A 48,925-nucleotide genomic window follows, 5' to 3' on the forward strand; every position below is an offset into this window, starting at 1 on the left:
GTATTACGCACCGAGCTCCCGCTGGGGGCACCCTGACGACTTCCGCTACCTCGTCGACGAGCTGCACAAGGCCGGCATCGGCGTCATCCTCGACTGGGTCCCCGGCCACTTCGCGACGGACGAGTGGGCGCTGGCCCGGTTCGACGGGCTGCCGCTCTACGAGCACCCGGACCCGAGGCGCGGCTGGCACCCCGAATGGGGCTCCAACATCTTCGACTACGGCCGCCCCGAAGTGCGCAACTTCCTCGTCGCCAACGCGATCTACTGGCTCGAGGAGTTCCACTGCGACGGGCTGCGGGTCGACGGCGTGGCCTCGATGCTCTACCTCGACTACGCACGCGGCCCCGGGCAGTGGCTGCCCAACAAGGACGGCGGACGGGAGAACCTCGAGGCCGTCGCGCTGCTTCAGGAGACGAACGGGACGGCGTACAAGCGGGTCGGTGGCATCGTCACCATCGCCGAGGAGTCGACCACGTGGCCCGGAGTGACCAAGCCGACCAACCACGGCGGGCTCGGCTTCGGCTTCAAGTGGAACATGGGCTGGATGAACGACTCGCTCAAGTACCTCGGGCAGGACCCGATCTACCGGAGCTACCACCACGGCAAGCTGACCTTCTCGCTGATGTATGCCTTCGACGAGAACTTCGTGCTGCCGATCAGCCACGACGAGGTCGTCCACGGCAAGGGCTCGCTGCTGCGCAAGTCGAGCGGGCCACGTGAGCAGCAGGTGGCGACGCTTCGCGCCTTCCTCGCGTACCTGTGGTGCCACCCGGGCAAGCAGCTGCTGTTCATGGGCTGCGAGTTCGGCCAGGAGTCGGAGTGGTCCGAGGGACGCAGCCTGGACTGGTGGCTGCTCGACCAGCCGCTGCACTACCGCGTGCACAACCTCGTCAAGGACCTCAACCTGCTCTATCGGGCCAACCCGGCGCTGTGGGAGCTCGACAACGACCGCTCCGGCTTCGAGTGGCTCGAGGCCGACGACGCCGCCCACAACACCTTCTCGTGGCTGCGCTTCGGTCGCGGCGACCGCGCCACCGATGCTCCCGTGGTCGCCTGCGTCATGAACTTCAGCGGCGAGACCCAGCAGTCCTACCGGATCGGGCTCCCCCGCGGCGGGCGATGGACCGTCGCGCTGGACACGGCTGGTTACCACCCGGACGCGCCGAGCAGCACGGGGATCGTGCTCGATGCTCGCGAGGAGACGTGGCACGGCCAGCCGTATGCCGCTGACCTCACCGTCCCGCGGCTGTCCACCGTCTGGCTCGTTCCCCTCGACGAGCCGTCCTCCGCCGACGGCACGGCCACGACCGCAGACCCGACCAGCCCGACCGTGAACGGAGACCAGCCATGACGCACCCGCGCGCCGGCCAGCCGGCCCAGCCCGAGGACCTTGTCGACATCGACGCGCTCGTCGGGGCCTACTACGACCGGCACCCCGACGTCGACAACCCGGACGAGCAGGTCGCCTTCGGCACGTCGGGCCACCGCGGGTCGAGCCTGCGCACGGCCTTCAACGAGGACCACATCCTGGCCACGACGCAGGCGATCGTGGACTACCGCACCTCCCAGGGCTTCGACGGCCCGCTGTTCATCGGCCGAGACACCCACGGGCTGTCCGAACCGGCCTGGAAGTCGGCGCTCGAGGTCCTCATCGCGAACGGCGTCACCGTGCTGGTCGACGACCGCGACGGCTACACCCCGACTCCGGCCGTGTCGCACGCGATCCTGACCGCCAACCGCGGAAAGGCTTCTGGCTCAAGTGGACTCGCCGACGGCATCGTCGTCACACCATCGCACAACCCACCTGCCGACGGCGGGTTCAAGTACAACCCACCGCACGGAGGTCCCGCCGACACGGATGCCACGTCGGTGATCGCCGCGCGCGCCAACGACCTCATCCGGGCCGGCCTCAAGCAGGTCAAGCGGATCGGGTTCGACCAGGCGCGGGCCGGCGCGGCGGCATACGACTTCCTCGGCACGTACGTCGACGACCTGCCGAACGCCATCGACGTGACCCGCATCCGCGAGGCCGGCGTCCGCATCGGCGCCGACCCCCTGGGTGGCGCGTCCGTCGCCTACTGGGCCGAGATCGGCGAGCGGCACGGGTTGGACCTCACCGTCGTCAACCCCACCGTCGACCCGCAGTGGGCGTTCATGACGCTCGACTGGGACGGCAAGATCCGGATGGACTGCTCCTCGCCGTATGCGATGGCCTCGCTCATCCGCAACAAGGATGCCTACGACATCTCGACGGGCAACGACGCCGACGCCGACCGGCACGGCATCGTCACGCCCGACGCCGGGCTGATGAACCCCAACCACTACCTCGCCGTCGCGATCCAGTACCTCTACGGCGGCGGCCGGCCCGACTGGGCCGCCGGGACCGCGATCGGCAAGACCCTCGTCTCGTCCTCGATGATCGACCGGGTGGCCGAGGACCTCGGACGAACACTGCTCGAGGTGCCCGTCGGGTTCAAGTGGTTCGTCCCCGGGCTGCTGGACGGCTCCGTGGGTTTCGGCGGCGAGGAGTCTGCGGGTGCCAGCTTCCTGAGGTTCGACGGCACCGTGTGGTCGACGGACAAGGACGGCATCCTGCTCGCACTGCTCGCCTCCGAGATCCTCGCCGCGACCGGAAAGACACCGAGCCAGCACTACGCCGGCCTGACGGCCCGGCACGGGGACCCCGCCTATGCCCGCATCGATGCAGCGGCCGACCGGGAGCAGAAGGCGAAGCTGGGGGCCCTGTCGCCCGACGACGTCACCGCGCAGTCCCTTGCCGGCGAGGCGATCACGGGCAAGCTCACGTCGGCGCCCGGCAACGGCGCGAAGATCGGCGGGCTCAAGGTGACGACCCAGAGCGCCTGGTTCGCCGCGCGCCCCTCGGGCACCGAGGACGTCTACAAGATCTACGCGGAGTCGTTCCAGGGACCGGACCATCTCGCCCAGGTGCAGGCCGAGGCCAAGGACGTCGTCTCGGCGGCGCTCGGCGGATGACCGACCACGACGAGGCGGCTGCTGACGGACCCGACCGTGGCCGTCTCGTCGTGGTCACGGGCAGTCCAGAGCCGGTGCGCACTCGCCTCGCTGGGGAGCTGGCGCGGCGGTTCGAGCATGGCGTGCTCGTCGACGGCACGACGTTCGACGCGATGGTCGTCTCGGGACGAACGTCCTCGACCGGGCCACCAGGGCTCGACGAGCTACGCCTGCGGATGTTGCGGTTCTCTGCGGCCATCGCGACCGCCGAGACCTTCCAGCTCGACGGGTTCGACGTCGTCGTCACGGACGACCTGCTCGGCGACCGGCTGGAGGAGTTCCTCGATCTCGCTGCCCCGGAGCCCGTCCACGTCGTCGTGCTCGACGACGGCATGGGCGAGCCGACACCCCGCTGGGGCCTGTGGCTGGGCGGCATGTCGGGGGACACCCCGGTGCCCGAGACCGTCGACCTGCTCCTGTCGGAGCTTGCAGACGCGCTGGTGCGGACCGTGGGCGACGCTGAGTGAGCAACCCGCCTCCGGCTCTCAGTCGCGCAACAGCCCCAGGCGCTCGTACTCGGCCTTGCCGACGGCGGTGACCTCCTCCAGCTCGTCGAAGAGGGCCTCGTCGATGCGGGTGAAGTTGAAGCACGACTTGCCCTGCCGGCGTTTCGTCAGCTCCGGGGAGAGCCTGCCGTCCGGAGCCGGGCCCAGGTACAGGCTCATGAGGTAGTACGACACGTACCGTCGACCGACCTTGACGGCGGCGAAGAGCTGGCCGCCCGGGTACTTCTGGGTCGGTGCCCCCAGGAGCGCGTACGCGAGCCCGTCCGGCTCGTCCGCCTTCCGCGAGCCGGCCGCATTCGCGTCGGTCAGGTTGGCGGTCTCATGGAACCCCGCGGCATACCCGGACAGGCGCCGCCGCAGCTCGTCGTACACGGGGATGAGCTCGGCCATCCACCGAGGCTAGCTCCTCCCACGGACGACGCGAGGCGTCAAGCGCTCAGAAGAGCGCGCTCATCAGCGCCTTGCGAGCCTTGGCGACGCGCTCGTCGGCCCCGCCCACGACGTCGAAGAGCTCGACAAGGTGCTCGCGCGCCTTGTTGCGCTCGGCATCGCTGGTCACCCGGACGGTGTCGATGAGGCGGGTGAAGGCGTCCTCGACATGCCCGCCGAGCAGGTCGAGGTCGGCCACGACGATCTGGGCGTCCACATCGGCCGGAGCCGCGGCGGCCGTCGCCCGGGCGGCCTGCACGTCGACGTCCTTCGTGCGGAGCATGAGGCCGACCTGTGCGAGGCCGAGCTTGGCCTCGGTGTCAGCCGGGTTCTGGGCAAGCGCCTCGCGGTAGGCGTCGGCCGCGCCGTCGAGGTCGTCGGCCTCGATGGCGTCGAACGCCTTCTGGTGCAGCGGCGGCAGGGGCGGCTCGGGCGCCGGCTCCAGGTCGTCGGCGGGCGGCGCGTCGGAGCCCACCGTGCCGGTCACGCCGTGCTGCGCAGCGAGTGCCAGGACCTGGTCGATGACGGCCGCGATCTGGTCCTCCGGCTGGACGCCTTCGAACAGCGGCACCGGCTGGCCCTGCACGAGCGCATAGGTGACGGGGACGGCCTGGACCTGGAACGCCTGGCGCACTGCCAGCTGCGAGTCGACGTCGACGGTCACGAGCTGGAAGCGGCCGGCATACCTCTCGGCGACCGACCGGAACGAGGTGACCAGGTCTGCGGACTGCGGGAGCGCGGAGCTCCAGAGCACCATGACGACGGGGTGCCTGGCACTCGAGGCGACGATGTCGCGGATCGAGGCGTCAGTGCCCTCGACCACGAGCGCACCGCCCGCGGACGTGGCCCCCGCGGCGGAGCCGGGGCCATCCTGCGGGGCCGGACGCTTGAGCGATGAAAGGTCGACGGCACCGCGCAGTGCTGCTGCGGTGAATGGCTGGTGACTCATAGATCAATCCTGCCTCACCGGCCCGATCCAGCGATGAGCTGGTCCGAGGCCGCGATGACGCGGGCCTGTCCCGAGGCCGGGATGACGATGGCGATGATCTCGTTGGAGGTGAGGTTCGCCTCGGTCGTGATCCTCTTGATCCCGGTGAGGAGCGTGAGGTCCTTGGCGGGCGTCAGCTTCACGGGCGTCCGCATGGCGATGGCGTCGTCGCGCACGAGCTGCACGAAGACGACCGCGCCCGAGCCGTCCTTGAGCCGCAGACCGCCGATGACGCCCTTCGGCTCGTGCTCCTGGGTGAACGCGCCTTGGTTGTTCAGGGCCTGCGCCTGGGCCTTGGCCGACTCCCGCAGCTGCTCCGAGAGGGGGTCTGCGGCGAGCAGCTTCGAGCTCGTGGGGTCGGGGTACTTCACCGCCTGGGCGAAGGCGGCCGTGACCTCGTCGGGCTGGGCGACCAAGCCCTTGGCGCCGGCGACCGCGGCCGAGCCGTCGGTCGTCGGGTCGAGCGCGTCGAGCGTGGCGCCCGGGAGCATCGGCGTCTGGGCAGCCACCTTGAAGGGGGCGCCCCGCTCGCTGCTCGTGAGCAGGACGAGGACGGGCGCGCCGGACTTCTTGAGCGTGGCCTGCACGAGGATGAGGCGCGGGGTGTCGCCCTCGCGGGAGACCGCCAGCACCTTGGCTCCCTGGGTCGCGAGCTCGGCTGCGGCCTTCTCCGCTGGGGTCCGCCCCGCGAGCGTCTTGGCGTAGGCGTTCGCGGACTCCAGGGCCGCGCCGCTGTAGGCCTGCTCCCGGGCGGTTGCGCCCGCGGCGGTCGAGTCCAGCGAAGCCGAGGCTGCTGCCGACACGGCTGATGTCGCCGTGGCCGACGCCTCCTCCGGCGCGATGACCGGCGTGGCGGACGCCCCTGAGCCGTTGCTGCCGTCGTCGACGTTCCCGGTGCAGGCGGTGAGCATCGCAGCACAGGCAAGCGCGGCGACGAGGGCACATCGGCTGGTCGCGGGGCGGGGCATGGGGGGCCTTTCGGTGACACGGGAGAGGCCGAGTACGCTCGGCCGCCCACAACCATACGCACGGACCCCCGGGTGGGCCCAATCCCGCGAGCCGCCTACCGGCGGACATTTGCGTGCTTTTCCGGCTCCGCCGAGCACGACCTGTGAATCGGGTCAGTCAGCCGTCTGACGGTCGAGCGCACGCTCGAGACGGTCGAGCTTGCCATCGAGCTCGCCGGTGAAACCGGGACGGATGTCCGCCTTGAGCACGAGCCCGACACGCGGCGAGGTCTGCGCGAGCAGGTCGCAGCACTGCTTCACGACAGCCATGCATTCGTCCCAGTCTCCTTCGATCGTCGTGAACATCGCGTCGGTGCGGTGGGGCAGCCCGGAGTCACGCACGACGCGGATGGCCCGCGCGACAGCGTCGCTCACGGAGCCGGTGTCGTCGGCAGCGACGGTGGGCGCTACGGAGAAGGCGATCAGCATGCCCTCACCGTAGGCCCATGGGTCCGGACCCCCGGGGATGGGTCGGCTAGAGGTTCTTGCGCATCGAGAGGGCCTCTTCGATGATCTCGAAGCCGAGGTCCTTGTTGATCTGCACCATCCACGGGTTCTGCTCGTCGTTCATCGTCTGGACGTGCTTGCGCTCCGGCGCGACCCGCGCCAGCTCCTCGAGGTTGGCGACCTTGACCGCCATACCGAGGCGGTGTCCCCGGTGTTCCGGCAGCACCAGCGTCCCCCACTGGAAGACGACGTCCTGGTCGGTCTGCGGCCAGGCGAGGTCGGTGTAAGCCGCGACGACGCCCGACTCGCGGTGGACCGCCACCGCGGTGACCAGCGTGCGACCCGTCTCGAGGAGGTGGTCCAGCATCGTCTGCAGGTCATCGACGGTCAGTGACTCCGCCTCGAACTCCACGTCGCCCGTGGGCGCGTCGAGGATGAGACGGTTCGAGGCGTCACAGACGCCCTGGCGCAGCTCCTCGGGCACTCCGTTGACGTAGGTGCTGAGCACGTAGTCGTCGCCCATCGCCGCCGCGGAGCGCGCCTTCTCGCCGGCCAGGACCGCCGGGTCCACGGGGAGCTTCAGCGAGCGCACGATCTCGATGCTGGACAGGGAGTAGCCGCGCTTGAGGGCGAACGCACGGTCGGGGTGCGAGTCGCGGTCGCCCACCGGCACGAAGACCTCGGTGAGCAGCATCGCCCGGCCGGCCGCCCGCGCCCGCTCCTCGCTCCACTCGAGCAGGGCGGAGCCGACGCCTTCGCCGCGGTGCTGCGGGTCCACCTCGAGATGGAACCACGACTTGTCGAGGTTCTCACGCTCGGGGAACGAGACCCGCGACCAACCGACGGGAGTGCCGTCGACCACCGCGACCGCGCCCTCTTCGCGCTCCCCGGGGAAGTCGAAGCGGACCTGCTTGACGAACTCCTCGTGGCTGCGCCGGATCGGCTGCACGCGCGAGACCGCGTCGCTGCGTACATCGACGCCGTGGAGCTCCTTGAGCATGACGTCGTCGTCACGGTCGAGCGGGATGATGTCCATCCAAAGACGGTGACACCGGACGGCCCGCTGCGACAACAGATTTACCCGCGCCCCGCGCGCACCGGCGCCGTCTCCTCGGTCGAGTGAGCGCTCAGTCCCACCTGTCTCCCAGGTCGCCCGTGGTCGCCCGTGGTCAGATGTCGAGCTGGTCAGCCTCGTCGACAAGCTGGTCAGCAGCGGCATATGGATCGAGCGTGCCGGCGACCACCTGGCGCGCGAGCGCAGGAAGGCCCGCGTGGGCCGACACGTGGCCGAAGCGCGCCCGTAGCGAGGCCAGCGCGAGGCTCTCGATCTCGTCGGCCGCGCGTCGCTCCCGCCGGCGCACCAGCTCGCCGCTCTCATCGACGAACGCCCGGTGCTTGTCGAGCGCCGCCATGAGCTCGTCGACGCCGATCTTCTGTGCCGCAACGGTTTTCACCACAGGAGGCCGCCATAGGCCGGGCTCCGCGCGGTCCCCTAGCGAGATCATGTGGCGCAGGTCGCGGACGGTCGCGTCGGCGCCGTCGCGGTCAGCCTTGTTGACGACGAAGACGTCGCCGATCTCGAGGATGCCCGCCTTGGCGGCCTGGATGCCGTCACCCATCCCGGGCGCCAGCAGTACGACGGACGTGTCGGCGAGGCCCGCGATCTCGACCTCGGACTGGCCCACCCCGACCGTCTCGACGAGCACGACGTCGCAGCCGGCCGCATCGAGCACCCGGATCGCCTGCGGCGTGGTCCACGACAGCCCGCCGAGGTGGCCCCGCGAGGCCATCGACCGGATGTAGACCTCGGGGTCGAGGGCGTGGTCCTGCATGCGCACCCGGTCGCCGAGCAGGGCACCGCCCGAGAAGGGCGACGACGGGTCGACGGCGAGCACCCCCACCCGCAGGCCGCGCTCGCGGAACGCTCCGACGAGCGCGGTGGTCGTCGTGGACTTCCCCACGCCGGGTGAGCCCGTGAGGCCGATGACGTATGCCGTGCCGGAGTGAGGCGCGAGCGCGGCCATCACCTCGCGCAGCGCCCCGTGCCCGTCCTCCACGAGGGAGATGAGGCGGGCGACCGCGCGCGGCGAACCCGCCCTGGCCGACTCGACCAAGGCGGGGACGTCGACGGTCCGGCGCGTCACCGGTGCGGCGCGTCGGCGGTGCGTCAGGCCGAGGCCGGGACGCGGACGATGAGGGCGTCGCCCTGGCCGCCGCCGCCGCACAGGGCGGCCGCGCCGACGCCGCCCCCACGACGCTTCAGCTCCAGTGCCAGGTGCAGCGCGAGGCGAGCGCCGGACATCCCGATCGGGTGGCCGAGCGCGATCGCGCCGCCGTTGACGTTGACCTTCTCGAGGTCGAGTCCGAGCTCCTTGGCCGAGGCGAGCCCGACTGCGGCGAAGGCCTCGTTGATCTCGACGAGGTCGAGGTCGGCGGGCGTGATGCCCTCCTTCTCGCACGCCCGTGCAATGGCCCGGGCCGGCTGCTGCTGGAGGGTCGAGTCGGGGCCGGCGACGACGCCGTGCGCGCCGATCTCGGCGAGCCACGTGAGGCCCAGCTCCTGCGCCTTGGTCTTGCTCATGACCACGACGGCTGCGGCGCCGTCGGAGATCTGCGAGGCCGATCCGGCGGTGATGGTGCCGTCCTTGCTGAAGGCCGGACGCAGGCCAGCGAGGGACGCGGTGGTCGTGTCCGCGCGGATGCCCTCGTCGCTCTTGAACTCGATCGGCTCGCCCTTGCGCTGCGGGATCTTGACCGAGACGACCTCGTCGTCGAAGAGGCCGTCCTTCCACGCCTTGGCAGCAAGCTGGTGCGAGCGGGCCGAGAACTCGTCCTGCTGCTCGCGGGTGAACGCCTGGTCGCCGACGTTGGCGGCCTCGGTGAGGGCGCCCATCGCCTGGTCGGTGAAGGCGTCCCAGAGGCCGTCGTAGGCCATGTGGTCGCGCATCGTGACGTCGCCGTACTTGTAGCCCTCGCGAGACTTCGTCATCAGGTGGGGCGCGTTGGTCATCGACTCCTGGCCGCCGGCCACGACGATGTCGAACTCGCCGGCGCGGATCAGCTGGTCGGCCATCGCGATCGCGTTGATCCCCGACAGGCAGACCTTGTTGATGGTGATGGATGGGACGGTCATCGGGATGCCGGCCGCGGCGGCCGCCTGGCGAGCCGGGATCTGGCCGGCCCCGGCCTGCAGCACCTGGCCCATGATGACGTACTCGACCTGCTCGGGAGCGACCCCGGCCTTCTCGAGGGCTCCCTTGATGGCGAGGCCACCGAGTTCGGAGCCGGAGAAGTCCTTGAGCGAGCCGAGCAGGCGACCCATGGGGGTGCGCGCTCCGGCGACGATCACGGAGGTGGGACGGTCAGTCATGGAGATGCCTCTTCCGACGTCATTTCGGGTGTCCTGTCCACTCTAGTCTCGGCATGCGGGCACCCCTGTCACGGCATGACCAAGCGCACACGGCATACCCGCTCGGTATGCCGCCCTGCCGCCCTAGCGTGGAGACATGAGCGCACTCGCGGGCCCCCTGTTCACCCACATCGACCACGTCGGCATCGCCGTGCCCGACCTGGACGCGGCCATCGCGTTCTACGAGGAGAAGTACGGCATGACCATGCTCCACGAGGAGACGAACGAGGAGCAGGGGGTGCGCGAGGCGATGATGGGCGTCGGCGACTCCGGGTCGTGCATCCAGCTGCTCGCGCCACTGTCCCCCGAGTCGACGATCGCCAAGTTCCTGGACCGGAACGGGCCGGGCATGCAGCAGATCGCGTACCGGGTCGCCGACATCGACGCCGTGTCCGAGACCCTGCGGGACCGTGGCCTGCGGCTGCTCTACGACGCGCCGAGGCGGGGCACGAGCGACAGCCGGGTCAACTTCATCCACCCCAAGGACGCCGGCGGTGTGCTCGTCGAGCTCGTGGAGCCCGCCCCACCCGGCCACTGAGGCGCGGGCACCAACGCCGCACCGCTACGCCAGTCGATGTGTGACCGCGCGCCATACGGCGCGGTGAGCACCGACCCGGGGAGGGGTCAGGCGCGCAGCAGGTCCTGCACCGGCACCGCGAGCAGCCCGCGCCGGCGCAGCACGTCCAGCAGCGCAGGCAGCGCCTCGACGGAGGGCGTCCGGTCGAGGTCCTGGGCGTTGGGCCCACTGATCCGCCCGCCGTCATGGGCCAGGACGACATCCCCCGGCTGCAGGCTCTCGCCCACGGAGCGACCGCCGGAGCGAGCTCCGTCGTGCAGCGCGGACTCGAGGCAGGCGCTCCAGAAGACCGAGCGCTGCCCGAGCTCACGCGTCCGCTGCGCGACCGTCGCCGAGGTCCAGCCGCGTGGCGGCCGGACGAGGCGAGCCCCGACCGGGTCGTAGCGCGCCACCGCGTCGTGCCCGGCCTCGAGCTGGTGGGTGAGGGCGGCGTCGCCGAGCCGGTCGAGCCAGAGGTGGTCCTGCGTGTGGTTCGAGAGGCGGTGGCCGTCGCTGACGATGCGACGCGCGATGTCCGGGTGCGCCTCGAGGTTGCGCCCGACGGCGAAGAACGTCGCTCGGGCCCCGTACGCCGCGAGAACGTCGAGGACCTCGGGAGTGAAGGCAGGGTCGGGGCCGTCGTCGAACGTGAGCCCGACCCAGGGACGCTGTGTGATGATGCGGACCACGCCTTCCGGGTCGATCTCGTGGCGGACCAGACTGCTGTCGGTCTCGTGCCCCGGGCCTCCCGGGTGAAGCGTGGCGTCGACCCTCGGCCAGAGCGCCAGGGCGCACACGCCGAGGCTCCCGAGCAGCGTCGCCCGTCTCGACACGGCCGAACCGGCCTCCCCTGGTGCCACGCGCACAGTGTGCGCCCGGAAGCCTAGGAGCGCCTGCGTTTTCGCCCGAGTCCGCCAGGCCGTCCGGACTTCCGACCCTCGTGACCCAGGTCACCTGTGGTGGCCGTCTCAGATGGGTGCCCGCATCCAGCGAGCCTCGCTACGTTCGGATGAGGCCGCGCTGCCGGCCGACCACTCCGTGACGCTGCGAACAAAGGACCTCCACGATGCAGGCCATCCGCGACGCCATCCTCTCCGGCGACCGCTCCCAGGAGACCTACGCCAACCTCGAGATCCCCGGGCACTACCGGGGGGCGACGGTGCACAAGGACGAGGTAGGGATGTTCGAGGGGCTCGCCACGCGCGACAAGGACCCTCGCAAGTCGCTGCACATCGACGATGTGCCCGTGCCCGAGCTCGCCCCGGGAGAGGCACTCGTCGCCGTCATGGCCAGCGCGATCAACTACAACACGGTCTGGACCTCGATCTTCGAGCCGCTGCCCACCTTCGGCTTCCTCGAACGCTACGGGCGCACGTCGGAGTACGCCAAGCGGCACGACCTTCCGTACCACGTCGTCGGGTCCGACCTCGCAGGCGTCATCCTGCGCACCGCCCCCGGGGTGACGAAGTGGAAGCCGGGCCAGGAGGTCGTCGCGCACTGCCTGTCGGTCGAGCTCGAGGACGCCGACGGCCACAACGACACGATGCTCGACCCGCAGCAGCGGATCTGGGGCTTCGAGACCAACTTCGGCGGCCTCGCCGAGCTTGCAGTGGTCAAGTCCAACCAGCTCATGCCCAAGCCCGCCCATCTGACGTGGGAGGAGGCGGCGTCCCCCGGCCTGGTCAACTCGACGGCATACCGCCAGCTGATCTCGAAGAACGGCGCGGCGATGAAGCTCGGCGACCGCGTGCTCATCTGGGGCGCCTCCGGTGGCCTGGGCTCGTATGCCACCCAGATGGCGCTCGCCGGCGGGGCGACGCCGATCTGTGTGGTGTCCTCCCCCGAGAAGGCCGAGATCTGCCGCTCGATGGGCGCCGAGCTGATCATCGACCGCAACGCCGAGGGCTACCGGTTCTGGAACGACGAGGGCACCGAGCAGAACCCCCGCGAGTGGCAGCGGCTGGGCAAGCGGATCCGTGAGCTGACCGGAGGCTATGACGTCGACATCGTCTTCGAGCACCCCGGCCGAGAGACGTTCGGTGCGAGCGTCTACGTCGCGCGCAAGGGCGGCACCATCGTCACGTGCGCCTCGACGTCGGGGTACCTCCACGAGTACGACAACCGCTATCTCTGGATGAACCTCAAGCGGATCGTGTCCAGCCACTTCGCCAACTACCGCGAGGCCTGGGAGGCCAACGAGCTCATCAACCGAGGGCTGATCCAGCCGACGCTGAGCAAGACGTATGCGCTCGAGGAGGTCGGACAGGCGGCGCTCGACGTCCACCGGAACGCGCACCAGGGCAAGGTGGGTGTGCTCACCCTGTCACCTGAGCCGGGCCTCGGCGTCACCGACGTGGACAAGCGCGCCCGGCTCGAGCCTGCGATCAACCGGTTCCGCAACCAGTAGCCCCCGCCCTCCCCCGCAACACACCGAGCACCCGCGAGGTTCGACGGAAATTTCCGGCGAACTTGCCGACTGCTCGGTGTGTTGCCGCCAGGAGGGGACACCCGGCGCGGCCCGCGCCTGTGCCGGCGCGTTTCAGCGGTAGGCGTTGCCGGGCGGGCGCGCGTCGCGACGCTGCCAGCAGCCGGTGTGCCAGTGCCTGCGGTCGTCGATGCCGCCGACCCCGTCGGCCGGCCACACGACCACGTGCGGCAGGCCCGGCAGGATGTCCTGCTGGCACCCGGGGCACAGGTACGGCCGGCTGGCGGACGCGCCTGTCACGGAGCGCACCGTCCAGCTCCGGCCGGCATACGTCTCCTCCCGCGTGCTTCCACCCTGGATGCGGGTGACGTCGAGGGGCACGTGCGGCCGCGCGTGCTTGCTGGGACGGCGGCGGGACGGCATACGGCCATTCTCCGCAAGTCACCCGGCAACCGGAAACACGACCCGGGTGAAACTCGCGGTAGCCGGCCGTTTCCGGGTGTGTTGCGCTGCCGAGGTATGCCGTGTCAGGCGTAGGTGCGGAAGCCGCGACCCGTCTTGCGGCCGAGATACCCGGCGGTCACCAGGTGCTCCAGCAGCGGGGCCGGAGCGTACCCGCGCTCGCGGAACTCGAGGTAGAGCTCACGTTCGATGGCGAGCGACACGTCGAGACCGACGACGTCCAGCAGCTCGAACGGTCCCATCGGCAGGCCGCATCCGGTCTTCATCGCGGTGTCGATGTCGTCGGCCGTCGAGTAGTTGGCCTCGAGCATCTTCACGGCGTCGTTGAGGTAGGGGAACAGCAGGGCGTTGACGATGAAGCCGGCCCGGTCGCCGCACGTCACCGCGTGCTTGCCCACGGCCGCGCACAGCTGCTGCACCGTCGCCACGACATCGTCGGCCGTGGACACGGTGTGTACGACCTCCACGAGCCGCATGACCTGCGCCGGGTTGAAGAAGTGCATGCCGATGACGTCCTGAGGCCGCTTCGTCGCTGCGGCGCACTCGACGACGGGCAGCGAGCTCGTCGTCGTCGCGAGGATGGCTCCCGGCCTGCAGATCTCGTCGAGGTTCTCGAAGAGCGCGCGCTTGACGCCGAGGTCCTCGACGACGGCCTCGATGACGAGGTCGACCAGGGCGAGGTCGTCCAGGCGGGTCGTCCCGCGGACGTGCCCGAGGGCCTCGGCGCGCTCCGCCTCGGTCGCCTTGCCACGCTGGACGGCCTTCTCGAGGCTGTTCTCGACGGCCGCCCGGACGGCTGCGACCTTCGCCTCGGACCGCGCGACGTAGGTGACGTCGAGGCCGGCCTTGGCCAGCACCTCGACGATGCCGGTGGCCATCGTGCCCGAGCCGACCACGCCGACCGTGCGCACCGAGCGAGTCGCCACCGCGCCGTGCGCGTCCGGCGCGTCACCGGCCGGCGTCAGCGCGTCCGCCACGACCTGCGAGGATCCGGGCTCGGCATACGTGTAGAAACCGCGCCCGCTCTTGCGGCCCTTGAGGCCCGCGGTGACCATCTGCTTGATGATCGGGCTCGGTGCATGAAGTCGATCCCGCCCCTGCTTGTACATCGTGTCGAGGATCTCGTATGCCGTGTCGAGGCCGATGAGGTCCATCAGCGCGAGCGGGCCCATCGGGTAACCGCAGCCCAGCTTCATCGCCGCGTCGATGTCCTCGCGCGAGGCGTACTTGCTCTCATACATCGACACCGCGTGGTTGAGGTAGCCGAACAGCAGGGCGTTGGCGATGAAGCCCGCCTTGTCACCGACCACGACCGGCTTCTTGCCGAGCCGCTCGGCCAGCGCCTTGACGTCCTCGAAGGTCTCGTCGCTCGTGATCACGGTCTTGATCACCTCGACGAACTGCAGGACGGGCGCCGGGTTGAAGAAGTGCATGCCGACGACGCGCTTGGGGTTGACCGTCGCAACGGCGATCTCGGTGACCGGCAGGCTCGAGGTGTTGGTGGCGAGGATGGCGTCGTCGGCGACGATCGTGTCGAGCGTCGCGAAGATCTTCTTCTTGAGGTCGAGGTGCTCGGGCACCGCCTCGACGACGAGCTGGCACTCCTTGAGGTCCGCCATGTCGCTGGTGAACCGGACGCGGTCGAACAGCGCCGCCTGGTCCTGCTCGCTCAGCTTGCCGCGTGCGACGGCACGACCGGTGGAGTGCTCGAGCACCCCTCGTCCCTTCTCGACGGCCTCGTCGGTGATCTCGACGGCAACGACGTCGATGCCGTTGCGCGCGAACACCTCGACGATGCCGGCACCCATGGTGCCGAGTCCGATGACGCCGACCTTGCTGAACTCACGAGCCATGCGTGGAGTCTCCCAGAGCCGGCCGGCCACTCACACCCGGCGCCGGGGTGACACTCCCCACGCGCGGGGTGCGACTAGGGTGGCCCGGTGCGACTCGTCATTGCCCGCTGCAGCGTCGACTACGACGGCCGCCTCACCGCCCATCTGCCGCTGGCGACCCGGCTGCTGCTCGTCAAGGCCGACGGGTCCGTGCTCGTGCACAGCGACGGCGGGTCGTACAAACCGCTCAACTGGATGTCCCCGCCCTGCTCGATGGCCGAGACCGAGCCCGACGAGGAGCAGGCGCAGGACGGTGCCGTCGCGGTGTGGCGCGTTCAGCACGCCAAGTCCGACGACCGGCTGACGGTGCTCATCCACGAGGTCCTGCACGACAGCGCCCACGAGCTCGGCATCGACCCCGGCCTGGTCAAGGACGGCGTGGAGGCTCACCTGCAGAAGCTCCTCGCCGAGCACATCCACACTCTCGGCGAGGGCTACTCGCTCGTCCGCCGCGAGTACATGACGGCGATCGGTCCGGTCGACATCCTGGCCCGCGACGCCTCGGGCGCGAGCATCGCGGTCGAGATCAAGCGCCGTGGCGAGATCGACGGGGTGGAGCAGCTCACCCGCTACCTCGAGCTGATGAACCGCGACCCGCACCTGACGCCGGTGACAGGTGTCTTCGCCGCCCAGGAGATCAAGCCGCAGGCGCGGACCCTCGCCGAGGACCGCGGCATCCGATGCGTGGTGCTCGACTACGACGCCCTGCGCGGGCTCGACGACATCAGCTCGCGGCTCTTCTGACCTGCTGCTTGCCCACTGCGAGCTACTCGAGGTCCAACGCCTCGGTGCGCACCCCGTCGGCGTCGACCAGCATGAGCACCGGGTCCGGCTCGTCACCTCCGCGGACGATGACCACGGTCTCGCCCCGGTGACGGTCGACGACCTCCTGCAGGCCCTGCGATGCGTCCGACAGGTCGCCGTGGCCCAGGTGCGCCGGCACACCGAGGTCCTCGGCCAAGGTCTCTACAGGCCCGGTGTCGGGGACGTCGTCGGCGGCATACACCGCCTGCACGCGCTCGAGGTGGATCGAGGACGCGAGCCAGGCCACGTCGCCGAGCCCCGCGGGCGTCAGGACGATGAGCCGGGCCGCACACTGCAGATCGCTCACGCGTCGACTGTATGCCGTCCCGGACCCAGGGTGGTCAGCTGCGGACGACCTCGAGTGGCGCAAGCCCGCGAGCGGTCCGGATCACACCGACCATCTCCCCCATGATGTCGTTGAGGCCGAAGTCCTTGGGGGTGAAGACCATCGCGACCCCCGCCGCCCGCAGCGCCGCGGCGTCGGACTCGGGGATGATGCCACCGACGATGACCGGCACGTCGCCGGCCCCGGCCGCCTCGAGTCCGCGCAGGACCTCCGGCACAAGCTCCATGTGCGAGCCACTGAGGATCGAGAGCCCGACGAGGTGGACGTCCTCGGCGACGGCCGCGGCGACGATCTGCTCGGGCGTGAGGCGGATGCCCTGGTAGACGACCTCGAACCCGGCATCGCGGGCGCGGACCGCCACCTGCTCTGCACCGTTGCTGTGGCCGTCGAGCCCAGGCTTGCCGACGAGGATGCGCAGCTTCTCCCCGAGCTCTTCGCCCGTGCGGGCGACCGCCGCGCGGACGTTGGCCAGCGCCCCGCCTGCCTCGGCCGGAGACAGGCCGACGGAGCCGGAGACGCCGGTCGGTGCGCGGTACTCGCCGAACTCGGCACGCAGTGCCTGCGCCCACTCCCCCGTCGTCACGTCGGCTCGGGCGCACTCGAGCGAGGCGGCCATGAGGTTCGCACCGGACGCCGCGTCGGCCCGGAGCCGCTCCAGCGCATGGGCCGCCTGCGCCTTGCGGCCGGGATCGGCGTCCCGGCCCTCACGCCACGCGCGGACAGCCCCGGCAGCCGCCTGCTCGACCGAGGGGTCGACGGTCTGGATCGCGGTGCCGAGGTCAGCCGTGAGCGGGTTGGGCTCGGTCGTCTCGAACCGGTTGAGGCCGACGATGACGTCCGCGCCCGCCTCGATGCGGCGCCTGCGCTCGGCATGGGAGGCCACGAGCGCGGACTTCATGTAGCCCGACTCGACCGCGGCGACCGCACCGCCCATCGCGTCGATCCGTGCGATCTCGGCCTTGGCACCGGCGACCAGCTCGGCGACCTTGCCCTCGACGACCACCGATCCGGTGAACAGGTCGTCGTACTCGAGCAGGTCGGACTCGAAGGCGAGCACCTGCTGCATCCGGAGCGACCACTGCTGGTCCCAGGGCCGGGGCAGGCCCAGCGCCTCGTTCCAGGCGGGCAGCTGGATCGCGCGGGCCCGCGCGTCCTTGCTCAGGGTCACCGCGAGCATCTCGAGCACGATGCGCTGGACGTTGTTCTCGGGCTGTGCCTCGGTGAGGCCGAGGCTGTTGACCTGGACGCCGTACCTGAACCGGCGTGCCTTCGCGTCGGTCACGCCGTAGCGCTCGCGCGTCAGCTCGTCCCAGATCTCGACGAAGGCGCGCATCTTGCACATCTCCTCGACGAACCGCACGCCCGCGTTGACGAAGAACGAGATGCGGGCCACGACATCGGCGAACTCGGCCATGGGCACCTGGCCCGAGTCCCGAACGGCGTCGAGGACGGCGATCGCGGTCGACATGGAGAACGCGACCTCCTGGACGGGCGTCGCGCCGGCCTCCTGCAAGTGGTAGCTGCAGATGTTGATCGGGTTCCACCTCGGGATCTCGCGCACCGTGTAGGCGACCATGTCGGTGATCAGCCGCAGGGACGGCCCGGGCGGGAAGACGTACGTCCCTCGGGAGAGATACTCCTTGATGATGTCGTTCTGCGTCGTGCCGGAGAGCTCGTGCACCCACGCGGCCGGGTCCTGGCCTGCCGCACGCGCCTGACGTTCGGCCGTGACCTGGTACAGCGCGAGCAGCCACATCGCCGTGGCGTTGATCGTCATCGACGTGTTCATCTCCCGCAGCGGGATCGCCGCGAAGAGCGCCTCCATGTCGCCGACGTGGCTGATCGGGACGCCGACCTTGCCGACCTCACCCCGAGCGAGCGGGTGGTCGGGGTCGTACCCGGTCTGGGTCGGCAGGTCGAACGCCACCGAGAGTCCGGTCTGTCCCTTGGCGAGGTTGCGGCGGTAGAGCGCGTTGCTCGCCGCGGCGCTCGAGTGACCCGCGTAGGTCCGCATGACCCAGGGCCGGTCCGGCGTGCGCACCCGCGGCGCGCCGCTGTCGGACGCGGGCGGCGCACTCTCCGTCGAAGGCATGGCTCGACGGTAGCGCCGACCCCTGGCGCTGGGGAGCGGCTCAGGCGGTGAGAGGCGCCACAGTGGCAACCGGGTGGCGCGGGGCCAGGATCCGGTCGAGCCGGCACCCACGCAGCAGACGCGTCGTCCGCGGGCTCGCGTCGACGAGCGTCAGGCGCCGGTCCGCACGGGTGGCCCGGCGGTGCAGGTGCACGATGACCCCGAGCCCCGTGGCGTCGCCGATCTCGGCGTCGCTCAGGTGCAGCCGGATCTCTCCCGGACCGCGCAGAATCACGGCATGGATGGCATCGCGTATGTCAGGAACAGTGTGGAAATCGAGGCGACCCTCGATGATGACGTCGTGCCCATCGGGCGCATCAACAACCTTCACCGGACCCCTTCGGTGGGTGTTCAGCGTCATGGTGACCCCTTCCAACGCTGTGCCGTCACTCATGATGACGCCTGTTTGTCCAAAAACGTTGCCCCTCGGAGTCAAGAAAAGGTCAAGAAAATACGACCCAACGCTGAAAAGTTGTGTCGGTCACGCTGAGGGAACCCCGAGGGGGTATGCCGTCCGCTTCGCGTGGCGGTCGACTGACCCTCGGAGCGGGTCCGGAGTGCTACTCATAGGGCGCGTCGTCGGGCTCGCGCGTGACCTGCGCGCCCAGGTCGCGCAGCGCCTGCTCGAAGCGCGGGTAGCCGCGGTCGATGTGGTGGACGCCACTGACCAGGGTGTCGCCCTCCGCCACGAGACCAGCGATGACGAGCGCCGCTCCAGAGCGGATGTCACTGCTCTCGACGGGCGCACCCGAGAGCAGCGGGACGCCGTGCGTCATGACGTGATGGCCATCGATCGTGGCCTCTGCCCCGAGCCGGGCCAGCTCCTGCACCGTACGGAAGCGCGCCTCGAAGAGGTTCTCGGTGACCATGGCCGACCCGTCGGCGACGGCGTTGTAGGTCAGCGCGAACGGCTGAAGGTCGGTCGGGAAGCCCGGATAGGGAAGCGTCGCCACGTCGAAGGCCCGGGGTCGGACAACACCGGTCGCGACCCGGAACCCTCGCTCGGTGATCTCGACAGTGCAGCCGGCCTTCTGCAGAGCACCGAGCGGGGCACGCAGGTGCTCGGCGACCCCGCCGACGACCTCGACGTCCCCTCGCGTGGTCGCCGCCGCGAACGCCCAGGTCCCGGCCGCGATCCGGTCGGACACGACAGCATGTGTCGTCGGCTCCAGGGCGTCCACGCCGTGGACCGTGATGCGTGACGTGCCCGCGCCCTCGACCCGCGCCCCCATCGAGACGAGCATCGTCGCGATATCGACGATCTCGGGCTCCTTCGCGGCGTTGTCGATCGTTGTCGTGCCTCGCGCGAGCACCGAGGCCGTGAGGATGTTCTCGGTCGCGCCGACGCTGGGGAAGTCGAGCCGGATGTCGGCGCCGTGCAGACCGTTGCGGGCCGTGGCGACGAGGTAGCCGTGGGTCACGTGGACCTCGGCTCCGAGCGCCTCGAGTCCCGCGGCATGAAGATCGAGACCCCGCGAGCCGATCGCGTCGCCACCGGGCACCGCGACGTCCGCCTCGCCCACCCGGGCGACCAGCGGGCCGAGCACGGAGATCGACGCGCGCAGGGCCCGGACGAGCTCGTAGTCGGCGCGGTGGCCAAGAGCCTGTGGCACGTCGAGGACGACGGAGCCTGTCGCCGGGTCGTGCTCGACGTCGACGCCGAGCCGGCGCAGCAGCTCAGCCATGATCGTCACGTCGGCGATCGCCGGGACGTTGGTCAGTGTGGTGCGACCACGGGCGAGCAGCGCGACCGCCATCAGCTTGAGGGCGCTGTTCTTGGCGCCGACGACGGCGACCTCGCCCACCAGTCGCGCGCCACCGACGACACGGAATCGCTCTCTCACCCACCGCACCCTAGCGAGGGTTCGGCGCGCGTCACGCCTGGACCGACGAGCGGAGCGAGCCCACGATGATGAGAGAGTGGGCGCATGGTCAACCTCACGCGCATCTACACGCGCACCGGCGACGACGGCACGACGAGCCTGGGCGACTTCTCCCGCACGACCAAGAACGACCCGCGCCTGCACGCGTACGCCGACACCAACGAGGCGAACGCCGCGATCGGGATCGCCATCGCCGGTGGAGGCCTCTCGGACGAGGTGAAGGCGACGCTCCAGCGCGTGCAGAACGAGCTCTTCGACGTCGGGGCCGACCTGTCCACGCCGCTGCGTGAGGAGTACGACTACCCGCCGCTGCGCGTGGAGCAGCCGTGGGTGGACGACCTCGAGAGCGACTGCGACCACTACCTCGCGCAGGTCGAGAAGCTGCGGTCGTTCATCCTCCCGGGAGGCACACCCGGAGCGGCATACCTCCACCTGGCCACGACGGTCACGCGGCGCGCGGAGCGATCCGCGTGGGCTGCGATCGAGACGCACGGCGACGAACCGGGCGGTGCCGCTGCAGCCAAGGGCGTCGGCGGGGTCAACGTCCTCACGGCCAAGTACCTCAACCGCCTGTCCGACCTGCTCTTCATCCTCGCGAGGATCGCGAACAAGCCGATCGGGGGCGACGTCCTCTGGCAGCCCGGCGGCGGTCGCGTCGAGAAGCCCTCGCGCGAGGCGAGAGGCTAGTCACGCGACGTTGACGTTGTACCCAGGCGGGGCCGCCTCCTGCCAGGAGCGCAGGGCGGTGTAGTCCGGCCCCTGGAGCGCGAGCTCGAACTCACGGGTGCCGTCGCTGCATGTGACCAGGCTCGCGTCGGGAAGCAGCGGGAGGGTCTCGTGCGCGGCGAGAGGCTTGGGCGCGTCGAGCAGGAGCCGCTGGCGCTGCCAGCGGTGCTTCGGACGCAGGGAGACGCCCCCGAGTGTGTACCACTCGAGGGCGTTGTCACCGAAGCGGATCAGGCCGAGCCGCCAGCGGGCACCGGCGCGGCGCCGGAAGCCACACAGCGTCAGGGGCAGTCCGCCGGCGATGTAGCGACGGCGCAGGTAGGTCGTCGCGAGCACGACGACCGCAATGACAAGGAGCGTGCCGATCACGATCTCGGTCGAGACGAGAACGGACGGCACGCTTTCGACCTCAGTTGCTCGTCGTCTGCAGCGATGAGGCGTCGACGTGCTCGGCGACGATGGTCACGACGTCGGAGTCGACCGACAGGAACCCACCGTCGACCATCACGGTGCTGCGCCCGCCTTCGAGGGACTCGATGGCCACCTCGCCTTCGACGAGAATCCCGAGCAGTGGTGCGTGTCCGGGCAGGATGCCGAGCTCACCCGAGATGGAGCGGGCCCGAACGAACTTGGCCTCGCCCTCCCACACCTTTCGGTCGGCGGCGACCATCTCAACCTTGAGCGAACTCACGTTTCCTCCAGTTCGTGGGCGTGTGCCGGTCAGTTTAGTGCCTCTGCAAGGATGCTCCGTACGCGAGGTGGCCCCGGCCACCTTCGTGCTGTCCGAACACCATTCGTCAGTCCTCCCCTCCTGACCCTTCCCCGAGGAGCCATGCACATGAGCACTGCTGTGTCCGACGCCCTGCTCGAGCCGACCCGTCGCCCCGCCGCCGTCAACGCCCTGACCGGCGTCATCGACGCCGAGGTCTCCGACAAGTCCGGCCTCGGCGGCGCGGCCGTCAAGGCCGGCTACGCAGCCGCGAAGAAGCTCGGCGGCGACTTCGTGTCGAGCGCGACCGACCGCCTCCTGCCCCAGTTCGCCACGGCTCTCGACCCGTTCTGGGCCACCAAGGGCGACCAGGGCTTCGGCGCCTACCTGGCGTCGCAGCCCGACGCCGTCGCTGACGCGCTGCTCGCCGTGACCGACTCGAAGGCCGCCAACACCTCGCACGGGGCCGCAGCCAAGGTCTACGGCACGCTGCGCGGCAAGGCCAAGGACCACGTCGTGGCCGCACTCCCCCGCCTTGGCGACGCCGTCGAGGGCCTCGTCGTCTGACAGCCTGACGCATCACCGTGCCGGCTGGGGCCGGGGCCGTGCGGCCCCGGCCCCAGCCGCGGTACCGGTCACCAGCGCTCAGTCGTCGTCCTGCTCGGGCAGCCGGTCCTTGGCCAGTCGCGGCAGCTCAGGTGAGAACTCGCTGCCCAGATCGGCGATTGCCTGGCGCGCAAACACCTGCTGCTCGGTCACCACCCGCTCGGACCGCCCGCGACCGACGAACGTCACGACCCAGTGGAGCAACGTCGTCACGCGGTGCTTGAAGCCGATGATGTAGACGAGGTGCACGGCCAGCCAGAGGATCCAGGCGAAGAACCCGCTGAACTGAGCCTTGCCCACGGACGCGACGGCCGAGAATCGCGAGATCGTGGCCATCGAGCCCTTGTCGACGTACTCGAAGGGGCCCTTGGCAGGCTTGCCCTCCAGGCGGCGAGTGATCTGTTCTGCGGCATACCGGCCACCCTGGATCGCGACCTGGGCGACGCCGGGGAGGTGGTCCAGGGCCATCATGTCGCCGACGACGAAGACCTCGGGATGACCGGGCAGCGTGAGGTCGTTGTTGACCTGGACGCGACCCGCCCGGTCGAGGGTGGCGCCTGACTGCTCGGCGAGCTGCTGCCCGAGGGGAGAGGCGCTGACGCCGGCGGCCCAGACCTTGCAGACCGACTCGATGCGCTCGCGGCTGCCGTCGGAGTGCTCGACCTCGATGCCTGTCGAGTCGACGTCCACGACCTTGGCGCCGAGCCGGACCTCCACGCCCATCGTGGTGAGTCGCTTGACCGCGCGGTCACCGAGCTTCTCGCCGAACGAGCCGAGCACCGCCGGGGCCGCGTCGAGCAGGATGACGCGGGCCTTGGACGGGTCGATCCGCCGGAAGTCGCGACGCAGGGTGCGGTTGGCGAGCTCGGCGATCTGGCCGGCCATCTCGACGCCGGTCGCGCCGGCGCCGACGACGACGAAGGTCATCAGGCGCTCGATCTCCGCGGGCGTCGAGGCCAGCTCGGCCAGCTCGAACGAGCCGAAGATCCGGCCGCGGAGCTCCAGCGCGTCGTCGATCGACTTCATGCCCGGCGCGTGCCGGGAGAACTCGTCATGTCCGAAGTAGGACTGGCCCGCCCCGGCTGCGACGATGAGCGAGTCGTAGGGCGTCACGGTCTCGCGGCCGACGACGTGGTGGGTCACGGTGCGTGCGGCCAGGTCGATCTGGGTCACGTCGCCGAGGAGGACCTTGGCGTTCGACTGGCGCCGCAGCACCTCCCGGGTGGCAGGCGCGATCTCGCCCTCGGACAGGATGCCGGTCGCGACCTGGTAGAGCAGCGGCTGGAACAGGTGGTGCGTCGTCCGGGCGATGAGCGTCACGTCGACGTCCGCTCGCTTCAGCTTCTGCGTGCTGAACAGGCCGCCGAAGCCGGATCCGATGACGACCACGCGGTGGCGCTGCCGGTGCTCCTCGGCGGGCGGCGCGGGCGCTGCTGCCGCAGCGGGCGCTCCTGCCGCAGCGGGCGCGGCAGCGGGGTGTTGGGGGGCCTGCGGGGTGGACGGGCTCACGATTCTCCTTGTCCTCGTGTGATGGTCCGGTGAGTTGCGGTCGGGCTGGTCGGCGATGACGCGGCTCCCACTTGCGTGAACAACGAGCAGCTCGTGGCCATGCCCCCCGGGCCGTCACAGTCGTCTCAGTCGCGTCCTTCAGTTGTCCTTCAGCTGTCCTTCGGTTGTCCTTCGGTTCTCGGCGTGGTCAGCGATCAGGCGCCACGCTGCAGCACGACGATGTCGTTCGTCTGGGACACGGGCCGGTAGTTGGCGGTGATCCAGTCACGCAACGGGTCGCGCTGGTGCTTGCCTCGGTTGCGGCCGTACTTCTCCCAGGACTGGCGGTCGGCCACGACGCACTCGGGCACGCGGCCCCTCCGCTCGAACCACCCCATCACCGGCTTGCTCGACGAGCCGGCCACGGTCCAGATGATCGGGGTGTCGAAGCGGACGTCCCGCAGCAGGAAGGCGCTGGGGAACAGATAGGCCAGCATGCCGTCACCGGGCGCCGCGCAGCGCCCGACGGCCGCCGCGTCCTGCAGGGCCGAGTCCAGCCGCGACCCGGTCGTCACCAGGCCGGCGTACGACCCGCTCGGGACGGTCGCCGCGAGGTCGCCGAGCGGCGCGTCGCGGTAGCTGTTGAGCGCGTGTGCAGTCCCCAGGGCTGCGACGAGCGTGGCGGCGACCACCGCCTTCGCCGCCCTCCCGCCGGCTTCGACCCAGATCAGGGCGGCGAGGACCGAGACGAAGAGGCTGGGCGCGAGGACCGCGGCACTCGCACCCCACGCCGGCGCCCCGGACGTGAACGCGGCGATGAAGGGGACCCCGACGTACGACGCAAGACCGATGAGCACAAGCCGCATCAGGGGCGAGCCGCGGCGCACCGCGCAGACCACCGTCACCGGCAGCAGCACGACGACGAGGACCAGCCCGAGCACCGAGGAGTACCAGCCGTACACGGTGTAGCTCGGCGTCGTCGCCCCCTGCCGCAGCGCGAGTATGCCGGTCGCGACGACCGCGCCGGCGAGCAGCACCGCCCTGAGGCGGCGCAGCGGCGGCACCGCGGCGAGCACGGCCAGGGCCAGGGCGGCATAGAACCAGCCCGAGGGCAGGGCGGCGCGATAGAAGAGGACGAAGTTGGCCAGCCTGCCGCGGAGCGAGGTGCGCGACGACTGGTAGAGCTCGGTGTAGCTCAGCGTGTTCGTGATCGACGACCAGCCCCAGACGAAGAGGGCGAGAGCCGCCACGACCGCGGCCACCGCGGCGGCCCCCACCAGCACGCCGACGAGCCCCCGGCCTCGCGCCTGGACGAGCACGACGAGCAGCAGCGCGACTGCCGCGGGCGCACTGACGGGATGGCTCAACGCACCGAGGGCGACCGCAGCACCGGCCACCGCGCCCCAGGCGAGCGACCGTCGGGTGACCGCGGCCGTGCTGGCGCACGCGGCGACGAGGTACATCAGTGCCGGTGTCGTGTTGTAGGACACGACCTGCTGGTTGTATGCCGCCGGGATGAGAGCGACCCCCAGCGCCGCGGCCGTCGTGCCCCGGCCGAACAGCGGCGACACAGCGCGCCAGGCGACGAGGCCGCACAGGCCGGAGAAGACGATGTACCAGATCCGCGAGGCCAGGACGATGCCGTCGAGCCCGACGACATGGACCCAGGCCCAGACGAAGGGCACCGCCGGCCACGAGCCGAGGACCTGCAGGTTCATCTCGTCGCGGAAGGGCAGATCTCCCTGGGCCATGCGCAGGGCGAGCTCGACGGCGTGTGCGCTGTCACCGAAGTCGACGCCGTAACGCGCACGCAGGACCGCGGCGATGCCGAGCACCAACGCGAAGGCAGGTGCCCATACACGAGAAGCGGGGAGGCGCCATCGGGCGCCTCCCCGCCATCGGGTGGCTGTTGACATCACGAAGCCGTGAGTCCCATCGTCAGAGGTTCTTCTGGATCTCCGCCCACTGGCGCTCGACGTCGTCAAGGCCACCGCACATGAAGAAGGCCTGCTCACCGACGTGGTCGTAGTCGCCGTCGGCGATCTTCGTGAACGCCTCGACCGTGTCGGACAGCGGCACGGTCGAGCCCTCGATGCCGGTGAACTGCTTGGCCACGTAGGTGTTCTGCGACAGGAACCGCTGGATCCGGCGGGCTCGGTTGACGAGGATCTTGTCCTCTTCCGACAGCTCGTCGATACCGAGGATCGCGATGATGTCCTGCAGCTCCTTGTTGCGCTGCAGGATCGACTTGATGCGGACCGCGGTGTTGTAGTGGTCCTGCGCGATGTACCGCGGGTCGAGGATGCGCGACGTCGAGGTCAGCGGGTCCACGGCCGGGTAGATGCCCATCGAGGCGATGTCACGCGAGAGCTCAGTCGTCGCGTCGAGGTGCGCGAACGTCGTCGCCGGCGCCGGGTCGGTGTAGTCGTCGGCCGGCACGTAGATCGCCTGCATCGAGGTGATCGAGTGACCACGCGTGGAGGTGATGCGCTCCTGGAGAACGCCCATCTCGTCGGCGAGGTTGGGCTGGTAGCCCACGGCGGAGGGCATGCGTCCGAGCAGCGTCGAGACCTCAGAGCCGGCCTGGGTGAAGCGGAAGATGTTGTCGATGAACAGCAGCACGTCCTGCTTCTGCACGTCGCGGAAGTACTCGGCCATCGTCAGCGCCGACAGGGCGACCCTCAGACGCGTGCCCGGCGGCTCGTCCATCTGGCCGAAGACGAGGGCGGTCTGGCCGAGAACGCCGGCCTCCTCCATCTCGACCATGAGGTCATTGCCCTCACGGGTGCGCTCGCCGACGCCTGCGAACACCGACACACCACCGTGGTCGCGGGCCACGCGGGCGATCATCTCCTGGATGAGCACCGTCTTGCCCACGCCGGCGCCACCGAAGAGGCCGATCTTCCCCCCCTGGACGTACGGGGTCAGCAGGTCGATGACCTTGATGCCCGTCTCGAACATCGTGGTCTTGCTCTCGAGCTGGTCGAAGTCGGGAGCCTTGCGGTGGATGCCCCAACGCTCGGTGATCTCGAGCTTCTCGCCCTCCTCGAGGTTGAGGCACTCGCCGGTGGCGTTGAACACCTTGCCGAGGGTCACGTCGCCCACGGGCACCGAGATCGGGCCGCCGGTGTCCGTCACCGCCGAGCCGCGCACGAGGCCGTCGGTGGGCTGCAGCGAGATCGCGCGGACCATGTTGTCGCCGATGTGCTGAGCGACCTCGAGGTTGAGGTTCTTGGTCTCGCCGCCGAGGGTCACCTCGGTGGTGAGCAGGTTGTACTGCTCGGGCATCGCGTCGGGCGGAAACTCCACGTCGACGACGGGGCCGATGATTCGAGAGATGCGTCCGACGCCGCCCGCGGCCGGGGCCGTCGCAGTGTCGCTGACAGTTGCGGTCATGGTGGTTGGTTCCTTACCTGGGGCGGGTTACTTCTGTGCGTCGGCGAGGGCGTTCGCGCCGCCCACGATTTCGCTGATCTCTTGGGTGATGCCCGCCTGGCGGGCCTGGTTCGCGAGCCGCTCGTACTTCTTGATCAGCTCGCCCGCGTTGTCGGTGGCCGACTTCATCGCCCGCTGGCGCGCGGCGAGCTCGGACGCGGCCGAGCTGAGCAGTGCGGTGAAGACCCGGTTGCGGACGTACTTCGGCAGGAGCAGGTCCAGGACCTCGGACACGCTCGGCTCGAAGGAGTACTCCGGCGGGATCTGCCCGTCCTCGTAGGTGTTGACCGTGAGGTCGATCCCCTCCTCGCCGGCGTCGTCTGCGTCGACGACCTCGAGCGGCAGCAGGCGCAGGACGTGTGGCTCCTGCCGGACCATCGAGCGGAACTGGGTGTACACGAGGTGGATCTCGTCATTGCCACCCTCGTCGAAGTCCTTGAGGAAGTCGGCGACGATCCGGTCGGAGATCTGCTTGGCGTTCTCGAACGTCGGCGCGTCCGAGAAGCCCTCCCACTCCGCGGCATACGGCCGCTTGCGGAACTTGTAGTAGCTGATCGCCTTGCGACCGACGAGGTACGGGACGACTTCCTTGCCCTCGGCGGTGAGGCGCGCAACGAGCTCCGCGCTCTCCCGGATCGCCGACACGGAGTAGGCACCGGCAAGGCCCCGGTCCGCTGTGATGATGACCACGCCGGCCCGCTTCGAGGTCTCCTTGGCCGTCGTCAGCGGGTGGTCCTCGTTGGTGTTCGAGGCCACGGCCGAGACGGCACGCGTCAGCGCGGTGGTGTACGGCATCGCCTCGGCCGCCTTCTGGCGGGCCTTGACGACGCGAGCCGCCGCGATCAGCTCCATGGCGTTGGTGATCTTCTGGATGGACCGGACGGACTTGATGCGCTGGCGGTAGATCCGCATCTGCGCTCCCATGTGCTCCGCCTCTCTGTGTCTCGAAAGTCTGGTCGTGCGTTCGTGGTGGTCGGCCGGTATGCCGCTGGGCCGGGGGGCCCAGCGGCATACCGTCGTCAGCGCTGCTTGACGATCTTGGCCTGGGTGACGTGGTCCTCGTCGATCTCGTCGAACTGCTCCACGCCGGCCTCGAGGCCGTCGCGACCGGTGCCACGGAAGGTGAACTTGACGTCGTCGACGACCTTCTCGAGCGCGGCCTCGGTGTCCTCGTCGAGCTTGGCGGTCTCGCGGATCGTCTGGAGGATCTTGCCCTCACGACGAAGCGTGTCGAGCAGGTCGGACTCGAAGGGGCGGACGTCCTCGACCGCGATGTCGTCGAGACGGCCCGTCGTGCCACACCAGATCGACACCACCTGCTCCTCGACGGGGTACGGCGAGCTCTGCGGCTGCTTGAGCAGCTCGACGAGCCGCGCACCACGAGCCAGCTGCGCCCGCGACGCAGGGTCGAGGTCCGAGGCGAACATCGCGAACGCCTCCATCGCACGGAACTGGGCCAGGTCCAGCTTGAGACGGCCGGCGACCGACTTCATCGCCTTGATCTGGGCCGCGCCGCCGACTCGGGAGACCGAGACGCCCACGTCGATGGCCGGACGCACGTTGGCGTTGAACAGGTCGGCCTGCAGGTAGATCTGGCCGTCGGTGATCGAGATGACGTTGGTCGGGATGTAGGCCGAGACGTCGCCCGCCTTCGTCTCGATGATCGGCAGACCGGTCATCGAGCCGTGGCCGAGGTCGTCGGACAGCTTCGCGCAGCGCTCGAGGAGCCGCGAGTGCAGGTAGAAGACGTCGCCGGGGTAGGCCTCGCGGCCCGGCGGCCGGCGCAGCAGCAGCGAGACGGCGCGGTAGGCCTCAGCCTGCTTGGACAGGTCGTCGAACACGATGAGGACGTGCTTGCCCTGGTACATCCAGTGCTGGCCGATGGCCGAGCCGGTGTAGGGAGCGAGGTACTTGAAGCCGGCGGAGTCGGACGCGGGCGCGGCCACGATCGTGGTGTACTCCAGCGCGCCGGCCTCCTCGAGGGTGCCGCGCACGGACGCGATCGTCGAGCCCTTCTGGCCGATGCCGACGTAGATGCAGCGGACCTGCTGGTCGGGGTCGCCCGAGTCCCAGTTGCGCTTCTGGTTGATGATCGTGTCGATCGCCACCGTGGTCTTGCCGGTCTGGCGGTCGCCGATGATGAGCTGACGCTGGCCACGGCCGATCGGCGTCATCGCGTCGATCGACTTGATGCCGGTCTGGAGCGGCTCGTGCACCGACTTTCGCTGCACGACCGTCGGGGCCTGCAGCTCCAGGGCGCGGCGCTGCTCGGACTTGATCTCGCCGAGGCCGTCGATCGGCTTGCCGAGCGGGTCGATGACCCGACCGAGGAAGTCGTCGCCGACCGGGACCGACAGGACCTCGCCGGTGCGCTTGACCGTCTGGCCCTCCTCGATGCCGGCGAAGTCACCGAGGACGACGACACCGATCTCGTGGACGTCGAGGTTCAGCGCGAGGCCGAGCGTGCCGTCCTCGAACTGGAGCAGCTCGTTTGTCATGGCCGAGGGCAGACCCTCGACGTGGGCGATGCCGTCACCGGCGTCGCTGACGCGGCCGACCTCTTCGCGGGCAGCGGCGCCGGGCTCGTAGGACTGGACGAACGAGTCCAGGGCGTCCCGGATCTCCTCCGGACGGATCGAAAGCTCCGTCATGTCAGATCTTCTCCTCGTTTCGACCCGTGTCGGGCCGGTGGTTTCTCTGGGGCTTGGGGCGAGGTGGTGCGGGCGCCTCAGGCACCCATGGCGCGGCGGGCCGCGTCGAGCTTGCGAATGACGGTCCCGTCGATGATCTCGTCACCGATCTCGACCTTGACGCCGCCCATGACCCGGGGGTCGACGACGGTGTTGACGTGGACCTTGCCGCCGTAGATGGCGGACAGGCCGGCCGCGAGGCGGTTCCGGTCCTCGTCGGTGAGGGGGACGGCCGAGGTCACCGTGGCCGTCTGCTGGTCGCGGCGGCTCGCAGCGATGTCGAGGTACTTCTCGACCGTCCGGTCGAAGCGGCGACCCCGCGGCGCGACGACGGCCTGGCGGGCCAGGGTCAGCGTCTCGGGAGCGACCTTGCCCGCAAGCAGGGTCGAGACGAGCTCACCGCGCTTGTCGGCCGGAGCCGAGAGGTCGGTCAGCGCGCTGCGCAGCGCCGAGTCGGCGGCGACGATCCGCTCGAAGCGGAACAGCTCGTCCTCCACCCGGTCGGCCCGGTCGGACGTCTCGGCCTCGGCGACCACGGTCTCGACGGCATACGCCTCGATGGCGTCGGAGAGGTCACGCTCGCTGCTCCAGCGCTGGTTGACCACGCCTTTGACGACGACCAGGGTCTCGGCGCTGACCTTGCCGCCGAAGAGCCGCTCGGCGAGCGCGGCCTTGTCGGCCCCCTCGCGGGAGGGGTCCCCGAGTGCGCGGCGCAGGGTGGCACTGCCGTCGAGAACGCCGACGACCGCGAAGAGCTCCTCGGCCAACCGCGAACGGTCGGCACCGGCGGCGAGTGCGCCGGTGAACGCGTCGCGGCTCGCGGCCGCAGCTGCGCGTGAGGATCCCTGCATCAGCGCTCTCCGACCTTCTCGCGGACGACGTCGCCCGACTCGAGCTCGGCAAGGAAGCGCTCGACGATGCCCTTCTGGCGGGTCTCGTCGGCGAGCGACTCGCCGACGATGCGGCCGGCCAGGTCGGTCGAGATGCGGCCCACGTCGGTCCGGAGCGAGACCATCGCCTGCTGGCGCTCGGCCTCGATCTGCTTGTGTGCCGTCTCGGTGATCCGGGACGCCTCGGCGACGGCGTGCTCGCGCATCTCGGCGATGATCTGCGCGCCCTGGGCCTTGGCGTCCTCGCGGATGCGCGCGGCTTCGGAGCGAGCCTCGACGAGCTGCGCCTGGTACTGCTCGAGCGCGGCCTGGGCCTGGGCCTGGGCCTCCTCGGCCTTGTTCATCCCGCCCTCGATCGCAGCCGTGCGCTCGGCATAGATCTGCTCGAGCCGCGGCACGACCCGCTGCTTCACGACGACGTAGAGGATCGCGAAGACCGCCAGGCCGAAGAAGAACTCGAGCGGGTGCGGGATGATCGGTGCCGCGGTGGCCCAGAAGCCCTCTTCGCCGCCATCAGCGGCTCTGAACACTGCTTGCATGCGGGTCTCCTAGAGAGAAACGAACGGGAGCGTCGGAAGCTGGATGCCTGGACGGGCTCAGCCGCGGAAGACGAACGCGAGGGCGATACCGAAGATCGCGAGGGCCTCGGTGATGGCCATGCCGAGGAAGGCGATCGGCTGGAGCATGCCGCGGGCCTCGGGCTGACGGGCAACGCCGTTGATGTACGCGGCGAAGATCAGACCGACACCGATACCGGGGCCGATGGCGGAGAGGCCGTAACCGAGGATGGCGATGTTGCCAGTCATGTTGTTTCCATTTCCTTCTGGTCGGTCCTGCTGGCGGTTACCAGCAGGGCTTTCGGTGAAGCGGTCGGGTGGTGCGGGTCCAGCGGTTGGGGCGACGACTGTCGGCTCAGTGCTCGTCGGCGATCGCGCCGCCGATGTAGAGAGCCGCCAGGAGGGTGAAGACATAGGCCTGCAGGAACTCGACGAGGAGCTCGAAGAGCGTCATGACGAAGGCGAAGACCCAGGTCACGGCCCCGGTGACGATCAGGAATCCGCCGGAGGTGAGCATGTACCAGCCGCCGGTGATGAACAGGACGATGAGGATGTGGCCGGCGAACATGTTGCCGAAGAGTCGCAGCGCCAGGGTGACCGGCCGCGTGAACAGGTCGGTGATCAGCTCGAGGAAGAAGATGGCCGGGATCATCGCCTTGGGCAGCCCCGACGGGACGAGCGACTTCCAGTAGCCGATGAAGCCGTGCTTCTTCATGCCGACCACGTGGAAGACGATCCAGACGATGAGCGACAGCGCGATGGGGAAACCGATCCGGCTGAACGTCGGGTAGCTGAACGGCGGGATGACGCCGAAGAAGTTGTTGACGAGGATGATCGTGAACAGCGAGAAGAGGAGCGGGACGAACCGCAGGAACTCCTTGCTGCCGATGAGGTCCTTGGCGATGCCGTTGCGCACCAAGCCGTAGACCGCCTCGGTGACCATCTGCGAGCGGCCCGGGACCAGCGCCTTCTTGCGCGTCGAGGACAGCAGGTACCAGATGATGAGGCCGGCCGCCACGATCATGAGCAGGATCGGACGGGTCACCGCCCAGGGACCGTCCGTCCCGAACAGCGGCTGCCAGAAGTCCTCGGTACCGGGCGCTGTGTAGTCCGTCGGCGCGGCGGCCACGATGCTCACGGGTTACTCCTTTGTAGGTTCTGGGCAGTTCGGGTGACGTCAGACGTCATCGGCGCGGGCCAGGTGCGCGCAGAGGTGGTCCGCACACGTTCCCTCGTCCGCGGGCGGTCCGGTGCCGAGCCGGCGAGCGGCTCGGAGGCCGGGCTCAATGGGTACCGTATCGGAACCAGATCAGGTAGAGCGACAAGGCCATCCCACCCACGATCCCCACTCCGACCAGCCACGTCGTGCCGAGCCAGTGGTCGAGCAGCGCACCGAGGCCGCCGTAGATGAGCGGGCCGGTGAGCAGGTAGGCGACAGCCTTCCAGGCGGAGTTCTGCTCGGCCATGTTGAACCGGCGCAGCTGCTCCTGCGGGTCGTCCTCCGGGGGCCCGGCCGGGTCTGACGGCTCGGTGGGCTCGGTGGGCTCGGTGGGCTCGGTGGGCTCGGGCGTGGACATGCGGCGTACCTGCCTTCTCACGACTTCTCACGCGGCTCACCCGTCTGCTCGGGGTCACCTGCCCCAGCGGCGGGCGCAGCGGGCGCCTCGGTGCCGGGGTCGAGTGAAGCCGCACCGTCGGGGTCGTACGCGAAGATCCGCAGCCGCTTGTACGACCGCATCTCGAAGAAGATCCACACCACGGCGCAGACGATGATCGACACGCCCACGGCGTACCCGGACACCCAGCTGACGTCGCGGAGCAGGAACATCACGACGCCGAGCACGACCACCTTGAAGGTGTAGGTGATCATCACGACGATCATCACGGTCGTCGGCGCCAGGTCGGCCGTGCGCTTCATGACCAGCAGCGTCAGGCTGAAGAAGAAGATGACGAGCAGCGCGCCGACGGCAGCGGACCAGGCGGCCTTCGGGCTCGAGAACAGCCCCACGACGACGCAGACGAGCCCCGCCAGGGCCGTCGGCGGCAGGGAGCCCCGGAGAAGCTGCGCGAAGGCATCGGACTGTGATGCGGTGCGGGCCGGGGTGGAGCTCAAGGAAACCTGCCTGGGTGCGTCGTGAGGCGTAGAGCCGGCGGGGCGGGGATCAGACATACGCTGCTGGATTATGTTGTGCGGAAAGGGCTTCCGCGCCCTGTGGAGTGGCCTTCACAGACTCTCCTCAGGTGCTTGTGAATGCTATCACAAGCGTTCGGACGGCCTCCACTGCGGTAGCCAGACGGTCAGGACGACCCCGAGAGCGGCCGCCGCCGACACGACCACGAGGGGTCGCCAGCCGTCCCAGATGACGAAGGACACCGAGCCGAGGGCGACGATCGCCGCCCACAGGTAGAGGATGAGGACCGCCCGGCGGTGGCCGTGGCCGATGCGCAGCATCCGGTGGTGCAGGTGCATGGCGTCCGGGTGCCAGGGCCGCTGCCCCGCCCGGGTGCGGCGGATCACGGCCAGGACCATGTCGAGCAGGGGTAGCAGGAGCACCGCGAGCGGCACCACGATCGGCAGGAACGCGGCAGACACCTCGTTCGCGCTCACCTGCCCCGGGTCGACGTTGCCGGTCAGGGTGATCGTTGCTGCCGACAGCAGCAGCCCGAGCGTCAGGGCGCCCGAGTCACCCATGAAGAGCCGAGCCGGGTGGAAGTTGTGCGGGAGGAAGCCCGCACAGACCCCGACCAGGGCGGCCGAGATGAACGTCGCGGTCGAGAAGACGTTCGCCGGGACGAACGACCGCGACACGATGTAGCTGTACATGAAGAACGCGAGCGCGGCGATGCCGACGACGCCCGCCGCGAGGCCGTCGAGCCCGTCGATGAAGTTGACCGCGTTGGTCCACACCATGACCACGATGACCGTGAAGAGCACGAGCACGGGCGTCGGGAGGATGGTCGTGCCGAAGATCGGCAGCGACAGCAGCTGGACGCCGGTGTACGCCATGAGCCCGGCCGCGAGCATCTGCCCGGCCAGCTTGGTGAGCCAGTCGAGCTCACGGATGTCGTCGAAGGCACCGATCAGGCACACGACCCCACCCGCGGCCACGACGCCGAGGATCTGGCGGGTCGAGAACAGCGAGCCGAGGTAGGGCAGTGCCCGGGCCACGAGCGCCGCAGCGACGAACCCGATGTAGATGCCCACTCCTCCAAGGCGCGGGATGGGCGTCTTGTGGACGTCGCGCTCGCGCACCGCGGTGAACGCGCCGGTCGCCACGGCGAGGCTCCGGACGAAGGGTGTGGCGATGTACGTGACCGCGGCGGCCACGATGAGGACGAGAACGTACTCGTGCACCTACCGACCTTCGTTTCGGAGCGCTGCGGCAGGCCGCGTCAGCGGGGGTATGCCGGGAAGCGCGTCACGAGGTCGGTGACCTCGGCACGGACCTCCTTGCTCACAGGGTGGTCGGGGTCGGCGTCGCCCTTGGTCACTGCCGTGTGGATCAGCGTGGCGATCTGCTTCATCTGCTCGGTCCCCATGCCCTGGGTCGTGACCGACGGGGTGCCCACCCGGATGCCCGAGGCGATGTTGGGCTTCTGCGGGTCGAACGGGATCGCGTTCTTGTTGAGCACGATGCCGGCAGCGTCGGCACGCTCCTCGGCCTCCTTGCCGGTCACCCCGACGCCCTGCAGGTCGAGCAGTGAGAGGTGCGTGTCGGTGCCGCCCGTCGTGGGGCGGATGCCGACCTCCAGGAGGCTGGCCGCGAGCTGCTTGCTGTTGGCGATGACGTCGCGGGCGTACTGGGCGTACTCCGGCGTCCCGGCCTCCTTGAAGTTCACCGCCTTGGCCGCGATGGTGTGCATCTGCGGGCCGCCCTGCATCATCGGGAACACCGCGCGGTCGAGCGCGGTGGCGTGCTCGGCCTTGCACACGAGCGCGCCGGAGCGCGGGCCGCGCAGCACCTTGTGCGTCGTGAAGGTCACGACATCGGCATACGGCACCGGCGACGGGATCGCCTTGCCCGCGACGAGGCCGATGAAGTGGGCGGCGTCGATCCACAGGATCGCCCCGACCTCGTCGGCGATGGCGCGGAAGCGCTCGAAGTCGATGAGCCGCGGGATGGCCGAGCCGCCCGCGCAGATGACCTTGGGGCGGTGCTCCTTGGCGAGCTCCTCGACCTGGCCGTAGTCGATGTCCTCGGTCTCCTTGTCGACGCCGTAGTGCACGGCGTTGAACCACTTGCCGGAGAAGGAGACCTTGGTGCCGTGCGTCAGGTGGCCGCCCATCGGCAGGCTCATGGCCAGGATCGTGTCGCCCGGCGCCATGAACGCGCCGTAGACGGCCTGGTTGGCGCTGGCGCCCGAGTGTGGCTGGACGTTCGCGTGGTCGGCGTCGAAGAGCGCCTTGGCCCGCTCGATGGCGATGGTCTCGGCCTTGTCGACCTCCGAGCAGCCGCCGTAGTAGCGGCGACCGGGATAGCCCTCGGCGTACTTGTTCGACAGCGTCGAGCCGAGGGCGGTCAGCACAGCGGGCGAGCTGATGTTCTCGCTCGCGATGAGCTGCAGGCCGCTACGGATGCGGTCGAGCTCGGAGACGAGGACTCCGGCGATGTCGGGGTCGAAGGTCTGCAGGGCGCCGAAGTCGGAGCCGTAGAACGTCGTGTCGTCAGCCATGGGACATCTCCGGGTTGCGGGCGGGGTACGTGCGAGCGCGAGCCAACTCTATGCCGTCGGCTCGGGGCCGTCCGAGTGAACCTCGTTCGCCGGCGGAGCCGGCGGGGCGGCCGCGCCGGCGGGCGGAGTGGGCGGGGCGGGCGCCTCGAGCTCCGGCTCGGCCCCCTCCGCGCCGATGGGCTCGTCGGCCACCGGGTCCGACTCCGCGACGGGCTCCGGCTCGGGCTCTGGCTCGGGTTCCGACACCAGCTCGGGCTCGTGCTCGATGGCGGCGACGATGTCGTCCTGGGAGATCGCGCCGAACCGGAGGGTCACGGGCGCCTCTCCGGTGCAGTCGACGATGGTCGAGGCCTCGCCCTCGACGGCAGTGCCGCCGTCGAGGTAGACCGCGACCGACTCACCGAGCATGCCGAGGGCCTCGTCCACCGTGTGCGCGGCCGGATCGCCCGTGGTGTTGGCGCTCGTGACGGCCATCGGGCCGATGTCGGCGAGCAGCTCGAGCGCGATGGCGTTGTCGGGTACCCGCAGGGCCACCGTGCCGTTGGTCTCGCCGAGGTCCCAGTGCAGCGAGGTCTGCGCCTTGAGCACGAGGGTCAGCGGACCGGGCCAGAACTTCTCCATGAGCCGCTGGGCGTAGTCGGGCACCTGGGTGGCCAGGCCCTGAGCGGTCCGCGCGGTCGGGATCAGCACTGGCGGGGGCATGTCGCGACCGCGGCCCTTCGCGGCCAGCACGGACGCGACCGCGTTGGCGTCGAACGCGTCGCAGCCGATGCCGTAGACGGTGTCGGTCGGCAGCACGACGACCTCACCCCGCCTGACCGCTGCCGCTGCGGAGGGAATACCCTCCGCACGTCCGTCGGGATCGGTGCAGTCGAAGCGCTCACTCACGCGGGGAAGCCTACTTCCGCCGTCCGCGGCCCGGCACCGAGGTCCACCCCGCGTCGCGCCGTCGTGACGCGAGGACGCCCGGACAGGTCGGGGTGGTCGGCGAGGTCGTGCCACTCCCCCGTGGCCGCGAGGCGGCGCGGGAGGCTCTCGCCCTGAGAGTCGGCATGCTCGACGAGCACGAGCCCGCCGGGCCGCAGCAGGGCGGCCGCGGTTCGCACGACGGCCATCGGAATGGCCAGCCCGTCCTCGCTGCCTCCGTAGAGCGCAACCTCCGGGTCGTGGTCGCGAACCTCCGGGTCGAGCGGCACGGCGCCGACCGGGATGTAGGGCGGGTTCACGGTGACGATGTCGACGGTGCCCACCCAGTCCGGAATACACGGGCGCGTCGCGTCACCCTGCGTGAGGTCGACATCGAGGCCCAGCCGGTCACGGTTGGCGGTCGCCCAGGCCAGGGCCTCCACCGACAGCTCGACCCCGCGGATCTCGACGCCGGGCCGCTCGTCCGCGATCGCGAACGGGATCGCCCCCGATCCGCTGCACAGGTCGACGACCCGCGCGGGCCGGTCGCCCTGGTCGCGAAGGCCGCCGTGTTCGCCAGTGCCTTTGCGCTCGTCGCCTCCGTGCGCCGTGAGGCGGTCGACCTCCTCGATCGCGAGCTCGACGAGCACCTCGGTCTCCGGGCGCGGCACGAAGACGCCCGGGCCCACGGCGAGCGTGAGCCGCCGGAAGTGCGCCCGGCCGGTCAGGTGCTGCAGCGGCACCCGACGGGCACGCTCGTCCAGGAGTGCGGCATACCTCGTGGCGAAGGTGTCCGGGAGCGCACTGCCGAGGACCATGAGTCGGCGCACCTCCTGCGTCGGCACCCCGAGGACGTATGCCGCGAGCTCTACCGAGTCGGCGTCGGGCGAGCCGACGCCCGCGTCGGCGAGCCGGGCGGCGCCGCCGCGCACCAGGGCGCGCAGGTCGCTCACGACCCGGCGAGGGCCGCGAGCTTGGCGGCCTCGTCGGCATCGAGAGCGGACTGCACGACGGGGTCGAGGTCGCCGTCGAGCACACCGTCGAGGTTGTACGCCTTGTAGCCGGTGCGGTGGTCCGAGATGCGGTTCTCGGGGAAGTTGTAGGTGCGGATCCGCTCGGAGCGGTCGACGGTGCGCACCTGGGACCGGCGGGCCGCGGACGCCTCTGCGTCGGCCTCGTCCTGGGCCTGCTGGTGCAGGCGGGCGCGCAGCACGCGCATCGCCGCCTCCTTGTTCTGCAGCTGCGACTTCTCGTTCTGGCAGGACACGACCAGTCCAGTGGGCAGATGCGTGATCCGCACGGCGGAGTCGGTCGTGTTGACGCTCTGGCCGCCGGGGCCCGAGGAGCGGTACACGTCGATCCGAAGGTCGTTGGGGTCGATCGTCACCTCGACCTCCTCGGCCTCGGGCATGACCAGGACACCCGCGGCCGACGTGTGGATCCGGCCCTGCGACTCGGTGACCGGGACGCGCTGCACCCGGTGGACGCCTCCCTCGTACTTCAGCCGCGCCCATGGGGCCTCGCCAAGCCCGGGAGTGCCCTTGGCCTTGATCGACACGCGGACGTCCTTGTAGCCGCCGAGGTCACTCTCGGTCGCGTCCTCGATGGCTGTCCTCCAGCCGCGGCGCTCGGCGTAGCGCAGGTACATCCGCAGCAGGTCACCGGCGAACAGGGCGGACTCGTCGCCGCCCTCGCCGGCCTTGACCTCGAGGATGACGTCACGGTCGTCCTCGGGGTCGCGAGGAACGAGCATGCGGCGCAGGTGCTCCTCGGCCTCGGCGGTGGCCGCCTCCAGCTCCGGGAGCTCGGCCGCGAACGACTCGTCCTCCGCGGCCAGCTCACGCGCTGCGTCGAGGTCGTCCGCCGCGGTCTGCCACGCGCGGGCCGCGGCCACGGTGGGGGCCAGAGCGGCATACCGCTTGTTGAGGGTGCGCACGAGGTCCTGGTCGCCGTGCACGGCAGGGTCAGCCAGCCGGCTCTCGAGGTCGGCGTACTCCTGCAGGATCGACGTCACTGAATCGTGCACTGGGCACCTCTTCGCTGGGAACGTTGCCGCAAAACGAACGCCGGCCCCCGGCGACCGTAGTCGCGGGAGCCGGCGTGCGGGAGACCTACTTGGCGGCCTTCTTGCCGTAGCGAGCCTCGAACCGGGCCACGCGGCCACCGGTGTCGAGAATCTTCTGCTTGCCGGTGTAGAACGGGTGGCACTGCGAGCACACGTCAGCCGAGATGTGGCCGGAGGTCGCGGTGCTGCGGGTGGTGAACGTGTTGCCACAGGTGCAGGTGACCGTGGTCTCCACGTATGCGGGGTGAAGGTCCTTCTTCAACGTGATCTCCTTGGTATGAGTGGCCGGGTCGGCTGCAGGCGTGCATCAGTGCCGTGAACCGGTCCAAAGGAAGAGTGTGCCAGAACAGGCGCACGACACCCAAAACGCAGCCGAGGCCCCCCGCATTCCCGCACAGCGGCCCCATCCGTGGTGCCAGTCGCACGGTCGATCGTGCGCTCGGCACCACACGGATCACGCGGCTCGCGCCGAGGCCAGGCGGTGGGCCCGCATGACCTGCTCCATGAACTTGAAGGGTTGCAGACGGAGCCCCAAGACCGGGATGCGCAGGACCGGCTCGCCCGCGATGACAACCTCGTTCTGGCGTAGCGCGTCGTCGACGGTGTTGAGCGCCAGCGCATGATGACCACCATCCACCTCCACGGCGAGCCCCACGTCCTCCCACGCAGCGTCCAGATAGACGCGACCGCCCGGAAGGACGCGCACCGCCTGTCGTGTCGGGTCGGGAATGCCGTGCCGCCGGCACAGCCCCGCAAAGTCGAGCTCACCGAGCGACTGGGCCCCGTCACAGACATCGAGCACGACCTGTCGAAGGAAGGCCTGACGGCCTCCCGGTCCGGAACTGGTCCACGCGTCGAGCAGGCGACTGGGTGTCGTCAACCGCTGCTGGAGGGGAAGGCAGACCAGCAACGCTGCCTGGCGATCGGACCTGGCCCATCGCGCCGCCCTGATGGTTGCCTGCTCCGGTGTCGCACGGGGAACCCCGGCAGTCGTGATCGGTCCGAGCGCACGCCGTCGGTGCAGGGAGACCCCATCCACGGCGTGGCGCCGGTTGTTCGCGGGGATGCTGACATCGATCGTGCTCGGCTCGTAGCCGCTCAATCCCGCCGCGACCAGGGCAGATGCACCATCGAGCACCGCACCACCGCCGCTCTCCCACACCGCTCGCCACAACAGCGCCCTTCCCATCGGCGCATGGTTGCCAATGACAACGGTGTGCCTCCCGGCGCGCATCCAACGTCCCGCGTCGATCTCGGTCTGCACGTCGTAGCGGCTTACCCCTGCGGCGCGAAGGTCGCGACGGTGGGCGACGCCATCGGTTGCACTAGCGAGCTCGGCAGCGACAGTGGCTCGCCTGGCACGGGCGACGCGAGTCGGGGGTCCGGGTGAGCTGGTCACCTGGCCCAGGGTGCCCGAAACGGCGCTTCGGCCGTCTGGGCGTTGTGGACAAGGTCACCGTGTGGTGCCGGCCGCACGGCGGAGCCCGCAGTTGGCACCACACGGTGACACAGTGCGTCAGTTCTCGTCGTCGAGGCGAATGCTGCTGGTCTGCTGGACCTGGAGGAGGAACTCGTAGTTCGTCTTCGTCTTCTTCAGCCGGTCGATGAGCAGCTCGATCGCCTGCTGCGGGTCGAGTGCAGCGAGCACCCGGCGCAGCTTCCACATGATCTTCAGCTCCTCGGCCGCGAGCAGGATCTCCTCGCGGCGCGTGCCCGAGGCGTTGATGTCGACGGCGGGGAAGATCCGTCGGTTGGCAAGGTCGCGGTTCAGCCGCAGCTCCATGTTGCCGGTGCCCTTGAACTCCTCGAAGATCACCTCGTCCATCTTCGAGCCGGTCTCGACGAGCGCCGTGGCCAGGATGGTCAGCGAGCCGCCGTTCTCGATGTTGCGGGCCGCCCCGAAGAACTTCTTCGGCGGGTAGAGGGCCGCGGAGTCCACGCCACCGGAGAGGATGCGGCCGCTCGCCGGCGCGGCGAGGTTGTAGGCGCGACCGAGCTTGGTGATCGAGTCGAGCAGGACGACGACGTCGTGACCGAGCTCCACGAGGCGCTTGGCCCGCTCGATGGCGAGCTCGGCCACGGTGGTGTGGTCCTCGGCCGGGCGGTCGAACGTCGAGGAGATGACCTCGCCCTTGACCGCGCGCTGCATGTCGGTGACCTCTTCGGGCCGCTCGTCGACCAGCACGACCATCAGGTGGCACTCGGGGTTGTTCGTCGTGATCGCATTGGCCAGCGCCTGCATGACCATCGTCTTGCCGGCCTTGGCCGGGGCGACGATGAGGCCGCGCTGCCCCTTGCCGATAGGAGCGACCAGGTCGATGATCCGCGTCGTCAGCTGGCCCGGCTCGGTCTCGAGGCGCAGCCGCTGCTGCGGGTAGAGCGGCGTCAGCTTGCCGAACTCGACCCGCTTGGCGGCCTCGTCCGGGGTGGTGCCGTTGACGCTGTCGAGCCGGACGAGCGCGTTGTACTTCTGGCGGCCCACGTTGCCCGCCGGCTGCTCGCCGTCGCGCAGCGCCTTGACCGCGCCGGTCACGGCGTCGCCCTTGCGCAGGCTGTACTTCTTGACCATGCCGAGCGGCACGTAGACGTCGTTCGGTCCGGCGAGATAGCCCGATGTGCGGACGAACGCATAGTTGTCGAGGACGTCGAGGATGCCCGCGACGGGGACGAGGACGTCGTCGTCGCCGACCTGCAGCTCCGTCTCGTTCCAGTCCTGGCCGCCCTGCGGACGCCCGCGCTTGCGGTCCCGGCTGCGCTGCCGGTTGCGGCTGCGCCGGCTGCCGCCGCGCTCGTCGTCGTCGATCCGGGCCTGCTGGCCGCGGTTCTGAGCCTGGCCGGCCTGCTGGCCCTGCCGGTCGGTGTGCTCGCCCTGCTGACGGTCACCCTGCTGGCGGTCGTTCTGACGGTCGCCCTGCTGGCGGTCGTTCTGACGGTCGCCCTGCTGGCGGTCGTTCTGACGGTCGCCCTGCTGGCGGTCGTTCTGACGGTCACCCTGCTGGCGGTCGTTCTGCCGGTCGCCCTGCTGGCGGTCGTTCTGACGGTCACCCTGCTGGCGGTCGTTCTGCCGGTCGCCCTGCTGGCGGTCGTTCTGCCGGTCGCCCTGCTGACGCTCGACCCGGTCGTAGCGGCGCTCGGTGCGCTCGGTGCGCTCGCTCGCGGCCGCAGGCTGGTGGTCGTCCTGACCGCGCTCGTCCGTGCGTGTGTCCGTGGGCGCCTCGGTGCGCTCTTCGCGGACCTCGGCCGGTGCGGTGGCATCGCTCGCAGCGGACGCCTCGGCACCGGTCGTGGCACCCGCGGGACGGCTCGCGCGGCGCGATGCCCGGGCGGGAGCGGCGTCGGTGCTGGCAGCCGAGCCTGCGGAGGCGGCGCCGGCGGCGACAGAGCCGCCGGCCTGGCGGGCCTTGATCGCCTCGACCAGGTCGCTCTTGCGCATCTTCGTCGTCCCGGTGATGCCCATCGAGGACGCGACGCCCTTGAGCTCGTCCAGCTTCATGGCGGACAGGCCGGAGACCGGACGGATGGATGTTTCTGACACGAAGGATCCTTCCCCCTCGTTTGCGACCCGGGCAGATGGCCACGGGCCGGACCACGGCCAGATCCACTGGCCAACTGTGATGAACCACTTCGGCGCCGAACGCGCCCAGAGGCATGCAATGTCGCCTCAGCGTGGGGGTGATGCACCGCCTGCGAAGTCGCGGCGCTTGGTGCCCGGTCAGAATACCATCCAGGGGCACCTGCCCGGCCGTAACGGCTCGACTGGTCGTCTCGATGCACCTGATCCCCCGTCGGCGAGCACTCGACTCGCCTTCGGGGCTGGATGCCGGCGATCGGGCCCTCAGGCAAGACTCACGCGGGCGCCACGCGCCGGGATCCCTGGTGTCAGCCGCGCCCAGTGCGCCATCTCGTCGGGGGGCTGGACGCTGTCCGCCACCTGCCGCGTCGTGAGGACGAGCACGCTCGGCCCGGCGCCTGAGACGACGGCCGCGTGCCCCTGCGCCCGAAGCGTGTCGACCAGCTGCATGGTCGCGGGATAGGAAGGTCGCCTCGCCTCCTGGTGCAGCCAGTCCCTCGTCGCGGCGTGCAGATGGCCCGGGTCCGCGGTGAGCGCGTGCACGAGCAGCGCGGCACGACCGGCTCCGGCCGCGGCAGCCCTAAGCGGCACCGAGTCGGGCAGCACCGCTCGCGCCGTGCGCGTGGCCAGCTGCGTCTCAGGCACGAAGACGACGACCTCGACGTCGGGATGCGGGTCGATCCTCGCACTCACGGTGCGCTCGCCATGGTCGAGCCCGGAGCCGTCCGGCATCCAGCTGACGGTCAGCCCTCCGAGAACGCTCGCCGACGCGTTGTCGGGGTGGCCCTCCAGCTCGCTGGCGATATGGGTCGCGACCGCGAGGTCGATGGGCACCTCGCTCCCCCGGTCGCGCAGCGGTGTCGATCTCGAGGCCGAAAGTGCTTGTGCCGCAACCACACCCGCGACGATGGCCGTGGCCGACGAGCCCAGTCCGCGGCCATGTGGTACGCCGTTGCGCGCCTCGATGCGCAGCCCGGGAGGAGCCTCGACCCCGAGGACCGACCAGGTATGCCGCATGGTCGCGAGCACCAGGTGACGCTCGTCGGTCGGGACGTCGGCAGCGCCCTCCCCGGTCACCTCGACGAGGACCCCAGGGGTGTCGAAGGTGCTTACGACGTAGTGGTCCCAGAGGCCGAGAGCCAGGCCGATCGAGTCGAAACCGGGGCCGAGGTTGGCGCTGCTCGCGGGCACCCGCACCTCGATCGCGAGGCCGGCGTCGACGCGGCCCGGCACGCCCTCAGCCCTCCAGACCGAGCGCCTGGGCAGCCGAGAACGCGTCGACCGGCACGCGGGTCGGCACGACGTCTGACCCGTCGGGCGTCCGCAGCGCCCACTGTGGGTCCTTGAGCCCGTGGCCGGTCACCGTGCACACGATCCGTGCCCCGGCAGGGACGAGCCCAGCGGCATGGCTGGCGAGCAGGCCGGCGACCGAGGCCGCCGAGCCGGGCTCGACGAAAACGCCCTCCCGAGCGGACAGGAACCGGTGGGCCTGCAGGATCTGCTCGTCGGTCACCGCGTCGATGCGCCCGCCCGACTCGTCACGAGCCGCGATGGCCTCGTCCCAGGACGCCGGGTTGCCGATCCGGATCGCGGTGGCGATCGTCTCGGGGTCGTCGATCGGGTGGCCCTTCACCAGCGGTGCCGCCCCGGCGGCCTGGAATCCCCACATGACGGGAAGCCTGGTGGCCGGACCGGGCTGGTCGCTCACCGTCGGGTCGGCGGAGTACTCGCGGTACCCCTTCCAGTACGCCGTGATGTTGCCGGCGTTGCCCACGGGAAGACAGTGGATCTGCGGGGCGTCCCCGAGCGCGTCGACGATCTCGAAGGCCGCCGTCTTCTGGCCCTCGATGCGGGCCGGGTTGACCGAGTTGACCAGCTCGACGGGGTACGCCTCGGCGAGCTTGCGCGCGAGGGTCAGGCAGTCGTCGAAGTTGCCCTCGACCTGCAGGAGCGTGGCACCGTGCGCGATCGCCTGGCTGAGCTTGCCCATCGCGATCTTGCCGTCGGGCACGAGGACGCCGCAGGCCATGCCGGCCTTCGTCGCATATGCCGCTGCCGACGCGCTCGTGTTGCCCGTGCTCGCGCAGATGACCGCCTTCGCGCCCTTCTTGGCGGCCACGCTGATCGCGGTGGTCATCCCGCGGTCCTTGAACGAGCCGGTCGGGTTCAGCCCCTCGTACTTCAGGTACACCTCGGCGCGAACCAGCTCGGACAGCCGCTCGGCATGGATGAGCGGCGTGCCGCCCTCGCGCAGGGTCACCACCGGCGCGCCTTCGAGCATCGGCAACCGGTCGGCATACTCGGGGATCACGCCCCGCCACTGGTGAGCCATCACGAACCTTCCACACGCATCACAGAGTTCACGCCACGCACCACATCGAGGGTGCGCAGCGCCTCGACGGTGCCCGACAGGGCGGCGTCGGTGGCCGTGTGGGTAACGATGATGAGGTTGGCCCGCGACACCGCGCCCCACTCGTCCGGCACGAGGTGCTGGCGCACCGTCTCGATCGAGACGTCATGGTCGGCGAACGCCGCCGCGACCTGAGCCAGCACGCCCGAGCGGTCGTCGACGTCGAGGCTGATGTGGTACCTCGTCTGGGCGTCGCCCATCGACAGCACGGGCAGGTCGGCGTAGCTCGACTCACCCGGGCCCAGGCCGCCGATCACCCGGTGCCGGGCCACGGCGACGAGGTCGCCGAGCACGGCCGAGGCCGTCGGGTCACCACCTGCACCCCGGCCGTAGAACATCAGCTGGCCGGCGGCGTCGGCCTCGACGAAGACCGCGTTGAACGCCTCGCGCACCCCGGCGAGCGGATGCGACCTCGGGATCATCGCCGGGTGGACGCGGACGCTGACGCCCTTGTCACTGCGCTCGCAGATGGCCAGGAGCTTGACCACGCAGTCCATCTCGCGCGCCGCCACCACGTCCGCGGCGGAGACCTCGGTGATGCCCTCGCGGTAGACGTCGGTGCCAGAGACCCGCGTGTGGAAGGCGAGGGAGGCGAGGATCGCCGCCTTGGCCGCGGCGTCGAAGCCCTCGACGTCGGCAGTCGGGTCGGCCTCGGCATAGCCCAGCGCCTGCGCCTGCTCCACCGCGTCCGAGAAGCCGGCGCCGGTCGTGTCCATCTTGTCGAGGACGTAGTTGGTCGTGCCGTTGACGATGCCGAGCACCTTGGTCACCGAGTCGCCGGCGAGCGACTCGCGCAGCGGGCGCAGCAGCGGGATCGCACCGGCGACCGCCGCCTCGTAGTAAAGGTCCACCCCGTGCTCAGCGGCAGCGGCATACAGCGCCGGGCCGTCCTCGGCGAGGAGCGCCTTGTTGGCCGTGACGACGGAGGCGCCGTGCTCCATGGCGCGCAGGATGAGCGTCCGAGCAGGCTCGATGCCGCCGATCACCTCGACAACGACATCCGCGCGGGTCACGAGGTCGGCGGCGTCGGTCGTGAAGAGGTCCGGGTCGACACCGAGGTCGGACCGGTCGCGACCGGCACGCCGCACGGCGATGCCCGCGATCTCGAGCGGGGCTCCGACCCGCGCTGCCATGTCGTCGGCGTGCTCGGTGAGCAGGCGCGCGACGGCGCCGCCGACCACGCCGGCCCCGAGAAGGGCGACGCGCAGCGGCCTGCCTGGGCTGGGGGCGCTAACCACGTGTGAATCCTGCCGCCTGTCCGCGTGCTGGACGGTCATTGTTTCGGGATCCGGACAGCGGGAGCGCAGGATCTGCGCCCGCCGAACCGGCCCGTCGAAGCATCAGACGTCGAGCGCCAGAAGGTCGTCGATGGTCTCGCGCCTGACGATGACCCGGGCCACGCCGTCGCGGACCGCGATGACCGGCGGGCGCGGGGTGTGGTTGTACTGGCTCGACAGCGACCGGCAGTACGCGCCGGTGCCGGGGACCGCGATGAGGTCGCCGGGTGCGACGTCGGACGGGAGGAACTCGTCCTTGACCACGATGTCACCGCTCTCGCAGTGCTTGCCGACGACGCGGGCGAGGACCGGGTCCGCCGTGGAGTAGCGGCCGGCCACCGTGCAGGAGAAGTTGGCGTCGTAGAGGGCGGTGCGGATGTTGTCGCTCATGCCGCCGTCGACCGAGACGTAGACGCGCTGGCTGCCGCCGTCGAGGTCGACCGGCTTGACCGTGCCGACCTCGTAGAGCGTGAACGTGCTCGGCCCCGCGATCGCACGGCCGGGCTCGACCGAGATCCGGGGCACGGCGACGCCCTCGGCGCGGCACTCGCGCTCGACGATCTCGGCCATCCCCGCCGCCAGGTTCTTCGGCGGGAGCGGGTCGTGCTCAGTCGTGTACGCGATGCCGAACCCGCCGCCGAGGTCGAGCTCGGGCAGCTCCACGCCGAGCTCCTTGGCGACCTGGGTGTGCAGGCCGAGGATCCGCCGCGCGGACACCTCGAAACCGGAGGTGTCGAAGATCTGCGAGCCGATGTGGCTGTGCAGCCCGAGCAGCCGGAGCGATTCGGGACGAGCAAGGATGCGTCGCGCAGCCTCGAGTGCCTGCCCGCCGGACAGGGACAGCCCGAACTTCTGGTCCTCGTGGGCGGTGGCGATGAACTCGTGGGTGTGCGCCTCGACGCCCACCGTGACGCGGATGAGGACGGGCGCCACGACGCCCAGCTCGCTCGCCACCGCGGCGACCCGCTCGATCTCGTCGAAGGAGTCGATGACGATGCGACTCACGCCGTACTCCAGCGCCGCGCGGATCTCGCCGACGCTCTTGTTGTTGCCGTGCATGCCGATGCGCTCGCCCGGCACGCCGGCGCGCACCGCCACCGCGAGCTCGCCGCCAGTGCACACGTCGAGGTGCAGCCCCTCGTCGGCGACCCACCGTGCCACCTCGGTGCACAGGAACGCCTTCCCGGCGTAGAACACGTCGGCGCCACCGGACAGCGTGTCGAACACCTCGGCATACGTCTGCTTGAAATCCCTTGCGCGAGAACGGAAGTCGTCTTCGTCGATGACGTATGCCGGCGTGCCGAACTCGCGCGCGAGCTCGGTGACGCTCACCCCGCCGACGGTCAGGACACCGTCACTCCCCCGGCCCACGGACGTCGCCCACAGCGACGGGACGAGGGCGTTGACGTCAACAGGGGTCTGCAGCCACGCAGGACCGCGATAGCCCTCCGCGTGGAGCGCTCCGGCTTCGTGTGCGCGCATTGCTACATCCTTTCCGGGGCCGCCGCGCCGACGCGGGCGAGTCCATTGCGCAAGACGATGCGGGCGGCATCCGCGAGCGCCATCCGGGCCCCGTGCACCGCCTCCACCGGAGACCCGAGGACCATCGGGCGCACCGGGTGCTGCCACTCGTCGGCGAGCGCGCCCACATCGACCAGGGCACGCTGGGTCTGTACCGCATCGCCGGCGTGGGTCCGGAACCGCTGCGGAAGGTCCGCCATGCCCACGAGCAGGTGCCGCTCGGAGACGTGGTTGAGCACCTCGAGGCGCGCCCCGGGACGGCGCTCCACACCGCAGGCTTCAGCGTTGCGGACCAGCCGGCACAGGCGGGCGTGGGAGAGCTGCACCCGGTGGACCGGGTCTGTTGACGGCCGCCAACCGGGCCGCTCGAGCACGACCCGGTAGCGGTCGCCGTCGGCCAGTGCGTATTCATCCTCGGCCTCACGGACGGTGCCGATGATCTGGGACCGCGCGCCGTCGGTGAGCGTGATCGCGATGAGTCCGGACGGTGCGACCTCGATGGCGGCGATCGGCTTCTGCCCGGTGAGCCCTTGCGCCAGCACGCGGGCCAGATCTCGCGGGACGAGGTCCAGCGGCTGGGCCCAGCGCTGAGCCACGGGGGTCACCCAGTCGGCCACGACCCCGGCGACGCGCGGGTCGGTCGGGCGGAACAGCGGGCCCGGAGGCGGCCCGGCCAGCGCCTCGTCGGGCAGGGTGCCGAACCGGACGGCCCGGGCGGCGACGTCCTCGAGGAGGGCGCGCAGCTGCTCCGGCGTCATGGCGCCGAGTCTAGGGGTGGCCTCCTCGACGGCCCCCGGGAGTTCGGTCCGGACCGGCTGGACGTCCTCTGTGAGGTTCTCGGCCCCTCCTCGGCAGGGGCCATTCAACGTTCTGGCCCGTGGGCTGCTAATCTCACCGGGCGCACGAAAGTGCGCACGCCCCCGTAGCTCAGGGGATAGAGCACCGCCCTCCGGAGGCGGGAGCGCAGGTTCGAATCCTGCCGGGGGCACTTCATCGACTGAGGCCGTGCTGACACCGCGAAGCGTGTCAGCACCGCCGCAGTGGGGTTTGTGGCCCCCCCGGTTTAGGGGGGGGCGAGGGTA

Annotated in this window: 48 protein-coding genes and 1 tRNA gene (1 of these 49 running past the window's edge); 9 read left to right on the forward strand and 40 right to left on the reverse strand. The window is 70.2% G+C overall.

The genetic code is table 11. From position 1 onward, the window contains the following. The 3 genes in view from glgB to ACWEOW_RS08120 are tightly spaced (each overlapping or abutting the next) and all read left to right on the forward strand, a layout consistent with a single transcriptional unit that may run on beyond the window. A protein-coding gene (gene glgB, locus ACWEOW_RS08110; RefSeq protein ID WP_452268667.1) for a 1,4-alpha-glucan branching protein GlgB crosses the window boundary here: on the forward strand, positions 1 to 1,351 show its 3' portion. The gene continues 938 nt to the left of window position 1, outside the view; 1,351 of the gene's 2,289 nt are visible here — the last part of the coding sequence; its start codon lies off the left edge, out of view; its stop codon occupies positions 1,349 to 1,351. Beyond that, positions 1,348 to 2,994: a phosphoglucomutase (alpha-D-glucose-1,6-bisphosphate-dependent) gene (gene pgm / locus ACWEOW_RS08115; protein WP_452268668.1), complete on the forward strand. Its 1,647-nt coding sequence runs from the start codon at positions 1,348 to 1,350 to the stop codon at positions 2,992 to 2,994. Before glgB ends, pgm begins: the two co-directional genes overlap by 4 nt. Next, entirely contained in the window at positions 2,991 to 3,500 is a 510-nt protein-coding gene (locus ACWEOW_RS08120) for a hypothetical protein (protein ID WP_452268669.1), read from the forward strand. Before pgm ends, ACWEOW_RS08120 begins: the two co-directional genes overlap by 4 nt. Before the next feature lie 18 nt (positions 3,501 to 3,518). On the opposite strand, the gene ACWEOW_RS08125 is transcribed toward ACWEOW_RS08120, so the two are convergent. From ACWEOW_RS08125 to ACWEOW_RS08155, 7 genes are all read right to left on the reverse strand, one after another. Next, complete coding sequence (locus ACWEOW_RS08125) at positions 3,519 to 3,929, reverse strand: hypothetical protein (protein WP_452268670.1); 411 nt, start codon at positions 3,927 to 3,929, stop codon at positions 3,519 to 3,521. Between the two features lie 46 nt (positions 3,930 to 3,975). Beyond that, positions 3,976 to 4,917 carry a co-chaperone YbbN gene (locus ACWEOW_RS08130; RefSeq protein ID WP_452268671.1) on the reverse strand — a complete coding sequence of 314 codons (942 nt, stop codon included), beginning with the start codon at positions 4,915 to 4,917 and terminating at the stop codon, positions 3,976 to 3,978. 14 nt (positions 4,918 to 4,931) lie between these two features. After that, positions 4,932 to 5,924 (reverse strand): hypothetical protein, encoded by a 993-nt coding sequence (locus ACWEOW_RS08135; RefSeq protein WP_452268672.1) that lies wholly within the window; start codon positions 5,922 to 5,924, stop codon positions 4,932 to 4,934. 153 nt (positions 5,925 to 6,077) lie between these two features. After that, positions 6,078 to 6,392 carry a thiamine-binding protein gene (locus tag ACWEOW_RS08140; RefSeq protein ID WP_452268673.1) on the reverse strand — a complete coding sequence of 105 codons (315 nt, stop codon included), beginning with the start codon at positions 6,390 to 6,392 and terminating at the stop codon, positions 6,078 to 6,080. A gap of 46 nt (positions 6,393 to 6,438) precedes the next feature. Then, the gene (locus tag ACWEOW_RS08145; protein WP_452268674.1) at positions 6,439 to 7,446 is read right to left on the reverse strand and encodes an N-acetyltransferase family protein; all 1,008 of its coding nucleotides are present in this window, start codon (positions 7,444 to 7,446) and stop codon (positions 6,439 to 6,441) included. 133 nt (positions 7,447 to 7,579) lie between these two features. Then, a complete protein-coding gene (gene meaB / locus ACWEOW_RS08150; protein WP_452268675.1) occupies positions 7,580 to 8,554 on the reverse strand; it encodes a methylmalonyl Co-A mutase-associated GTPase MeaB in 975 nt (324 codons plus the stop codon). 23 nt (positions 8,555 to 8,577) lie between these two features. Next, positions 8,578 to 9,780, reverse strand: a complete 1,203-nt coding sequence (locus ACWEOW_RS08155) for an acetyl-CoA C-acetyltransferase (RefSeq protein ID WP_452268676.1) — start codon at positions 9,778 to 9,780, stop codon at positions 8,578 to 8,580. Between the two features lie 136 nt (positions 9,781 to 9,916). Here ACWEOW_RS08155 and mce point away from each other — a divergent pair, with 136 nt between their 5' ends. Then, complete coding sequence (gene mce, locus ACWEOW_RS08160) at positions 9,917 to 10,357, forward strand: methylmalonyl-CoA epimerase (RefSeq protein WP_452268677.1); 441 nt, start codon at positions 9,917 to 9,919, stop codon at positions 10,355 to 10,357. Positions 10,358 to 10,443: 86 nt separating this feature from the next. Here the strand turns inward: mce and ACWEOW_RS08165 are convergent, their stop codons facing one another. Further along, positions 10,444 to 11,235 (reverse strand): polysaccharide deacetylase family protein, encoded by a 792-nt coding sequence (locus ACWEOW_RS08165; RefSeq protein ID WP_452268678.1) that lies wholly within the window; start codon positions 11,233 to 11,235, stop codon positions 10,444 to 10,446. Between the two features lie 206 nt (positions 11,236 to 11,441). On the opposite strand from ACWEOW_RS08165, the gene ccrA reads away from it, so the two are divergent. Beyond that, complete coding sequence (gene ccrA, locus ACWEOW_RS08170) at positions 11,442 to 12,782, forward strand: crotonyl-CoA carboxylase/reductase (protein ID WP_452268679.1); 1,341 nt, start codon at positions 11,442 to 11,444, stop codon at positions 12,780 to 12,782. A gap of 132 nt (positions 12,783 to 12,914) precedes the next feature. Here the strand turns inward: ccrA and ACWEOW_RS08175 are convergent, their stop codons facing one another. Beyond that, positions 12,915 to 13,223: a hypothetical protein gene (locus ACWEOW_RS08175; RefSeq protein ID WP_452268680.1), complete on the reverse strand. Its 309-nt coding sequence runs from the start codon at positions 13,221 to 13,223 to the stop codon at positions 12,915 to 12,917. 104 nt (positions 13,224 to 13,327) lie between these two features. Then, the gene (locus ACWEOW_RS08180; RefSeq protein ID WP_452268681.1) at positions 13,328 to 15,115 is read right to left on the reverse strand and encodes a 3-hydroxyacyl-CoA dehydrogenase family protein; all 1,788 of its coding nucleotides are present in this window, start codon (positions 15,113 to 15,115) and stop codon (positions 13,328 to 13,330) included. An 87-nt stretch (positions 15,116 to 15,202) separates the two neighbouring features. Between ACWEOW_RS08180 and nucS the strand changes: the two genes are divergently transcribed. After that, positions 15,203 to 15,898, forward strand: a complete 696-nt coding sequence (gene nucS / locus ACWEOW_RS08185; protein ID WP_452268682.1) for an endonuclease NucS — start codon at positions 15,203 to 15,205, stop codon at positions 15,896 to 15,898. Between the two features lie 22 nt (positions 15,899 to 15,920). Here the strand turns inward: nucS and ACWEOW_RS08190 are convergent, their stop codons facing one another. From ACWEOW_RS08190 to murA, 4 genes are all read right to left on the reverse strand, one after another. Further along, entirely contained in the window at positions 15,921 to 16,265 is a 345-nt protein-coding gene (locus ACWEOW_RS08190) for a hypothetical protein (protein ID WP_452268683.1), read from the reverse strand. A 34-nt stretch (positions 16,266 to 16,299) separates the two neighbouring features. Continuing rightward, entirely contained in the window at positions 16,300 to 18,318 is a 2,019-nt protein-coding gene (locus tag ACWEOW_RS08195; RefSeq protein ID WP_452268717.1) for a protein meaA, read from the reverse strand. A 118-nt stretch (positions 18,319 to 18,436) separates the two neighbouring features. Beyond that, on the reverse strand, positions 18,437 to 18,796 hold the full coding sequence (locus ACWEOW_RS08200) for an STAS domain-containing protein (protein WP_452268684.1): 360 nt from the start codon (positions 18,794 to 18,796) through the stop codon (positions 18,437 to 18,439). 199 nt (positions 18,797 to 18,995) lie between these two features. Next, a complete protein-coding gene (gene murA, locus ACWEOW_RS08205; protein ID WP_452268685.1) occupies positions 18,996 to 20,279 on the reverse strand; it encodes a UDP-N-acetylglucosamine 1-carboxyvinyltransferase in 1,284 nt (427 codons plus the stop codon). A gap of 84 nt (positions 20,280 to 20,363) precedes the next feature. Here murA and ACWEOW_RS08210 point away from each other — a divergent pair, with 84 nt between their 5' ends. Further along, positions 20,364 to 21,005, forward strand: coding sequence for a cob(I)yrinic acid a,c-diamide adenosyltransferase (locus tag ACWEOW_RS08210; protein WP_452268686.1), 642 nt, complete (start codon positions 20,364 to 20,366; stop codon positions 21,003 to 21,005). On the opposite strand, the gene ACWEOW_RS08215 is transcribed toward ACWEOW_RS08210, so the two are convergent. Both ACWEOW_RS08215 and ACWEOW_RS08220 read right to left on the reverse strand, forming a co-directional pair. Beyond that, a complete protein-coding gene (locus ACWEOW_RS08215) occupies positions 21,006 to 21,443 on the reverse strand; it encodes a DUF2550 domain-containing protein (RefSeq protein ID WP_452268687.1) in 438 nt (145 codons plus the stop codon). It abuts the gene before it with no gap. Positions 21,444 to 21,453: 10 nt separating this feature from the next. Continuing rightward, on the reverse strand, positions 21,454 to 21,735 hold the full coding sequence (locus tag ACWEOW_RS08220; protein ID WP_452268688.1) for a F0F1 ATP synthase subunit epsilon: 282 nt from the start codon (positions 21,733 to 21,735) through the stop codon (positions 21,454 to 21,456). 147 nt (positions 21,736 to 21,882) lie between these two features. Between ACWEOW_RS08220 and ACWEOW_RS08225 the strand changes: the two genes are divergently transcribed. Continuing rightward, on the forward strand, positions 21,883 to 22,320 hold the full coding sequence (locus tag ACWEOW_RS08225; protein WP_452268689.1) for a DUF6918 family protein: 438 nt from the start codon (positions 21,883 to 21,885) through the stop codon (positions 22,318 to 22,320). Between the two features lie 78 nt (positions 22,321 to 22,398). Here the strand turns inward: ACWEOW_RS08225 and ACWEOW_RS08230 are convergent, their stop codons facing one another. From ACWEOW_RS08230 to ACWEOW_RS08345, 24 genes are all read right to left on the reverse strand, one after another. Beyond that, entirely contained in the window at positions 22,399 to 23,748 is a 1,350-nt protein-coding gene (locus ACWEOW_RS08230) for an NAD(P)/FAD-dependent oxidoreductase (RefSeq protein WP_452268718.1), read from the reverse strand. Between the two features lie 314 nt (positions 23,749 to 24,062). After that, on the reverse strand, positions 24,063 to 25,682 hold the full coding sequence (locus tag ACWEOW_RS08235; RefSeq protein WP_452268690.1) for a hypothetical protein: 1,620 nt from the start codon (positions 25,680 to 25,682) through the stop codon (positions 24,063 to 24,065). 103 nt (positions 25,683 to 25,785) lie between these two features. After that, positions 25,786 to 27,243 carry a F0F1 ATP synthase subunit beta gene (gene atpD / locus ACWEOW_RS08240; protein WP_452268691.1) on the reverse strand — a complete coding sequence of 486 codons (1,458 nt, stop codon included), beginning with the start codon at positions 27,241 to 27,243 and terminating at the stop codon, positions 25,786 to 25,788. Between the two features lie 27 nt (positions 27,244 to 27,270). Further along, complete coding sequence (locus tag ACWEOW_RS08245; RefSeq protein ID WP_452268692.1) at positions 27,271 to 28,206, reverse strand: F0F1 ATP synthase subunit gamma; 936 nt, start codon at positions 28,204 to 28,206, stop codon at positions 27,271 to 27,273. Between the two features lie 95 nt (positions 28,207 to 28,301). Further along, entirely contained in the window at positions 28,302 to 29,933 is a 1,632-nt protein-coding gene (gene atpA, locus ACWEOW_RS08250) for a F0F1 ATP synthase subunit alpha (protein WP_452268693.1), read from the reverse strand. Between the two features lie 77 nt (positions 29,934 to 30,010). Continuing rightward, a complete protein-coding gene (locus ACWEOW_RS08255) occupies positions 30,011 to 30,823 on the reverse strand; it encodes a F0F1 ATP synthase subunit delta (RefSeq protein WP_452268694.1) in 813 nt (270 codons plus the stop codon). Beyond that, entirely contained in the window at positions 30,823 to 31,401 is a 579-nt protein-coding gene (locus ACWEOW_RS08260) for a F0F1 ATP synthase subunit B (RefSeq protein WP_452268695.1), read from the reverse strand. Before ACWEOW_RS08260 ends, ACWEOW_RS08255 begins: the two co-directional genes overlap by 1 nt. A gap of 57 nt (positions 31,402 to 31,458) precedes the next feature. After that, on the reverse strand, positions 31,459 to 31,668 hold the full coding sequence (gene atpE, locus ACWEOW_RS08265; protein WP_331888275.1) for an ATP synthase F0 subunit C: 210 nt from the start codon (positions 31,666 to 31,668) through the stop codon (positions 31,459 to 31,461). 106 nt (positions 31,669 to 31,774) lie between these two features. After that, the gene (gene atpB / locus ACWEOW_RS08270; protein WP_452268696.1) at positions 31,775 to 32,557 is read right to left on the reverse strand and encodes a F0F1 ATP synthase subunit A; all 783 of its coding nucleotides are present in this window, start codon (positions 32,555 to 32,557) and stop codon (positions 31,775 to 31,777) included. Positions 32,558 to 32,702: 145 nt separating this feature from the next. Continuing rightward, positions 32,703 to 32,996 (reverse strand): AtpZ/AtpI family protein, encoded by a 294-nt coding sequence (locus ACWEOW_RS08275; RefSeq protein ID WP_452268697.1) that lies wholly within the window; start codon positions 32,994 to 32,996, stop codon positions 32,703 to 32,705. Positions 32,997 to 33,013: 17 nt separating this feature from the next. Next, on the reverse strand, positions 33,014 to 33,532 hold the full coding sequence (locus ACWEOW_RS08280) for a hypothetical protein (protein WP_452268698.1): 519 nt from the start codon (positions 33,530 to 33,532) through the stop codon (positions 33,014 to 33,016). 144 nt (positions 33,533 to 33,676) lie between these two features. Then, positions 33,677 to 34,774 carry a glycosyltransferase family 4 protein gene (locus ACWEOW_RS08285; RefSeq protein ID WP_452268699.1) on the reverse strand — a complete coding sequence of 366 codons (1,098 nt, stop codon included), beginning with the start codon at positions 34,772 to 34,774 and terminating at the stop codon, positions 33,677 to 33,679. A 38-nt stretch (positions 34,775 to 34,812) separates the two neighbouring features. Next, positions 34,813 to 36,093 (reverse strand): serine hydroxymethyltransferase, encoded by a 1,281-nt coding sequence (locus ACWEOW_RS08290; RefSeq protein WP_452268700.1) that lies wholly within the window; start codon positions 36,091 to 36,093, stop codon positions 34,813 to 34,815. A 48-nt stretch (positions 36,094 to 36,141) separates the two neighbouring features. Then, positions 36,142 to 36,981 (reverse strand): L-threonylcarbamoyladenylate synthase, encoded by an 840-nt coding sequence (locus tag ACWEOW_RS08295; protein ID WP_452268701.1) that lies wholly within the window; start codon positions 36,979 to 36,981, stop codon positions 36,142 to 36,144. Then, on the reverse strand, positions 36,978 to 37,952 hold the full coding sequence (gene prmC / locus ACWEOW_RS08300; protein ID WP_452268702.1) for a peptide chain release factor N(5)-glutamine methyltransferase: 975 nt from the start codon (positions 37,950 to 37,952) through the stop codon (positions 36,978 to 36,980). The genes ACWEOW_RS08295 and prmC overlap by 4 nt, the downstream gene beginning before the upstream one ends. Continuing rightward, positions 37,949 to 39,025 carry a peptide chain release factor 1 gene (prfA, locus tag ACWEOW_RS08305; protein ID WP_452268703.1) on the reverse strand — a complete coding sequence of 359 codons (1,077 nt, stop codon included), beginning with the start codon at positions 39,023 to 39,025 and terminating at the stop codon, positions 37,949 to 37,951. Before prfA ends, prmC begins: the two co-directional genes overlap by 4 nt. 85 nt (positions 39,026 to 39,110) lie before the next feature. After that, positions 39,111 to 39,326: a 50S ribosomal protein L31 gene (gene rpmE / locus ACWEOW_RS08310; RefSeq protein ID WP_452268704.1), complete on the reverse strand. Its 216-nt coding sequence runs from the start codon at positions 39,324 to 39,326 to the stop codon at positions 39,111 to 39,113. A gap of 192 nt (positions 39,327 to 39,518) precedes the next feature. After that, positions 39,519 to 40,253 carry a hypothetical protein gene (locus tag ACWEOW_RS08315; RefSeq protein ID WP_452268705.1) on the reverse strand — a complete coding sequence of 245 codons (735 nt, stop codon included), beginning with the start codon at positions 40,251 to 40,253 and terminating at the stop codon, positions 39,519 to 39,521. A 327-nt stretch (positions 40,254 to 40,580) separates the two neighbouring features. Further along, a complete protein-coding gene (gene rho / locus ACWEOW_RS08320) occupies positions 40,581 to 42,557 on the reverse strand; it encodes a transcription termination factor Rho (protein WP_452268719.1) in 1,977 nt (658 codons plus the stop codon). Positions 42,558 to 42,899: 342 nt separating this feature from the next. Then, entirely contained in the window at positions 42,900 to 43,868 is a 969-nt protein-coding gene (gene thrB, locus ACWEOW_RS08325) for a homoserine kinase (RefSeq protein WP_452268706.1), read from the reverse strand. Positions 43,869 to 43,872: 4 nt separating this feature from the next. Then, on the reverse strand, positions 43,873 to 44,967 hold the full coding sequence (gene thrC / locus ACWEOW_RS08330) for a threonine synthase (RefSeq protein WP_452268707.1): 1,095 nt from the start codon (positions 44,965 to 44,967) through the stop codon (positions 43,873 to 43,875). Next, the gene (locus ACWEOW_RS08335; RefSeq protein WP_452268708.1) at positions 44,967 to 46,283 is read right to left on the reverse strand and encodes a homoserine dehydrogenase; all 1,317 of its coding nucleotides are present in this window, start codon (positions 46,281 to 46,283) and stop codon (positions 44,967 to 44,969) included. The genes thrC and ACWEOW_RS08335 overlap by 1 nt, the downstream gene beginning before the upstream one ends. Positions 46,284 to 46,385: 102 nt before the next feature. After that, on the reverse strand, positions 46,386 to 47,804 hold the full coding sequence (gene lysA, locus ACWEOW_RS08340; protein WP_452268709.1) for a diaminopimelate decarboxylase: 1,419 nt from the start codon (positions 47,802 to 47,804) through the stop codon (positions 46,386 to 46,388). Between the two features lie 2 nt (positions 47,805 to 47,806). Continuing rightward, positions 47,807 to 48,601 (reverse strand): DALR anticodon-binding domain-containing protein, encoded by a 795-nt coding sequence (locus ACWEOW_RS08345; protein ID WP_452268710.1) that lies wholly within the window; start codon positions 48,599 to 48,601, stop codon positions 47,807 to 47,809. Positions 48,602 to 48,759: 158 nt separating this feature from the next. On the opposite strand from ACWEOW_RS08345, the gene ACWEOW_RS08350 reads away from it, so the two are divergent. Further along, positions 48,760 to 48,831 (forward strand) — tRNA-Arg (locus ACWEOW_RS08350). The last annotated feature ends 94 nt before the right edge of the window (positions 48,832 to 48,925 follow it).

It is taken from the genome of Monashia sp. NPDC004114 (assembly GCF_053603855.1).

Bases quoted from the DNA above. Each gene is read 5' to 3' on its own strand.
- ACWEOW_RS08245 (WP_452268692.1), bottom strand. From the start codon at position 28,206: ATGGGAGCGCAGATGCGGATCTACCGCCAGCGCATCAAGTCCGTCCGG.
- ACWEOW_RS08180 (WP_452268681.1), bottom strand. From the start codon at position 15,115: ATGGCTCGTGAGTTCAGCAAGGTCGGCGTCATCGGACTCGGCACCATG.
- ACWEOW_RS08130 (WP_452268671.1), bottom strand. From the start codon at position 4,917: ATGAGTCACCAGCCATTCACCGCAGCAGCACTGCGCGGTGCCGTCGAC.
- ACWEOW_RS08225 (WP_452268689.1), top strand. From the start codon at position 21,883: ATGAGCACTGCTGTGTCCGACGCCCTGCTCGAGCCGACCCGTCGCCCC.
- ACWEOW_RS08315 (WP_452268705.1), bottom strand. From the start codon at position 40,253: ATGGGAAGGGCGCTGTTGTGGCGAGCGGTGTGGGAGAGCGGCGGTGGT.
- ccrA (WP_452268679.1), top strand. From the start codon at position 11,442: ATGCAGGCCATCCGCGACGCCATCCTCTCCGGCGACCGCTCCCAGGAG.
- atpA (WP_452268693.1), bottom strand. From the start codon at position 29,933: ATGACGGAGCTTTCGATCCGTCCGGAGGAGATCCGGGACGCCCTGGAC.
- thrC (WP_452268707.1), bottom strand. From the start codon at position 44,967: ATGGCTCACCAGTGGCGGGGCGTGATCCCCGAGTATGCCGACCGGTTG.
- ACWEOW_RS08140 (WP_452268673.1), bottom strand. From the start codon at position 6,392: ATGCTGATCGCCTTCTCCGTAGCGCCCACCGTCGCTGCCGACGACACC.
- ACWEOW_RS08275 (WP_452268697.1), bottom strand. From the start codon at position 32,996: ATGTCCACGCCCGAGCCCACCGAGCCCACCGAGCCCACCGAGCCCACC.
- ACWEOW_RS08290 (WP_452268700.1), bottom strand. From the start codon at position 36,093: ATGGCTGACGACACGACGTTCTACGGCTCCGACTTCGGCGCCCTGCAG.
- ACWEOW_RS08195 (WP_452268717.1), bottom strand. From the start codon at position 18,318: ATGCGGACCTACGCGGGTCACTCGAGCGCCGCGGCGAGCAACGCGCTC.
- atpD (WP_452268691.1), bottom strand. From the start codon at position 27,243: ATGACCGCAACTGTCAGCGACACTGCGACGGCCCCGGCCGCGGGCGGC.
- ACWEOW_RS08260 (WP_452268695.1), bottom strand. From the start codon at position 31,401: ATGCAAGCAGTGTTCAGAGCCGCTGATGGCGGCGAAGAGGGCTTCTGG.
- ACWEOW_RS08210 (WP_452268686.1), top strand. From the start codon at position 20,364: ATGGTCAACCTCACGCGCATCTACACGCGCACCGGCGACGACGGCACG.
- ACWEOW_RS08125 (WP_452268670.1), bottom strand. From the start codon at position 3,929: ATGGCCGAGCTCATCCCCGTGTACGACGAGCTGCGGCGGCGCCTGTCC.
- rho (WP_452268719.1), bottom strand. From the start codon at position 42,557: ATGAAGCTGGACGAGCTCAAGGGCGTCGCGTCCTCGATGGGCATCACC.
- ACWEOW_RS08145 (WP_452268674.1), bottom strand. From the start codon at position 7,446: ATGGACATCATCCCGCTCGACCGTGACGACGACGTCATGCTCAAGGAG.
- ACWEOW_RS08135 (WP_452268672.1), bottom strand. From the start codon at position 5,924: ATGCCCCGCCCCGCGACCAGCCGATGTGCCCTCGTCGCCGCGCTTGCC.
- ACWEOW_RS08120 (WP_452268669.1), top strand. From the start codon at position 2,991: ATGACCGACCACGACGAGGCGGCTGCTGACGGACCCGACCGTGGCCGT.
- ACWEOW_RS08255 (WP_452268694.1), bottom strand. From the start codon at position 30,823: ATGCAGGGATCCTCACGCGCAGCTGCGGCCGCGAGCCGCGACGCGTTC.
- ACWEOW_RS08175 (WP_452268680.1), bottom strand. From the start codon at position 13,223: ATGCCGTCCCGCCGCCGTCCCAGCAAGCACGCGCGGCCGCACGTGCCC.
- atpE (WP_331888275.1), bottom strand. From the start codon at position 31,668: ATGACTGGCAACATCGCCATCCTCGGTTACGGCCTCTCCGCCATCGGC.
- ACWEOW_RS08345 (WP_452268710.1), bottom strand. From the start codon at position 48,601: ATGACGCCGGAGCAGCTGCGCGCCCTCCTCGAGGACGTCGCCGCCCGG.
- pgm (WP_452268668.1), top strand. From the start codon at position 1,348: ATGACGCACCCGCGCGCCGGCCAGCCGGCCCAGCCCGAGGACCTTGTC.
- lysA (WP_452268709.1), bottom strand. From the start codon at position 47,804: ATGCGCGCACACGAAGCCGGAGCGCTCCACGCGGAGGGCTATCGCGGT.
- mce (WP_452268677.1), top strand. From the start codon at position 9,917: ATGAGCGCACTCGCGGGCCCCCTGTTCACCCACATCGACCACGTCGGC.
- ACWEOW_RS08155 (WP_452268676.1), bottom strand. From the start codon at position 9,780: ATGACTGACCGTCCCACCTCCGTGATCGTCGCCGGAGCGCGCACCCCC.
- ACWEOW_RS08200 (WP_452268684.1), bottom strand. From the start codon at position 18,796: ATGACGCTGAACACCCACCGAAGGGGTCCGGTGAAGGTTGTTGATGCG.